Origin of the sequence: Thalassobacterium maritimum (assembly GCF_031127805.1) — a bacterium.
In the GTDB taxonomy this organism is placed as follows: Bacteria; Verrucomicrobiota; Verrucomicrobiia; order Opitutales; family Coraliomargaritaceae; genus Thalassobacterium; species Thalassobacterium maritimum.
Genome location: NZ_JARXHW010000034.1, coordinates 1 through 44,953, shown reverse-complemented (window position 1 = coordinate 44,953; position 44,953 = coordinate 1). Strand labels below are relative to the sequence as shown.

Here is a 44,953-nt window from a genome sequence, read left to right as displayed (position 1 = left end):
AGCGAAAGCGTGGTCGGCAGCACCAGTAGGTAGAGCGCGACAAAGAGCTTACTCTTTTGAAAGAGCTTGGCACGCATTTTACCCTTGGCATGAGCATCGGGCACAGGGATCGGAGGAACGTCGGATTGAATAGGCATGGGGAAATTATTTACGATGACTCGCTTAGTGCAGCTAAGGGCTCGTTCACTGAGAGTTCAAGGCACAACAACAGCTAAAACAGCTAATGATAATCGATAAATAGATATCTGTATTCGCTAAAAAAAAGTCGAGAGCCTAGCAGACACAAGAAAGTTAACCTATTCACACAACTAAGCTGAGACTCCCTCATCCCCCGAATAGCGGTTTGATCAAAACACTTGTAGAGAGAAAACCGAAGCGGGTGCGCCGTGGGTCTCTTTACACTCCAAGCGAAGAGCATGGGTTTTGACACCCGCATCTAACTTGAGTTCTACTCGGCCTAAATGATTGTCACTTTGTTCGGCCACAACATCTCCTTGTGCATTCAGCAAACGAAAGTGCTTAACACAAAATGGCATCGCATCTTCGGGGTGGTGCCACTGCACCGATTCCATGGCGTGATCGTAATCAACATCGAAGTAAATGACAACCTTAGTAATAAGCTTAGCTTCGGCCCACTTGAGATCTAAATAAGGGGCGGGATCTTCTGAGCTCGCGACCCAAGCATTGCTTTGAATAAATGGGCGCTCGTAATCACTCTGCAATTGCTCTACGCCAAAAGCAGATACCGATGGTTCGATGGAGAGAGCGGGTAATTTCCCCAGAGGACGACGCTCTGGAAGCCAGAATTCAAAGCTATGAAAGCCAGTCCCTTCGGGTGGGGTCTGCACCGCACTGGTGGCGACTTTCTTATTCGCCGAATGCACTAAGGGCATAACACCCGTGTGATACGCATCCGACAAGGCAAGCTGCACGTCCGGGCAGGCCATGAGGCAAACGAAGACGAAACCATCGTTGGCGAGAGTCGTAGCGAAAGTCACCTGCGTGGCTTGATGCTCCCCCGCCGACACAGCAACTTGCACGGTCTCTAGAGTCTGGTCGGGCGTGAAGTTCCCGGCTTCGCTAGCAACACGTAATTGCACTTCCAAAGTCTGGGCCGACTGGCTCGTCAATTGAAAAGTCAAGGCAGGCATCAAGCCGGCTTTGACAGGCAACAACAAAGCGCGCGCGCAGCCTAAACTCGCAGAGGCTCCGGATGGGGCAAAGCCACTCAGTTCCGATTCGCTGGAAGCGGACCATTCTGCTGAGCGTGCCAGGTCTTCGCCATCTTCCGGCAGGCTCAGATGTGGAATGAATTGCCCGGAGCGACGCAGGCGTCGTTGCAATTGCTGCATCCTGGCAGGCTCGACCAAGTCGCTAGGATTGAGTTGTTGCTCACGACAGAGCGCGCTGGCCATGCCGACGGCTTGTGCATTGTGCGCACAGGTCATCATCACTCGCGTGGAGCCAAAAGCGACATGGCTGGCGGAGATCAAACGTCCCGTCACAAAGAGGTTCTCCACATTCCGACTATACATGGTGCGATATGGAATTTGGTACACGCCCTTACTGTGAAATTGGTGGCAGCCTGCTTCGGCACTATAAACTCCATCTGCGGGATGCAAATCAATTGCCCAACCGCCGAAGGAAACGGCATCGTCGAAACGTTTCTGCTCCACGATATCCGACTGGTTCATCATATAATCGCCTTCAAAACGACGACTTTCCCGTTTGCCGGGGATCGTGCCGATCCATTCGAGGGTTTGCGTTTCAGCTTCGGGAAATTTGCCCGAGTTCTTCACGTAGTCCCAAACGCCATAAGCGACTTTCCAAAGCTCCCATTTGATGTCTTCGGTCTCGTGGATGGTATCCATGCGACCGCCATATTCTAACCACCAGAAGTTGCAGCCGTATTTATTAACCTGAATCTGATCATGACGCGGGATCGCTTCGATATCCTTCAGCGCAAAGTCCGGCGCGATGTATTTGACCGGCTCGCCGGTGTCTTTACCATAGAAATAGATCGTGTGCCCCAGCAGTTCACCATAGCTTTCTTCGGGCGCGAAGGGCTCGTCAAACTCCCCGGCTGCTTCGGCTCCAATACGATAAGCTGCTCCGGCGAGGTAGCCGACAATTCCATCACCAGAGGCATCACAAAAGAGCGGCGAACTGACGTCGTAGAGCGTACTGTTTTGACTACAAAAAGCGTGCACGGTTTTGATACGATGCGGGCCGTCTTTGTCCAAGCCCACCATTGCAGTGTTCAGTAACAAGGTAATGTTCGCTTCCGCCCGCACTTTTTCAAGTAGCAAGGCATCGAAAAGCAAGGGATTGCCCTCGCGGTTGCGCCAGGTATTTTCCACAGCGATCTCGTCGATCACCCCACCCTCACGGGACCAACGATTGTTATTTCCTTGGTGCGAAGTCGCCCCCAAAGCCCAAAGGCGCACTTCGGAGGAAGCGTTGCCCCCCAAGACCGGACGATCCTGAATCAGCACCACTTGAACACCTTCCCGCGCCGCAGTGATGGCCGCACAAGTGCCGGCCAAGCCACCGCCCACAATCGTAAGATCTGCTTCAATTTCAATTTTCTTGAGCGCACGCTCCGAGCTAGGTTCCGAATTAATCATTTATGAAATTCGTTTTTTCTGAAGGTTAATAAAGAGGAAGATGGCGCCCGAAATCAGTAAGAGCACGCCACCGAACACAGCGAGAATCCGATGTCCGGAATCGTTAAAGGGAATCAGGCCAAACATCAGTAAGGCGCAGAGAAAGAGACAGCCGCCCACGATCAAGGCAGGCAGCGCGCTCGCTTCCGTCACTTGTCCCGCAGCCATGACATCGCTCACCTGCTGTTGCACTCGTGTCCAACCAGGAGCGATCTCTCCACGCCATTTATGCATCACGGTGAGCACACAGACGGGAATCACGACACCGATGATGAGATCAACAGTAGTGCCATTCGCTTGCAACCAAATCGCGAAATCGGAGGTCGATTCTGAAACTAAGAAGCCGTTGGCACCGAGACCGATCTTCAGAATCAAGCCCAAGACAAAACTGATCGCAACCGTCGTCCAAATCGCACGGATGCCCACGCGGGGGCTGAAGAGCCCCCAGATAGTCGGCGCAAGCAAGGGCCCAACCATTAAACTGGTGATCGCCACCACCACTTTCTCCGCACCTCCCAAATATGGAATCAACAGAGACACAGCAATCAGCACTGCGCCTAAAATAACCGTAAACAATCGACCCACCTTGACAAGGTGCCCATCACTGGCATCGGACCGAAGTAAACGACGGTAGATTTCATCGGTCAATACTCCAGCGAAGACATTGAGTTGTGAACTGACCATACTCGCAGTTGCTGAAAACATCGCCGCAACCATCAGCCCCACCATACCAGCTGGCAGCACCGCGCGACAGGCCAGAATATAGGCTTCTTGCGGATCCGCATTGGGATCGATGGTGCGATAAATCATGGGCGGCAAGAGCCACAACATAGGACTCAAGAGGTACAAGCCCCCAAACAAATAGCAGCTTTTCTTGGCATCTTTCTCACTAGAGACACAGATAAAGCGCTGTGCAAAGGCCCACTCCGCCCCAATCATAAAGAAGTGAATCAGCACCCAACCGACTAAGAAAAAGATCGTGTATTTATCACTGGTTAAGGCAAAAAATCCCTGCGGCGCTCTTTCTAAAAAGCCACTCACCCCGCCTACTTGACCAAAGGCAAGCGGCACGATAAAAATCACCGCCAGGTTGAGCACAATAAATTGCAGCACATCCGTCATCAGCACCGCCCAAAGGCCACCAGCCATCGTGTAAATCACCACAATACCACCGAAGATAATGATTGCCCACATCAGCGAGAGATTACCCGTCGCTGGATCTTGAAAGGGATTGCCATCTGCCAGAGGCATCATCGCAACTAATACGATCGACAATGAATAGAGCGACACCGCGACACCGACAATACGGAAGACCATCATCGCCCACGTATAAAATTGAACCGCCGCAGATCCGAAGCGTAGCTCAATAAACTCGGCCGGCGTCTTCACCCCCATGCGCTTCCAGTGCCCCGCCACGAAATACCCGACCAGAATCGCGGCGACACCATAACAAAGATTAATAACCACCGCCACCAGACCGTGCTGATACGCGATGCCGCCCCAAACAACGAAAGTGCCCGCCGAGAACATAGTCATAAATGAACTTAAACCAGAAGTCCACCAAGGCGACTCGCCCCCTGCCGCAAACATGTCTGCAGAACTTTTGTTCTTGGTTGAGAGAAAGACCCCGACGAGGAAAATCCCCAACAGGTAAATAGATAACACGAAGTAATCGACTGGGAGCATAAGTAGAAAGGCAAATGGTGTAGGCTGTGAATTTGTTCAGCCAATAGTTAACTGTAAACCAAACTCGACTATTTTCGTTAGAATCGCTCAATCAATGGCAGCAATGAATCACTGACAATGCCCTCGCGATTGTTACTGTCACACCGCGAAGATGAATTGCAATTTAAACCATAAACCTGCACATCTCTGCAAATCATGACACTAGATAAATCCAGCCTTTCAAAATCCCACTCAGAACTCTGGGGTGACCGGGGAAACCTTTGGTCACCGCACAGTCGACTTCCTGACTTTTCCTGCGCGGGTTATCGCATGGGCGAGCGCCCCTTGCCAGAACTCGCAGCCCATTGTTGTGTGACAGATTTCGGTGCCGTCGGCGATGGGCAAACCGATTGCACCGAAGCCTTTAAATCTGCAATCGCCGCCAGCGAGGGCGTAATTCAGATTCCCGCAGGGCGCTACTTAATCAGCGACATTCTCTGGATTAAAAAATCAGGCGTGGTGCTGCGTGGAGCAGGCATCGATCAAACCATCATCCAGCCAACCACCAAGCTGGAGCTGGTCCGCCCTTTTAGCAGCGCAACCACCGAAGGCTTAGTCACCTCGGAATATTCATGGTCGGGCGGCTTTCTATGGATTCTGGGGGAACGAAAGGATCGCACATTAAGCGAGATCTGCTCGAGCGCCCTGCGCGGCGATCAAAGTTTTGAAGTGAAAGATGCCAGCCAACTAACAGTTGGCCAAATCATCACGGTGTCACAAAAGGACACAAATGACGGCTCGCTCCTGAACCATCTATATGCAGACGACCCCGGCGAAGGGAAGAGCGACTTAAAAACAATCAACGAAGCCACTTTGGTGACCCGAATCAAAGCCATCGACGGCAATACGGTCAAAATTGAACGACCGCTGACTTTTGACTTGAGAGAATCGTGGCAGTCTACGGTTAACAGTTTCGAGCCCACAGTCACCGAATCTGGAATCGAACACCTCAGTATAGAATTTCCGGTCGAAGCTTATCCCGGGCATTTCAAGGAATTGGGCTTGAATGCGATTTCTATCGAAGCGGCCTCCCACTGTTGGATACGCAATGTTGATATTCGCAATAGCGACAGCGGCATCTTCCTCAAAAGTAACTTCTGCACGGTCGAGCATGTCAGCCTCCACTCGCAACGCCCTGATGTCGAAGGCGATTCGGGGCATCATGGCATCAGTTTCACCACCAATGCGCAGGACAACCTGCTACAGCATTTTGAATTCAACAGTCAGTTTATCCACGACATTACAGTGGAAAACATGGCCTGCGGCAATGTGATCAAATATGGACGCGGCCCCGACCTATCTTTAGACCACCATCGCTTTTGCCCTTACAACAACTTGTTCAGCCAGATTGATTGCGGACGAGGCAAATTCATCTGGCGCTTCGGTGGTGGTTTGTTGCGCGGGAAGCATACGGCCCGCGGTGCAAGCTTCTGGGGCATTCGTAGTCTCAAGCCAATCGAACACCCCGGTCCCGAATTTGGACCGTCCGAAGTCAACTTCGTCGCGCTCGACAGTAAAGAACCTGAAAGCCTGCAAGCAGATGGCCTGTGGTGGGAACCCATACCTACAGAATTCTTACAACCACAAGACCTGCATGCCGCGCAACTGCAGCGACGTCTGCAGGGCAATTAGGCAGTCAGAAGTCTGAGTATAAAGTCCTACTCATCCACTTCGAAACAGAATTCCAGCGACTTCAAGGGACCAAAAGATCAAATGCTCAGTTAGCAAAAAGACTTGGGGCCTCGCTCCAGAATGACAAGGTGCGCCCTCCTCAACTTTGCAATATACGCAAAGTTGAGGATTTACATTGCGAATATCGCAATGTATAAAACCACCCATGCTAGCTCATGCACTCGACATTTTACGGCTACTCTCGGAGTCGCCGGATCCATTATCAGCGACAGAGATTTCCCAGAAAGTAGGACTGCATACTTCGAATGTCTCGCGCACATTGCGCGTGCTGATCGATGCAGGTTACGTGCGAAAGCCGAGCTACCATAGTTTCGCCCCGGATCTAGGTCTACTCGCGCTCGCTGGGTCTGCGGCGAGACACCATCCTCTCTGCATCCATAGTGCAGCCGCCATCAAATCACTGTCGACGCAATTAGAATTACAGACCTCGCTAGCGGGACTGTTTCGCGAACAGATCATTTATTTGCAACGTTGCGCTCCTGGCGGCGAGCCTGTGCAAGCCGGGACGATGAAATTCCCACTCCACCTCTCAGTCGTCGCCTTGCGCTTATTGTTGGAATTACCTCAAGCGAAAGCAATCGATGCCCTCGAAGCATCAAAGCGGCGCTATGGATGGGAGCGCCCGACCTCGAAGGTACCGGCGAGTCCGAAGGAGTGTTTGCAAGCGGCTTCTGACGCCTTGCAAGACGACGTGCTACGTCTGGATGCATGGAATGCGCCCAATAGTCGCCAAATGGCGCGCCTGCTTACGGTACCCCAACAACCACTACTGGCGCTGGCCTGCGACGGAAACAAATTCCGCATTCCAGCGGCGATGAAGCACCTAAACGAGACTGCGAATCAGCTAATCACAACACTAACAAGTTTATCATGAAACGTATCGAAGAATCCTACGACCTAGTTGTTGCCGGCGGTGGGCTCGCTGGTGTCTGCGCCGCGATTGCCGCTGCCCGTGGCGGACTCAAAACTTGCTTGGTACATGAGCGCCCGGTGCTGGGGGGCGTCGCGTCATCAGAAATGCGTGTCACTGTTCACGGTGCAGCTCAACACCACTCTTACGCTCGTGAAAGCGGAATCATCAGCGAAATACTGAGCGAAGAGCGCGCGCGTAACCACGAACCGATCAATGAAAACGGTTGGACAAATTCCGCCTTCGACATGGTGCTCTATGATTTCTGCACCCGTGAGAAAAACCTAAGCCTACATTTAAATACGCCAGTGACACAGGTACTGATGCATGACGGTGAGCAGGTAGAACAAGAACCCCACACCCGACATGGATACTACCATCGTCCGGCCTGCAACAAGTCCCGACGCATCGCGGGGCTCATCGCCCACACCCTCTCCGCAGAGCTTGAGCTTTGCCTAAGAGCGAACTACTTTCTAGACGCCACGGGCGATGCATACGTCGCGGATCGAGCTGGCTGCGAGTGGCGAATGGGCTGCGAATCAAAGGCAGAATTCAATGAGACACATGCCCCGCTCGAGCCCTCGACGGATACCATGGGTAATTCAATTCATATTCGCGCAAAGAACATCGGTGCCCCCGCGCCCTACTCCGCGCCGGAATGGGCAGTCAAGCATGAGGATGCTTCCTTCTTTTACGAACAAGGTCGACGCCCAAGCGATCCGAATGGTGGCTATTGGTGGATCGAAATTGGTGTGCCCTGGCATACGATCCACGACAATGAGGAAATTCGCCATCAACTCACTCGCCATGCTTTAGGCGTCTGGGACTGGATGAAAAACCGCGATCCTGTGATGAAAAGGATTTGCGCCAACTATGCCTTGGATTTTGTCGGTCAGGTGCCAGGCAAACGAGAGAGTCGCCGTGTGCTGGGCCGCCATTGGATCACCGAAAACGAGCTAGCAGAACGACGCGCATTTCCCGACGAAGTCGGCCACGGTGGCTGGTTCCTCGACCTACATACGACCGGTGGTTTACTCGCAGACAGCTCCGAACCCGCAGCGGCCGAAGGCTATCGGGTGGATAGCGAATACGCCGCACTTAGTTATATCGGCCCTTATGGATTCCCACTGCGTAGCCTCATGGCAAAGGACGTGGACAACCTGTTTCTCGCGGGGCGTTGCATCAGCACCTCACGAGCCGCCCTAGGCACGGTACGCGTAATGGGCACCACTTCTATAATGGGTCAAGCCGTTGGAACGGCAGCTGCTATTATGAAAAAGCGTGGCTTGGACTTCGCCAGCTTAGAGAAAGACGCCGCTCAAGGGGGCGCACACATTCAGTCGATCCAGCAAACGCTACTTCGCAATGGTGTTTTCTTGCCTAACTTCAAGAATAACGACGCCGAAGACCTCGCCACCCAAGCAACCGTCTCGGCCAGTTCCTCTGCAAAATTCCACGGACAATCCGCAGACGATCCTCAAGCAACGGCTGGCCCGCTATACCACCCCCATGCAGATCCATGCGGCCCAAGTCTGGAAAAAATGCATGCTCAGCATTGCTACCTCAGCGGAGCTTTAGATTCTATTCGCCTACAGCTCACTGCCGCAAAAGACAGTAAACTGTCCATCCGTCTGGTGCGCACGGCAGGCATTTGGGATTATCGCCAAGGTGGTAGCGAAGTCATTGCCAGCACAACACTGTTGATACCTGCTGGCGCAAAGCAGTGGTGCGAGTGGCACTGCAAGTTAACGCACCTAATAGCCGGCAGTTATCGAATTGAGACACTAGCCGGCGCAGAGACGCTACGTTGGCATAAAGTCGCCTCGATTCAGCCTGGGCATTATGGACAAGAGACGATTTCGCCGACACGCCTGCGGGACTTGCGCTACGGCTTTGCACTCCAGCTTAGCCCCGCTCAATGCTGCTATCAACCGGAGCAAATCTTGAGCGGCGTCTGTCGCCCGCAAAGCGCGACGAATTGCTGGCGCAGCGATTCTGTAGCAGGACTCCCCGCATGGATTCAACTTGATTGGGACAACGCACAGACAATCAAGACCGTGGAAATCAGCTTCGCCGGGCACCTGCTAGCCGAAGTACATACTGAGCCTCCTTTTTGGCGCGACCCACAAACGGTAAAAGACTATACCATTCAATTTGAATCTAAAGACGGCTGGCACACCGCACTCCAAGTCAACGACAACTATCAGCGTCAGCGTAAGCACTTGCTACCGCAAGCCATCACGACCCGTCGCCTGCGCATACTTGTCACCGCCACCAATGGCGACCCAGTCGCCTGCGTTTACGAGATTCGTTGCTATTCATAACTCATCGCTCAGTTCTGTGTGAATAGCAGCCTCAGCAAGATCAAAGGAAGTCGCTTAAATCACTGCGCAACTCGTGACATGGGAGGCAGTAAAGTAGGCACCGACCAAGTGTAATGGTGATCATACATCATAATCGGGCGACTCGCCTCGACCCACTCGCCGTAGACTTCTTTACCATAGATTGCAGACATCGCGTCAAATAAATTTCCCGGATAGCCTTGTGGGGTAGGTATGCGCAGATCGGCCTCGCGATAATGCGGCCACGCTTTGGGCTCACGACAGTAATGGATAAAGTAATCCAATGCCTCTTCGATCCCGGCACCGTCTTTTCCTTTATAAACAAAGAGGTCAACCCCACTGACATTACGAGCGATCTCACACGCAGTCGTGAGTGGCGACAAAGCAAAATATGTATACCACAAACTGTTTTTGCCACGCTTCACTTCCAATGGCATGTGCCCATCTGCAGCGATCGCATGATCAATTTTCCCACGCAGCCGTTCCACATCGACTTCGAGTGCGGAGCGTTCCTCCAGCAAATAGTGCGAAGCCATCGAGCCGACCAGCCCCCAATCTCCCCAATTATTTTTACGTTCGACAATATTTAGACAGGATTGTAAATACACTGCACGTACCCACTGCTTGACTGCGCTCAGATCCTCAGGCTGCCAGCCTTCGTAGTCCAACAAGAGCTCTGCCGCCAAAACAAAGCCGATGCCGACGTAAGCCATCGCCAGGTCGCCGTCATCACCACAAGTGCCTCGATTTTGACGCGCCCAAGCCGTCAAAATCGCAGCGCTTTGATCGGCATACTCTTTGCGCGCCGCGCCCTCCGACAACTGATACGCAATGGCACAGGCATAGGCAGCCCACACATCATCAGAGAGTTGCTTCTTAGCCGCATTGTGCCCCGCAGCATCACGATAAAAGCCGGGCACGGTAAAGCTTTCCTGCGGATTGGCGATCCACTGCAACGCTTGCCGGGCCTGCTCAAGCAGTGCCTCAAAAGCGGCCACTCGTAGTGGTTCACCAGCGGCGATTTGACTGCGCGCGGCAGATAGTTGACTGACGGTATGAAATCCGCCCGGGTGCGGATAGACTGAATCTTCGTTGGGCATCATAAGGGTATGTGGGAGAATCTAGAGCTCACAAATAGACTTTCACTCAAGCCTAGCTGGGGAAAAGATTTAGTAATCCGACTTAATTTGCAAGCGCTGGAAAATAATCAAATATAAACTCAAGCCACCGGTTTGGCTTATCATACAACTATAAGATTCCTGTGAGCACGAGATCCGAAGCAATGGCGTCATCATCGATACAAAGTGACTCATCCCCAGAAAATTGACTTCACTAAATGACGGGATTCGACAAGGTACACCCGTATGAAACTCCCCGAAGCGGCCTCGACCCACAACATCGCAGAACTCGTCACTCATCCTGAAAAGGGTGAAACCGTCATCAGTCGCATACCGGAATCGCTCCGCATTTGCCTGAATGACAACGCCAAACAGCGCGCACTCAACAGCACAGGCTGTGAACTACGCTTTCGTTTGAACGGCCCCACAGCTACGATTCGCATCCGCGCCTGCGAGGTGTTGGCGACACATCACGGTGGCGGCTTGGCACAGGTTCTATTCGGTGATTTTAGCCGCACTTACCTGCCGATCACAGTGGGCACTCCAATCGAATATGAGATCGAAGCGCCGGACTACGAAATGCTAGAACGCGCAACCGGACCCAATACGCACTTCAACCCGCGCCTAGTGCGCATTTTACTGCCCACTCACGCCAGTATCTCAGCCGTCGAAATTGATGGCGACATTTCACCGGCCCTAGCGAGCGACCTGCCAAGGAAGCGCATTCTAAACTACGGCTCTTCGATTACCCATGGCTCTGGCGCGATCAACTCACGCGAAACTTGGGCTGGACGCTGCGCCCATATTTTGGGTGCCGACTTTATTAATCTTGGCTTCGGTGGCGGTTGTCACTGTGAGCCCGAAATGACGGACTACCTCTGCCAACGTAAAGACTTCGACCTAGCGATCCTGGAGACGGGAATCAACATGCTCGGTTTGGAAACGGAACTAACCAATCAACGCATTGAAACACTGATCCAAAAATTCAGCGCAGCCCACGCTGACAAACCGACCTTTTGCATTGGCGTCTTCCCTTGCCGTGATGATGTCACCCATAGCTACCAAGGGCGCGCTCAAGAAATCCGCGAACACGTCAAAAGCATCGTCGCCGGTCTCGACGCACCGAATCTACACTTCATAGACGCTCGCAACTTACTCACACATGCAACAGGCATGACCAGCGACCTCACCCACCCCTCGCCAGCCGGCATGATCGAAATCGGTGGCAATGTCGCCGCCGAAATCCAGCGCATTCTTGCAAAATAATCGCAAGCACTTATCCCATTTACTTCGGATGCGACACAAGCGTAGCATCGGCGCCCCCCCCGATGAGAGAGACTAATTAAACCAAATCGCCCTTCCCAGCTTGCTTAAAGGCTCGACCAGTCAGCTAAAGCTCCCAGTGAAGACTTCGGCTCGCTTGCTTTGCCCGGAATCAAGCTCACGGTAAAATCAACTTTCGCATGGGGTGCAAGCTTCACGGTAAACGCAATCATCTTGGCGCCGGGATTGCTGGCTTCAAAATCATTGGGCGGCCGCTCAATGTCGCAGACCTCCAATTCGGCCTCCACAGAGCTATCGAGCTGTAGGGTCAGGACTTTGCCGTCTTGCCGCAAGCTCGCCTGGCCTCCGCTCTCAATACAAACATCCGCAAAAGTGACCATGCCCCAGCGCACAGAAGTCACCTTGTCCAGCGCCTGCAATTCATCGCGAATCAACACATAGCCGTCGGCATGTATGCCAGCGCCGCGCCGCGCTTGGGCTAATTGACCTGCATAGATCTCGCTTAGATCAACGATAGTATGCGGCAGCTTCCCCTCGGATCGATGCTGAGTAATCGGCGCAAAGCCTTCCAACTCTTGCAATTGCCCATCCACAGTCAGCACATTGTGACTAAAGTTATTAATGCGAAAGATTTTCCAGCGCTGCACCTTGTTGAAAATTTGAATTCCTTGATGCTCCAATTCGTGATAATCCTGCCTCTCCAAGTCGCAGGCCCAGCGCACGCCATCGGCTTCCATAACAAAGCCACCGATATCCATATGGGCATGGTTCGCACTTGGCGAGCCTCCCTTAAACCCGAGAAAGAGCGCATCGGGATCATTCCAGTGACTACGATGCATTGCGACCGGAGTATGACCGTCCCCCCGCCAGGAGCATTGAACAGGTGCATGAATCTCGCCCAAGGGTGGACTCCAAACAAACAGCATCGGCAATAATCGACTTTGGGCGAATGGATTCTCCGCGGCTCTCAAAGCCTCACGCATGCGAGAGGCCTCACGCCAGAGTAAACCAGTATCCTTGGCGCGTGCCGCAAACCAGAAAACTTCTGGGGCAAGGTTTGGCACACACCGAGCGTCGGAATAGTTATAATACAAACCACTGGGCCCGGCTACATGTAGGAAATACTCGGCCGACTCCATAAAGCCAGGCGCCTGCGGCAAGTGGAAGTCGCTGCCCAGTACAGTCTGCAAGGAATCGATTAACATTAAATTGTAGCTGGTGCCGTAGCTCCAATAGCTCGCACCTTCGGGGTAATTCCCATCGGGCGCATAAGCTTCCATACTATGGTGAATATTATCTAGGGCACGTTGAATGGTGCGTGTCGCCAGTTCTGGCTCATCTTCGAATATTGCCAACGCCCCTACAACTAGGCCACCATGGCAAACCTGATTCCAGTTATTATTCGCTTGGACCCACCACGGCTCACCCTCAAATGATGGTTTGAGCCCCTTTTCAACGATGGCCTCTCGAATGAGACAACGCGATTCCGGATTTAGGCAGGGGTAAAGCCAATCATATCCAATCCCCACTGCAGTCGTCATCTCAGCTACATCAAGAAAGTGCCCTGGATTCCAATCGCTAAAAGCACACATCACCAGCAACTCCGCTTCTGCTCGATCCGCATAGCGCGCCTCCCCTGACAAGCGATAAGCAAGACACCAATTTAACATACGCAAGAGGGCCATGCGCGAAACATCCAGCAAGCGTCGCCCTTCTTTTTGATACTTCAGCAGCGGCTCATTCAGCATCAATTCGGCATTCTTCAGCATCAATGCATAGACTGGACGTAATAAAGAATCTTGTTCGATTTTTTCACGCAACTGCACCTCCTCATTTGCAGAAAAAAAGATGCGAGGATGCGTTTGTGGCGCGCGATTTAGGAGCTCTTGCAAGCTTTGCTGGGGAAGGGTTTTATCAGGATGTAACACAATATTGAAAGCGATCGTTACGAAACAATGAATGAAAGCATTCACTCTATCCACTTCGAAACACCGCGAGAAATCAATGGCTTTCGTACATCCGCCTCATTTAAGCAATTCAACCAAGCAGATATACGACTCGACCAATAATACCAATTCTAAGAATATATGATCTATAAGCATGGCCTTTGCGTAGCCTCGAAACTCTGTTTCCATGCGTCGCCTTCGGCTATGCAGGACACAGTCGGGGGGCGATCGGCATCGCCCCGGTTCCGAGAACCGAGGTTACAAAAGACATATCTATTAGGACCAAACTTTTTTCGAATAGGTATAAGCCGCGAACCTAGCTAGGGGCTGCGACTAAAAAAGGACAACGAATGAAAGCCGCAACGACTGGCGATTTCACTCAAGCTCAGGGCAGGATCCAAGATCAAAGTTCGGGCACGGTTCACCCGCGCCTCCCGCACAGTTTCTAATGTGCCTTCCGGTAGTCCCTGGGCGACTGGCCACACTGCTTGCGAAACCAAGTCGAAAAATGCGAGAGAGATTTAAACCCGTGCTCGAACGCGATTTCTTTGACCGTATTTTCCTGCCCCTCCAAAGCGCTTTTAGCCGAAAGTAACTTACGGTCATTGAAGTAACGGATCGGGGTTTTTCCAAAGTCATTCAGATAAAGCCGGGAGAGTTGACGCGTACTGAGATTCATCTGCCCAGCCAATTCATCTTCATTCAAGGCTTCCCTCAAAGGCCAGTTCTCCAAGTAACGCGCCACGGTCAACATCCGTGGATCGGTAGGACTCAGGCGCGTAGGCACCCGCCCTTCGGCCAATAGCGTTTCCGCATAGACATGGAGCCATGACATCAAACTGCGCTGCAGTTTAAAGTACAGTCCCGGAGCAGCCGATGCGGCACGAAGATTCCGCCCTTGATTAGGGAAATGCTTCGCAAAGGCACGGCGCAACGGGGTCGCCTTGTTCTCCAACTGCGGGTAATCCTCCCCCTTGAGCCGGATGCCATCCCGGTGATGAAAAATCGGAGTACCGGTCACCCAGGCGGCTTTGAAGCGAATAGACAAAATTTCGAAATCCTGCGTGAAGTCCTGCCAATAGTCCGTCTCCGGCAGAAAAAACCATTCACCCGGCCGAACTCTCCACTCTTGCTTAGCCGTCCTCACAGTCGCCTCGCCTTGACGCACAAACCAAGCCACACTCTCTTGGCCCGACGCAATATTGCGCCGATAAGCAGCACTCGGCACTCTGGAGTCATAGATCCAAATCAGGGCGCATGTGAGGCTCGCCCAATCGGTGAGCGGAATCTTCAGTTGGCTATTTTTATCGCCCATGCTTCATGTCTATTCCAATAATCTTCCAAGACAAGTTAAACAGCAATCAACAAGAGACCAATCAGAAGATCTGAATCCCAAAGCAGACCGAGTGAAGGAGAAAAGACGTAAAAAGCCGCGATCATGGTGATCGCGGCTGAAAGTGACTGGTATCTCGTCGAGATGCGCACATTGCCGCATCCAAAACCAGCAAGTGCCAATGTCTTATTGACGGCGACGTATCATAATCGCAAACAAGGCGAGTGAGCCTGCAATCAATGCGAATGCGCCCGGCTCGGGTACGGCGGTATATTCTAGAGTGACGTTGTCCATATAGAAATCCGTCGAACGCGAGCGAAGGGCAAACGTATCAAAGGCGATTAATGCACCAGTCGAATCGACTCCGCTGAAGCTGACATTATTTCCCGAATCGACGGGATCGACGATCGACATGGCGATCGTCACTTCATCAATCGCAGTGCGAGTCAGGGTCAGTCCGAAGCGCACTTCCTGCCCTCCGTAACTGTAGTTGCTCGCAAATACAGTTACGAGGTCTGATGTTGAGTCGGATCCCGCAAGGTAACCCGATGCCGAATCGTCCTCTTGGAAGATGCGTAGCGACGTATTATCCAACCGACCATAGTAACCTTCGTCAATTGAAGAATCATACAGACCAAAAGCTGGAATGTACTCTGTATTCCCCGCAGAAGCTTGGTATGCATAATCAAACGAAATGCTCAAGGAATCCCCTACGGAACTGAGCGTTTGCGTCGAGAAGATGGTTGAGGTTAAGTTCAAAGAACCCGAGACGTTCCCATCCAGAGAGTTCCCCGAACCGAGCTGGTTTCCAGTATCCACACTAATGCTCACATCATTCGCGGTTGTCCATGCGGTATCATTGGGATCCCCCGCATCGTCACCGACCGTAGGACTCGTGCCAACGTCAAATGTGTCGTTAAAGATGGTCGTTTGGCCATTCAGTGACAGGCTGCTCGCAGTGATGGCGAGCAAACCAAAGAGCTTTTGATATGTAAGGATGTGATTCATAGCAGTGTGTCTAATCTTTATAGGGGTGAAGTGAGTATCCGCACAGCTACATGAGTGATACACTCGAGTAGCTGTGCGATGTTTTACGTGTGATAGAGTTACATGGGATCCATCAAGCGACAAGCGCCTACAGTTTTCGAATTTGCGCTTTTTGTTTACTATTTCGGACATTCGGTCGACAAACACAGCTCTGAGATAAAATTAGACATCAGCACGAATATTCTCATCAGAAAACATTTGAAGAGATACGCTGAGTGCTGCAAATCACCTTACGAACGCTAATTCCCCCCAAGACAAACGGACACACACAATGCAAAAAAATCAGAAAGCCCACTACTTCCAGCCGGACTGGATCGAGACCACAGACCGCACACTCCATGCCGACGTCGTCATCTACGGCGGCACCGCCGCCGGCGTGATCGCCGCCAAGGCGCTGGCCGAGCGGGGGCGTTCGGTGCTCATTCTCAATCCGGCGATTGTGCTGGGCGGCATGACGACCAGCGGCCTCGGCTGGACGGACTTTGGCAAGAAGGGCGTGATCGGCGGCATGTCCCGGCAGTTTTACGATGACTTGGGTGCCTATTACGGTTTTGAGGGAACGGCCTGGACTTTCGAGCCGAAGGCGGCGCAAGCAGTCATCGACGGATACGCAGAGCACGAAAACATCACGGTCCTGCACAAGCAATTCCTGGCCAAGGTCAAACTAGAAGGCCAGCGCATCCAAGGCATCGAGATGCTGGGCGGCCTGAGTGCGAGCGGGCGCTACTTTATGGACTGCACTTATGAAGGCGACCTGCTGGCCAAGGCGGGCGTGAGCTACGCCGTCGGGCGCGAGGCCAATAGTGTCCATGGGGAAACCATCAACGGCGTGCAAGTGCGGCCGAAACACCAATTCAGCCATCCGGTGGATCCCTATGTGGTCGAGGGCGATCCGAGCAGCGGGGTTTTACCGTGGGTCAACGAAGCCGAACCCGATCCGGAAGGCTCGGGCGACCACCGCATCCAAGCCTACAATTTCCGCGTTTGCATGACCGACGACCCCGATTTGAAAGTCGACTGGGTCAAGCCGGAGGGCTTTCGCGAGCTCGACCACGAACTCGCCCGCCGCTGGTTCAATACCGACACAGACGATTACAACGCACACCTCCCCAATAAAAAGAACAACGACCTTCCCGATCCGGACTCCATCCTCCGCAAGTTCGATGTGATGGATGCGCGCACACCGAACGGCTTCCTCAAGACCGACACCAATAACCACGGCCCGGTGTCCACCGACTTCATTGGTGCTAATTACGCCTGGCCGGAAGCCAGCTACGCGCAGCGGGAGTGCATGTTCCAGGAACACGTCGACTACATCATGGGGCACTTCTGGTTCATGGCCAATGACTCGTCGATTCCGGAGGTTTACCGCAAGGGCTACGCACGCTTCGGCCTGCCCAAAGATGAGTTTCCCGAGACAGGACATTGGCCGCATCAACTCTACGTGCGCGAAGCACGGCGCATGGTCAGCGACTACGTACTGACCGAAAAAGACACCCAACACATCCGCCAACCCGAAGATCCAATCGCGATGGGCTCCTACGCGATGGACAGTCACAACTGCCAGCGCTTCGTCAAAGACGGGCGCGTCTACAACGAGGGCGATGTCCAACTCAAACCGAAAGCTCCCTACGGAATCAGTTACCGTTCGATCACCCCGGCACAGGGTGAATGCGACAACCTCTTCGTGCCCGTCTGTCTGTCCGCGTCACACATCGCCTTTGGCTCCATCCGCATGGAACCGGTCTTCATGGCTCTGGGTGAAAGCGCCGCCATTGCCGCCGACATGCTGCTCGACCAACAAGCCGCCGTGCAAGCAATCGACTACACCGCGCTGGCACAGCAACTGGAAAACGTCGGACAAATCCTCCACTACTCCGAGCCGACATAAATGCAGGTATAAGGACTCATGCAATGTGCAATCAGAAAGACCTCTCATAGTCAACCGAAGCACTCAAAAAAAGGGCTCCCTTATAGGAGCCCTTTTAGGGGGTTTGAAAAAATGCGCAGAACGCACGGGTGTAAATTAGCTGCGGCGCCGCATCATCACACAAGCTAAACCAGTTAAGCCAGCAAGCAGTGCAAAGGTGCCGGGTTCGGGAACTATGGTCAAATAAGCGCCTCCATTAAGCTGACTGCCCAGTGTATTCTCACGGTAAAACACGATATCATCAGCTGAACCAGATTGAGTCGCATTGGCAGTTAACAAAATCCCTACACTATCAAAGGCAGTCAACCCTTGGACAATCGTCGTCACATCATAAGTCGCAACACCTGGTGCAGAAAAATTGCCCGCCAGAATCGTCCCCGCACTGCTGCCCCCGACACCACTATTGTGAAAACTAATGGGACCAATCGAGTTAGTGCCGCTAAGTGCGGTGGCATCCGTTCCAAAAACATAGGCCGTCACATCCTGCCCTGCCCCGAGGACATCACTATATGCAATATTGAACGAAATCGACGAGGCCGCCGCAATTTCAGCATCAAACGATGAGATATTAATCAATACCGCGGTCTCAAACGTCCTTCCAGCCGTACTAGAATCACCAACATTGAATGCAGAATCACTCCCTCCATCATACGCCCAATCACCAGAGCCTTGTTTGTTCATACGCTCAGCATCGCTATAGGCAACATTCGTCTGACCGAATGAAGAAGCAAGCAAGGCAGGGGTCATTGTCGCGAGCACAGCACAAAATAATTTAGAGTATTGGGGTATTTTCATTTTTTTAGTTTGGTTTCGTTTTGGGTATTAGCTCAAAGCACAACGCAATGAACTCGGAGGAGAATATATTAGATAAAAAGCGCTGGAGCCAAGCATCTGACTGCGTTACTCGTAACGCATTTCCCAGTACTAACGCAGGCGCCCGCAAACAGACACAGCGCCTATCCGATATCGTGGCGTCGCCGCTCAGACGGCCCCGCAGCTGACAGCATTCATACCAGCTACAGATTGCTTCACCCACCCGGTGTCAACACCGCGGCCATATGTCGGCGGTAGCCCGTGGGCGACATGCCGGTCACTTTGCGAAAGGTGCGACTAAAAAAGGACAAGGAATGAAAGCCGCAACGACTGGCGATTTCACTCAAGCTTAAGGCAGGATCCAAGATCAAGGTTCGGGCACGATTCACCCGCGCCTCTCGCACATAGTCAAAAACGGTTTGCCCGGTTTCACGTTTAAAGACGCGAGCGAGGTGTTCTTCCCCCTTCCCCACGTGCCAGGCGATTTCGCCCAAGGTCATGTCGTCCGCGAGGTGCTTTAAAATATATTCCTTCACCCCCGTGACCAGCCCCGAGGTCATCGCATTCGGATCAGCCATCTCCTCGTTTTTGGTATCCGTCAACTTACGAGCCACCGCCACAATCAAATCCGTGCAAATAGAACGCACACGGTGCCGATATCCCAGTGATTGTTGATCTGTCTCACGTCGCAAATCGACTAATAGATCCGTGATCTCGGTATCAATGCCACCAGTCAATTGCACCACCGATTCAAAGTGATGCACAATGAAGTCCGTAAAATTCACTTCGGGCTTACGCACCCGCCGACGGGCATGTTTCTCGAGGTGCTCCGCATCGAGGAACAAGCGCACCAGATGTAAATGCTGCGCATGGTTGGGAGTCGGATTCAGATACACATGCTCCTCCACCACGGGCGCGACCAGTATATCACCACTCGATAAATACTTCCGCCCTTCAAGGCCTTCGATCTCGTGCTCGATCGAGCCTTCTAAAATAAATAAAAATTTAAAGTGATTCTTTTTGAGCCGCACCTCGCCGCCCTTGGGGATGACAAAGGTAGCTTCATCCACCATTAAGAATGGGTGGCCGAGGTTTTCAACAGGGTGCCAAGAGTAACTCATAGATAAAACTGCAGCCCCATGAGGGCATCGCCATCGCCATCTAAAACAAGCATCGCACTGCCAGCAAGTCAAAATAGTGCAAACAAAGTCAAATAGGCCTATAGCCAGCTGAGTCTAAAAATGATTTAATAGTCATCATGATAACTCACCCCACGATAGATACCTTTGCTTTGGCCCAATCGGCCTACCTGCGTGCCAAGGCACTCAAACCTTTTGCCCACTACACCGGCATCCTGACGCTCAACGGCTTGGCTCGTCTAGCGCTGTCTGCGGAGTCGCCGGAAGTGCGCGCGCAGCTGCTGGAGGAAGCGCAGTTACAATTCCGCCCCTTCTTGCGCGGTGAAGCAGAATTTAATTTTTGCAACTTTGAGTGCTACAAATGCGGCGGCAGTGGTGCGGCCTATCTCTGGTGGAAGGATGCGCTGCCGGAAGCCGATGCCTCGACTTTTGAGCCCTTCATCGAAGAATTATTAAACGATGCGCCGCGTGATAAAAACGGCGCCCTCTGTCACCCCAAGGATACACCCAGCGAGAAGATCTGGATCGACGTCGTTTTCGCCGTCACTCCCTTCCTACTCTATTGCGGCCTCAAGCTGGAACGTGATGACTTGATCCATCAGGCATGGACGGAAACCCGCCTCTTAATCGAAGCGCTCTATGTGCCGGAAACCGGCTTGGTCAACCAAGCTGTCAATTTCCGCGGTCCGGGGCATCGCACCGACGACCATTGGTCGCGCGGTAATGGCTGGGCCATGCACGGGCTCGCGGCACTGATTGAAGCGATGCCTAAGCAGCATCCCGATCGCCCGGCGGTGGAAAAGATGTATGTCGAATTTGTCGACGCCTGCCTCAAGTATCAAAATCCGGAAAACGGCCTCTGGCACCAGGAAATGACCGCGCCGGAATCCTATATCGAGACCTCTGGTTCGGGCCTACTCTTGCACGGCATCGGCGTTGGTTTGGCCGACGGCATACTGGATGCCTCGTATCAGGAAGCTTTTGACCGTGGATTGAAGGGCTACCTCAGCTACATCGCGGTCGATGGCGCGGTGCACAATACTTGCATTGGCTGCCTCAGTCCCAATCAAGGCACAAAAGAGGACTATATGCAACACCGCCATAAAATCGACGACGGACATGCTTATGGCCCGGTGATCTTCACCTATGCGCAAGCTTACGCCAACGGCATACAAACTATCAAACTGTAAGACATTATGAACTTGGACGAATTAGAAGCCGATCGCGAGATCGATCCCAATGCCCCCTTATCGCTGCCGGAAAAGGAGATATGCGATCGCTACGAGAAGGTCTTCACCGCAGCCGTCAACGACGCGCTGCGCGAGAAGCGCTTAACCAATCAAACCTTGCCCAACGGCCTGGTGCCGCTACGTGAACGCATGCGTTCAGCTGGATTTGCCTTTACCATTAAGGGCGCCAAGAATCTGACCTTGAAAAACGAGATGGCCGAACGAGCCCGCATGCTCGACGACATTCCGGAGGATTCTTTCATCGTCTGGGACACCTCCCTGGATCGCGATTCCGCACACTGGGGCGAATGCATGACCATGGCGGCACAACGTAAGAACTGCCGTGGTGCGGTCGTCGATGGTGGCGTGCGCGACACCGATCAGGTCATCGACTTGGGCTTCCCGCTCTGGGTTCGCTACCGCAGCTCCAATGGCATGCTGGGCCGTTTCCGCATCAGCGCTTGGCAAACTCCAATCCAAATGGGTGATGTCATCGTTCGCCCCGGCGACCTCATTTTTGCCGACATCGACGGCGCGCTCTGTGTGCCGCGTCAAATGGCAGTCGACATTCTCATCCGCGCGGAAGAGCTCGCCAACGGGGAGTCCGAGCTCAAGCAATGGATCAAAGAAGGCATGTCCGCAGTCGAAATCGTGGAGCGCGGCGGCTACTTCTAAACTAGGCCTCCTCAATACAAAACACAGCAAAACGTAATACTTTTATGAATACACTTAAAGACAAGACTATCGTCCTAATCGGCGCAACAGGTGGCATCGGCCAAGCCGTCGTATCTAAACTTGCCAAGCATGGCGCCAACCTAGCCCTAGGCGGCCGTAATCAATCCGCACTCGACAGCTTAGCCGATAGCGCACGTGCAGCGGGTGCCGGCACAGTGAGTGCGCAAGCGCTCGACGTCATCGACGAGGCGTCGGTCGCGAGCTTCTACAAATCGGTCAGCGACAGCTTTGGTCATGCCGACATTCTGCTCTATCTGCCGGGCATGTCGATTGCCGCCCCCGTCACTGACATGGATTTGAGCGACTACGACCAAATCGTGGACGTCAATCTGAAGGGCCTCTTCCTCTCCGCGAAATACTACTTGCCCATCACCCAGCCTGAGCGCGATCCAATGTTGACTTTTGTCAGCTCACAAGCGGCTTCACGCGCCAATCCCAATGCGCCGGTTTACTGTGCCGCCAAAGCAGCGGCCGCGATGTTGGGTCAAGGTCTGGGCCTACAAGCGATGTCTAAAAATGTGCGCGTCACCAATTTCAAACCGGGCCCCGTCGATACCGATGGCTTCTGGGGCGACCGTCCTGTGCCGCGTGAAAAGTTTATGCAGGCCTCCGATGTCGCCGAAGTGATCGAATTTGTCTTCTCACTCCCTACACATGTAGTGATGCATGAAGTCAGCTTCGAGTCCTTTACTTTTCTGAAGAAATAAACCCGCTGCCACCCCGCACAATGCCTCTATTTTTAAGCGACAGCGAACGCGCTGCATTCCACCAGCTCCGTCACGAGGACCCGCTCTCCTCTATTTACTGGGCACTGATCAGTCGTGTCGAAAAACGAGCCAGCACTCCTGGCCTGATCGATGCCCAAACGACAGTGCACTGGTGGCATTGTGCGTCCGAATACTTAACCGACGCGGCCATGGTGCACGCGCTCAAGCCATCGGAGGCACTGGGATGCTGGTTACGCAGTTGCACCTTGGAAATTGTGCGTCGCCCGGTCTCTGATTGGGTTGGCCCGCCCTTTCGCGATCAGAAAGCTCAGCCTCCGATCGGGCACTTGGAAACCGCACACCTGACTTGGAGCGTGGCCGTGGTGCTGGACTTAGCGGCCGACCTGTTTGAGCCCAGCGAACTAGACGAAATTCGCAGCGCACTCCGCGAAAAAGGCATCGCTCTTTGCCAACGCTGGATCGACAAAGCCACGCATTTAAACAACTGGCGCTGCGTGCTCAATGCGGGGGTCGCAACAGCCGCGGCGGTGCTCGACGATCGCGAAGCACTCGAAGAAGCCACCGCAGGCTTTCAACGTGACATCGAAGTCTTTCAAAAAGACGGCAGTTACTCGGAGTCACTACAGTATGGCAACTACACCGGCTATACTTTGATGTTGGCTCGCGAGGCCATCGTGCGCCACAGCCCGAACCTGGATGCCGAGCTACCGCTCGATCCTTATGTTAAAAAGCCGCGCTGGGACGTGGCTTCGCTCTTTTACAAAAAACCGCTACAAGGCTGGGGCATCCACCCGCGCCCACGCAGCGCGAATTTCAATGACAGCGCAGCCATGTATCGCGCCTCCGGTGACTTTCTCTTGCACGTAGCCGCCCGCGCCAAAGAGAGCCACCCCACAGAAGCTGGGCTGGCGCGCTGGTTGTTTGATACGCTCTATCTGCCCACTTTTCAACAAGGCCCGCACGATCAAGCCAGCTTCGGCTTCATCAACGATTTTGGCTTTCTCACGCTGCCACTGTTCGCGCAAGCCTGTGCCCCGATCAGCCCGGAAGCAGCGGAGCTTCCGCTCACGGATGCCTACAGCTGCGGCGATGTACTGGTGCGCGACGACTGGGCCTCGCGTGGCGGCCGCACGGTGCTGGCCATCCACGGTGCGGACCAAGGACTCCACGCGCCGGGTCACTTGCACGGAGATTTGAATAGTTTTATTCTCGTGCATAATAATGAACGCTTGCTAGTCGACCCTGGCCACAGCTGCTACCGCGGACTAGTGCACGGCATCGAAACTGCCACCAATACGCATAACACCTGCACCTTCAGCGAAGCAGGCAATAGTATCGTGCAGTCCAAGTGGTTGCGCCGTCAATATGACCCGAAAACGAAAAAAGCTGGTCCGCTCGTAACTCGCGGTGGCGAGCGCTTATTGGTCGCCCGCGAGGGTGAAGTTTCTGTGGTCGCATCTGAAGTTGGCGCGCTCTATGGCGACCCGATCCAGCAGTTCACGCGCTTCTGGTTTCAATGCGGCAGCCATGCGCTCTTCGTCGTCGATCACATCGAAGCCAGCCGTCCAGTGCGCACTCACTGGAACTGGCTACTCAATAATCGCGACGATGCACTCGAGCTAAAGCCGGTGCACCCCGACCGCTTAGTCGCACGCCGCGCTAATGCAGGCATGAAGCTCTTTCATCTCGGAGGCCATAAAATGCAAAGCCCCGTTGCCTCCTATGTGCACGACGCCTACCACCCGCTCCCGAATCAACTCGGCGAGGGCAAGGCTAACAGCGGGCAACTCATCACATGGAGTGAAGCCGAACCCGCACTCAAACGCACCGTCACACATGCGATCTGCTTAGACAGCTATGGCCCCATTACAGGCTGGCACCTGCGCTGCGACGAAACCGGCACTGCCCTGGAAAGCCCAGGTGCAAAGATCAACTGGAAACTATCCGGCACAGTGGATGCCGAAGGCTTCACACTCTGTGAAACCGTCTCCAACACCCGCTATCACATTTCTCAAGAACAAGGAAACTGGCAACTGACACGAACTTAATCAGACTCCATTGTAGCGCAGTGCTTCAGCCCACGGTCGTCCAATTCCCGCAATGACACTCGGAACTGCGGCTAAAGCACGTAGCTACTTAATCGCCCCAATTTTACGAAACATCATTCAAAGCCCGAAGTTAGCACCATTCGCGACTACCCGAGCAATCAACGCTACAAATTATGAAAGCAGCCCTCTACGAAGGTAATCAAACATTCCGCATTCAATCCGTGGATCCGGTCACGCCGGGCCCGGATGAAATTCGCCTCAACGTCGCCTATGTTGGTATTTGCGGAACGGATACGCACATTTACCACGGCGCGATGGACGCACGAGTCAAGCCACCGCAAGTGATCGGCCACGAGATGTCGGGCACCGTCGCAGAGTTAGGCTCAAATGTGGAAGGCTTTGCGATCGGCGATCCCGTCGTGGTGCGCCCGCTCGACAATCGCGCGGAAACCGCCGCCGACCGTGGCCATAGCCACATCTGTCGTGACTTAAAGTTCATCGGAATCGACTCACCGGGTGCTTTTCAAAACTCCTGGACCGTGCCGGCCTTTGCCGTCCACAAGGCTCCTCAAGGAGTCGACCTACAATTGGCGGCACTGACCGAGCCACTGGCAGTGGCTTGCCACGACGTGCGCCTGGGCGAAGTGCAGTCTGGTGAACTAGCTGTCGTCATCGGAGGCGGCCCCATTGGCATGCTGGTCGCGATGGTGGCTCGTGCAGCGGGGGCCCGTGTCATTCTGTCCGAGGTCAACCAAAACCGACTCTCCTTTGCGCGCGAGCTCGGCTTCGAAGCGGTCAGCCCGATCGAAACCGACCTGGCCGAACTCTGCCGCGAACGCAGCGACGGTGCTGGCGCAGATATCGTCTTTGAGGTTTCCGGTGCCAAAGCCGCCGCCGCTTCAATGACCGATGTGCTCGCGATTCGTGGCCGCATCGTGGTGGTCGCAATTTACCCGCAGCCGGTTGAATTAAACTTGTTCCAGTTTTTCTGGAAAGAGCTCAAACTTTGTGGCGCGCGTGTGTATGAGCCGGAGGACTATGAGCAAGCATTACAATTGATCGCAGAAAAAGCATTACCTTTGGACAAAATGATCACACGCGTGGAACCATTGGATCAAATTCAAGCGGCCTTCGAAAACCTTGACAGCAGTCCTAACGCCATGAAAATTTTAATCGATTGCCAATCATAGTTATGACTCCAGACATCCCCATCGACTCCATCGAATTTCACAACGCACACGCAGAAGCCAGAAGCGATGGCAGCTACCAGATCGCGCGCTATCCGGAAGCCGTGCGGCATCAACTAAACGACCGCGCCCGCATGCTTGGTATGGACTCCTGTGGTGCCGAAATCCGCTTCGTGAGTGCAGCGCCTTCACTGCGCGTGACACTCAGCTGCGAAAACTTCGGCACTGAAATTTCGATTTACCGCGGCTCTTTTGAAATTGGACGTCATCGCTTAAGCGTTGGCATACCCACACCGCTGCTACTGGACACACCCGAAGCTTTTAGCCGCTCGCAGGCCGACGTGCTTCACTCCGGAGGCTTCGCACCCGACGTTTGGCGTATCGTTTTCGGACGAGGGAACTGCTCGCTACACCGCATTGACAGCTTTGGCGCTGACATACGCGTACCGACCGCTGAGGAAACGCCTCGCATTCATTGGTTGGCCTATGGATCGTCCATCACACATTCCTCGCTCGAAGGCTACCCTTTTCACGCCGCGCGTCTGCTCCATTGTAATGTCTATGGCAAAGGGCTGTCGGGTTCCTGCCATGCCGACGCGGCCGCGGCCGATTACTTGGCCGAGTTCGCAGCTGAGAAGAAAGTCGACGTCATCACCGCCGAGCTCGGCGTAAACATGCGCGGCAGTTTCACCAACGAAGTATTCAGTAAGCGCGCCCACAATCTCGTTGCCCGCTTGCGTGAAGCCAACCCACAAACTCCGATCGCGCTGATTACCTGTTTCACGAATAACCAGCATTATACCAACCATCCCGGCAATGAGAGCGCAGAGCGTCAGGCTGCATTCGATAACACCTTACGAACACTCGTCGCCGACGCGCAAGATCCCAAGCTACACTTATTCGAGGGCACCGAAATCTTGAACGACTACACGCTACTCTCTGCCGATTTGCTACATCCCACCCGTAGCGGCCAAGCTTTGATGGCTCACAATCTCGCTCAAAAACTCCAACCTTTGCTCAAAAGCTAAGGCCATATTGATCCTTTAAAATACCTCTCATGAACGTACAAAACTCCTTCGATCTCACTGGAAAAACTGCCCTCGTCACGGGCTGCAAGCGCGGCATTGGCCTCGCCATCGCTGAAGCACTTGCCGAAGCAGGCGCCAATATAATCGGCGTTAGCGCCAGTTTGGAACAGTCCGGTAGCGAAGTCGAAAAGCGCGTCACAGCACTAGGCCGTGCATTCAGCGCCTACACTTGCGACTTTGGCGACCGTGCCGCACTCAAGGCATTCATCGCGCAGGTCAAAGCGGATCACCCGAAAATTGATATTCTAGTCAACAATGCGGGCACCATCCTCCGTCAGCCCGCAGTCGAACACTCCGATGAATATTGGGATCAAGTGATTGAAATCAACCAGAGCGCACAGTTCATTTTAAGTCGAGAAATCGGCAAGGAAATGGTGGCTCGTGGCCAGGGTAAAATCATCTTCACCGCCTCCCTGCTGACTTTTCAAGGCGGCATCACCGTACCGGGGTACGCTGCCAGCAAGGGGGCCATCGGCCAACTAACCAAAGCCTTAGCAAATGAATGGGCCGGCAAGGGCGTCAACGTTAACGCCATCGCTCCGGGATACATCGCCACCGACAACACCGAAGCCCTGCGCAATGACCAAACCCGCAGCCGCCAAATTCTGGAACGCATCCCCGCCGGTCGCTGGGGCACACCCGAAGACTTCAAAGGGCCCGCCGTCTTTCTCGCTTCGGACGCCGCCCAATACGTCCACGGCACCACCCTGCTCGTCGACGGCGGCTGGATGGGCCGATAAACCTGAATATACAATGTTTCCGGTACCCCAACGCTGGTGTGTTCACGCCTACTATAGCCTCTGTCCTTATGCCCCGGACGGTTCAGGTCGCATCCTGATCGCGGGGGCGGACTTGGAACAAAATGTGGCTGAAGTCATTGTTTTGTCAGCCCAAGGGGAGCAGCTGCAACGCATAGGTGCTGTGCCGATCCAGCCGAGTTTCTGGCACACGGGCCTCTGGCAAAGTTGGTCACCGGACTCTAAAATGATCTACTTCCAAAGCGGCAGCCTGGAAGCTCCGCGCACCACTCGCTACCATCTGGAGACGGGCGAGTCGATCGAAGTCGATGGCGACATCGAAGGCATCCCCCCCTGCGGCGAGCCCGCAATCTCCTGCGACCATGGCATGCTGTATGCCGCTGGTTATGGGGGCCATTCATATAATCCGGAATTGTGCCGTGTCCCCTTTCAAGCGAGAACAAAACACGGTATCTCAAAAATCGATTTCCAAGCGCAGCAAACTGAATTGATACTCAGCACCCAGGCGATTTTGGAACAACACCCGCTACGGGATCAAATCCTGCAAGCCGACCAAGCCATCCAGGCGCGGTTAGGCCCGGACGAGGGGCTCACTTTGATGACCTATTGTGTTCGCTGGAATCGCAGCGGCACACGCTGCTTATTCTTCTTTGGTAACCATTGCGTGGATCGATCGCGCCAGGAGCCCAAGATCACGTCCATCTTTACAGCCGACCGTGACTTAAAAAACATCCACATGGCCATCGACCTAAGCTTCGATCGACGCGGCGTGCACTGGGCTTGGCAAGCCGACGACGAACACCTGATTGGCTACGGCCCGGACCCGGATGATTCCAGTAAAATCTGCCTAGCCGAGATTCGTTACGATGGCACTGGCTATCGCAAGATTTGTGCGCATGCCAGCGGCGGACACCCCTCGACCAGTCCCGCCAACCACGACTTAATCGTGACCGACGAAGGCAGCGCAAGCGGCGGCAATGTCGTATTCATTTCGAGGCAAAGCGGCCAAACAATACAAAGTGTCGCACTGCCTAAATTCGTCGGCGCCTCCGAAGCATCCGGCCGCAATCCGCTGCGCGTTTGCCACCATCCCGTCTTTAACCATACTGGCGATCGAGTCCTATGCAATAGCTTGCCGGATGATTTTGCCACTCTCGTCGAACTCCAAGCACCGAGCATTGAATCCTAATGAAAATTTTATTTGCCTGCAACATCGCAGACCCTGAAGCACGACAGCGCATTGAGCCGCTAGGCGAAATCATCGAAGCTCCCGAAGCCGACAGCCCCGAGAAACTATTGGCGGCCGCTGAAGGCGCGGAAATGATCATCGTCCCCTACACGGCTCAAATGCTGGTGACTCAAGCGGTCATCGATGCGCTGCCGCAGTTAAAACTGATCGGTAGTACCTACGGAGGTGTGCGTCAAAACATCGATGAACTCTATGCCTTAGAGAAAGGAATCTGCGTGATCCATACGGGGCCAACTCGCATTCGCCCCATGGCTGAATACACTTTGGGCTTAGCCCTTAGTGCACTCACACAAATCTCCAACTACCACCACTACATGCGCAGCGGCGAAGCTTGGCCGCGGGCAAAATTCGGCCGCACTCGTATCCTACACAATCGCAAAGTCGGTGTGATCGGATTCGGTTGGATCGGCCAAGGCATCGCGGAACTATTCAAAAACTTCACTCCGAACATTCAAATACACTCGCAACACGCAAGCGAGGCGGACTTGCAAGCAGCTGGCTACCAAAAGGCAGTATCACTGGAATCGGTCTTTGCTGAGTGCGAAGTCATCATCTTAGCCGGCGGTTATAATCCCCAGACGCACCACATGATTCGCGCGCAGCATTTCGAAGCGATGGCCGAGGAAGCGCTATTCATCAATATCGCACGTGGCAAAATGGTTCATCAGGCAGAAATGATCGAAGTCGCCGAACGCAAGAACATCTATCTGGCGCTCGACGTCTTCGAAAATGAACCTCTCGAAGACGATAGTCCGCTACGCAAGAACGACCGCTACCTGATCGCACCGCACCGCGCCAACGCACCACGTGAATTTGAGGAGCGTTGGAAATATGTAGCCGATGAACTGGAACGCTTCACAGCCGGCCAATCCCCCGAGACCGCACTCAGCCCGGAACGTGCAAAGGTAATGAGTGAATCATGAGCCTCTGGAATCTATTGGACGGGGGCATGAGTCACCCCACTGCCCCCAGTAACTGGCGCGAACGCTTACTGTATTGGTGCGGACGTCGCTTGGCCCTACGCCACCGCAATGTCACGTTGCCCAAGAGCACCCGCATCCACCCAGGCGCGAAAATCAGTCCGCGTAACGGTGCGATCCACTTCGGAGAAAATTGCGTCGTTGCTGACGGTGCCATCATTCAAGGCAACGTTCGTTTTGGTGACCACTGCTCGGTGCAGCCCTACACAATTATCACTGGCTACGGAAGTATCGAGTCCCCCACCGGCCAAGTTACCATTGGCGACAAAGTACGTATTGCTTCCCACGGCATGATGATCGCCGCCAATCACAACTTCTCCGATCCACATCAAGCTATCCACGACCAAGGCCTCAGCCACGCCCCGATCACGATCGCTGACGACGTCTGGATCGGCGGACGCGTAAATCTAACTGGAGGCATTACCATCGGCCACGGAAGCGTCATTGGCGGCGGCTCTGTCGTGACCAAAGACATTCCTCCGATGTCCATCGCAGTCGGCATTCCCGCGAAGGTCGTGAAAAGTAGAAAATAATCACGTGGCACCGCATGCACAGAATGATATCCAGCCTGACTGCGAAGGAGCTTACCGAAGGCAGGCGAATGAGCCATACAGATACACCGCCTAAAGGCGGACCTCCACCCCAATTCACCTTGCACTGCGTCGCGAGAAAAATACGAGTCACTCAGTGAAAAAGCCCCAAAGTCACACACCCACGCTAGAGGACATCGCGCAAGCCGTCGGGGTGTCCAAGATGACAGTCTCTCGGGTCCTGCGGGGAACGGGCCGCAGCAGCGAAGAAACAGCGAAGAAGGTGAAAGCAGCCGCGGAAAAGCTCGGCTACCGCCCCAATCCCATGATTCAGACCTTAATGGCGGGCGTGCGCAAAAAACGGGTCGAACAAAATGCCAACATTGCGTGGGTCGTCACGTATAAGGTGAATGAAACGCTACCGGATTCATTGCAAGAGATCGAAGCGGGCAGTCGTAAGCGCGCGCAGGAGATGGGCTACGAAATGAGTCGCTACCATCTCGATGCGAGCCACACCGAGCCCGAGGTACTCTCGCGCATTCTGAAATCGCGCGGTGTGCGCGGTGCGATCATCTGCCCCATTCGAAACACCAACCTACAGCCAAGCTTCCCTTGGGACGATTTTGCGATGGCCACGATTGGCCGATCCTTGAGCCGCCCCACGCTGCACTACACCATGTCGCATCACTACCACATCATTCAAAAGGTTTTAGATGAAGTGATCGCACGTGGTTATCGTAAGATCGGCTTACTGATTGGTTCCACTGAGTGGGAAACCCGTGCGGATCACGCCACGATCATGGTCTTTCAACATCATTGCAGTCAAGCCGGCTTGGACCCCAGAGTGGCTTACCAGACATGTGGCACTTGGAATGCGCAAGATTACTCCGCTTGGTATCAAGCATTCCAACCAGATGCCATCATTGGTGACTATGGGCACCGCTATCACACACTGATCGAGGCAGGCCTGCCCATGGATCAAATCGGCTACGCGACTCTCAGTTGGAAAGCGGAAGATCTACAATGTTCGGGAGTGAAACAACCCTTCAACGACTTAGGCGCAAGTGCCGTCGATCTGGTGGTCGCTCAAATTCACCGTAATGAACGCGGCATTCCACAGGCGCCCAAAGCGATTCTAATGGAAGGTGAATGGGTAGAAGGCTCGACCTTAGGCCCCAAACCGTAGGGGCTTCACAGCTGAAGACCACGGCATTCTAACGTCCAACTGGTCTTAATAAATGAAGCCTCTGTAAATTAAATTCTACTTCGCAGCTGCTTGCGTTTCTTGAGCAGGAAAATCAATCTGCAAGTTGACAACTTCTTCGACAAACAAGGCGGCCACGGCGCGTGCCCCTTCCTCCGAGAGATGGCTGTTATCGCGTTTTCCATTGGGATAATATGGATGCTCACCAGCCTCGTAATGTAGAAAGAGCGCTTTCGATCCTGCTTCGCCATATTCATTGAGCAGGTCACCAGTCAACTGATGTAAATCGACCATCGGCACCTCTAGCTCGGCTGCCACCTCGCGCGTCGCTTGGGGATAGCCGCCCAATGAACTCTTCGCCTGTCCGTCACGAAAATAACGACGGTAGATCGATGTCGCTAAAATGGGCTTTCCCCCTTTTGCGCGGGTCTCTTCAACAAACTTTTTTAGGAAGTCACGATAGTCGGTGGCCGGATCGGTATAGAGCTCGGGCTTTTTCTTTTTTTGATCGTTGTGCCCGAACTGAATGATCACCCAATCCCCGGGCTGAACCGATTCAATCACACGCTCCCAGCGACCTTCGGCCACAAAACTACGCGTGCTACGCCCCCCTGAGGCGTGATTGCGCACGACAACTTCAGTGGCGAGATAATCCTGCAAGACCTGCCCCCAGCCATACTCTGGATTTTGCTCCGGATTGCTCTTATTCGCCATGGTCGAATCACCGACCATGTAGACGGTAGTCCTATGACCTAAATCTGCCGGTGTACCCAAAGCAAGCGTGCATAAGCTAAGACAGAGGCTGATACTAAAAAAGAAACGAAATAAGGTCTTCGGGGATTGCATACTTAAAAATAGATTCGTTTAACGTCGATACGACCTTTGATTCCACGGTCATTCGTAATAAAGACAAGCGCAGAACGCCCCGACTTCAGAGTCCAACCAGCCGAGTATACCACCTTGGCGCTATTCGGCTCTTCACTCACCTGTAAGGCCATGGCCACATCAAGCCCGTCCGCAACGGACGGATCCGAGCGAATTGATTCGGAACGCCCGGCATTCACCTTAAATGTCTCATCTCCAAAACGGATATAAACAGGGTAACTTGCTAAGTTAAAAAAACGATACGTTCCTTCAGCAATACTCTCAGGGGAATAATCTAAGGGTAAAAGGCGGTAACGCTCTTCCGTTCGACTTTTGGGGTCGGGTATAAAGAGTAGCAAATGTTGATCGCCTGCCTTAGGCGAGTAGCTCGCCACCACCTTTCGCAGTGGGTTGCCGGCCTCGTCGACCCCCTTATACTTATAAAAATTTAAAGGCGCTGGCCCCATATAATCATAGACTTGCGAGGGAGATCCATTGGGCGCAAAAAACTTAAATTCTTCGCCACTGGCACTTTCATAATAAAGATCATGAATGGTCCGCTTCCAACTCAGTACCGAAAACTGAGAATTTATATTCTTTGCATCTTGCCCGAATAAACTACCTAGCAATAAAGCACTCGCTCCGACACACAAAAAAAACGCTCTAATATTCATACAATTAAATTTCATCTTCGTTCAGCCACTTAATCGACACAATCTGTAAGCGCCTACCAAAGGGACTCGACGGCTGAATGAGTTCATCCATTTCATCAGTCCCCGTCGCACCCGCTTCAACGGGAGTAGGTACGCGCTGCACTTTGGCTTCACAGAGGACACGGCTGGTCACTTCATTCGTCACAGGATTCACCACATCGCCATAGGCACGAATGGTAAAAGTATCAGAACGCACCGTCAGAAACGAACCGATTTGCTGTAAAATATCCGACTGCAAAACATAGCCAGGCAAGCCCATGATCGTTGTATCCGTATCCGCAAGATTCTCAGACAACAGACTCGTAAATTCAGTAAATGGTTCCACATCCTCACTGCCCAATTCAACGTGTTGATCGCTGAAATAATTGACCGCCAAGCTTGCGTCGCTGCCCAGTGTCGGATCGTCCAAGGCCGCTTGCAAGGCACCTTTCTTGCCGAGCTCATCATTGCTCAGGCGGCGATTGACAAATGAAGCCAAACTGAGAAACGGACCGCGCGCCTTGATTTGCTCCACGATGGATTCCGCGAGATCGGTGACTTCCTCGGAACTGAGCTTTCGGTATCCGCTCCAGACCCCCTCTTCGGTTGAGGTATCACCCGATTTGAAACCATGATTAAAGGGACGACTAAACCGAGAGAAGCTCACATCATCTTCCGTTATGATTTCGTGTGAATTCATCGGCTCGTAGATCGGGAAGCGAAGCCCCTGACTACTGGAAAGCACAGCCTTCCACGCTTCGACCGACGTGGAGTTCACGTTGAATGCGCCGTTGACCCACATCTCCGAGGCCGGGCGATAGATGGCCGACTTAAAGTTGTCATCTGCGGAGTCTTCGACCACGATTCGGTTATAGCGCTCCTGAGCACTGAGCGCGGAGTCAATAAATTCCATTCGCGGGTTGAGGGTGTATTCGGAAAGGTCCGCATCCGGCGCTGCGAGCTCCTCCAGCAAATCGTTACGATCATCGGTTTCTTTGGGAATTTCCAGCGTTGAGAAGAAGAAGCCATCCCATACGCGCTCATTCACGAGGTAGGACGAATCAAAAAAGGTTAAATCATCAACACCACCGAAACCAGAAACGCGAAATTCATCCATGGGAATACGTAAACTCGCATAGGAATTTCCAAGCATATAAGTCGGGTCGAAGTGATAACGTCCTAAATTTGCGTGCTGCATTTGGCCTAAGCTCAATAGCGGCCCACGAGGCTTCTCAAAAAGGATGACAGATTTCTGACCATAAGGCTCAGGATTGACGCTACGTCCGAAGTAACCGAGTTTTGATTTTTTGTTATTACGTGTAAGTCTACTATCAGTATAGCTTTGAGGTTCCTGTTGATTGCTTCCAAGAGCAGAACCATCGTATAAACTTAAATAGCGGCTATAGTTCTCTTGGCCGTCCCACATTGAATGACTAAAAATGGAACGGATATTCGTATCGACAAGATTGCGTATTGGTTCTAAATCCGATACAGGACCGTCCATACGTTCTGTGGTGCGCAGAGCAAATTCCAGCGTTTCAAATGAATCCTGCACGGTAGCAAGTGAGATACTGGTAAAACTTGTAGAGAATGTTTCCGGCTGATCTGTCCCGCCGGGACGCCAAAGATCGACGATCCGATTAAAACCATAACCTGCCTCCGGAGAATTCGTATATAAACGTATATAGCCAAAACTATCATAATCGATTCTAACACTTATCGATGCGTCTTGTGCAACAGCTAAGCGAATCCACTCTCTTTCATCTTCCGTTAAGCCCCAGCGCGGATGTTCCGAATTTTGTTTTCCGGCGTTTTGCCCTCTCTTCCACTCACTGGCTTCCTCATACGATACTGGCCCATTCTCATCAGCATCTTCAGGCGAGCGGTCACCAAAATCGCTGAGAGCAAAAAGACGTCCACCGAGTTGAGTCCAAGTGGTTGTGGTATAATTCGTGTCTGCATTATTATCACCAGCCTTAGTCGCAAAGGTGGAGCCACCGAAGCCCTCATGGATCACAGCACCAGGAAACAAACCATTGTCTGGAAAATCACCAAAAGTAACTGTGAAGGTTCCCTGCATGTTCGCATCATGTAACTCTGATTGGTAAAACTCTACAGTTCTCGCTCCCTCCTCAAGCCCCAGCGTTAATGTTATTCGCGGATTAATGGTTGACTTGAATCCAAAATCATTCCCATTCAACCTCACATTGTAAGGGTTATATAGACTGAAAAGCGGGCGGAAAGACAAAGCTAGCACATCTGGCTGATCCGGAGAGCCGGAACTAACCACCTCCAACGCATGCGAAATTCGAATCTGAGAAACGACTGGAGTCAACCAACTCGTCTGTTGATAATTATCCCCTTCTCTATTACTGGTATCTTCTCCATCGTCATCAACATACTGATAGGGTAAAGTATCACTGATACGTGGATCAGAGTAAGGCATACTACTGAGTCGACGCGGCAAATACTTCCAAACTTTAGACCCATCTTCGAGGTATCTGATAACACCAGTAAAACTCAACTTATTCGTCCAATCAGAACCATCATCCCCCTGCCAGTATTGCCGATAATAATCGCGCAGAATGGCCCAATTCGGGCTCCCGTTCTGGATGATGGGGTCTTCAATAAAGTAGTAAGGCTCCGGCGTCATCGGATCGGCAGCCTCTTGATCCGAGGCCAGTTGTGTGCCAAAGGCCGTATCCGTAAAGTGCTCAACAAATGAATTGTGAATTTCAAAGGCTTGGGTTAGGTCGCGCTTCAGCGCACCGTCCTTCACATCCACCAGCAGCCCCTTCGACCAAGTTGCCAGGTCGTGAAAGAGCCCGCGACGCACACTAACACTGTCTTCGGATGGATCTGAAATCCACTTCCCGTATCCATAATTCAGATCATACAAATATTCTAAGGATACATCATTCGGCGTATAATTTTCCAATTTGCTGACCACTTCGATGGCATTGCGATTCGCCAGTTGAAATGAGCGATTGAGATCATCCAGCTCAACATCCGGATCAACTGCATTCGGATCAATCACATTCACAAGCGCCTTGGCACTGTCATCGCTCACCCAGTAGGCGAAATTCCCTTTTTGCGCTCCAGAGCCTACCGACACCTTGGGCACACGAACCGCGTCGACGTCGAAGTCTTCAGCCGCTTCAGCCAGCACTACGGTCGTGCCATCTTCAGGCATCGCCTGCAGCGGTGTCCAATAATCCTCGTCGGTCGGCTCTTTGCCCGCATTGCCACTCACCACCCAGCGGCCTTGCGCAATTCGCTCTTCCGGCGTTAAGGCATTCCAAGCTTTATAGTCCTCGGTAGTTTTTACACTGCCATCCGGGTTATTAGCATTCCAAACACCCATCCAGTAAAGTTGATCGACCTCACTATCCTCTGCTAAAGCTTCGCTACCAGCAAAAATATCGGATCGGGCTGTGATCCTGGAATCAGGTCCCAAAGCCTGTTGCAGTTCGCCTACCGCCGTCAACACTCCTAAATAAGCATTCTGACGCGCCAACGTCTGTGCCTGAGATTGACCGGAGGCCCTAGCCTCCACCTCTAATAAAGTATAAATCGAAAGGACTAACAACAAAACAAAGGCCATCAATCCCATCGAAATAATCAAGGCGAACCCCTGCTGAGAGTCTCGAGATCTAGCACATGAAGTTTTTTTTGAGAGAGAGGGTCTAGTTGGTATCAATAACAAGGGGGTCATGGCTGCGGGTCATCAATATGAAATCCGTTGGCATTGGGGGATGCCTAAGGACGTTGTAAAATATTTACGGAATCGTAAATATTTAGAAAACTACAAATTCGAATTTTGGCTAGGATCGTAATTCTCAGGAAACACGGGCCACGTCGTAGGCTTCGCTTGCGTGCTGCCAGTCTCAATTGCGCCCATGTCGGGTCCAGTTCCTACGTAGTCATCGTTAAAATTAGGAATCCGCACGGCAGCATCATGCCCAGGTGTCCCCGGCGCTAACCAAAGTCTCCCATCAGGCGCACGTTCGTATACAGGTGTGCCAATGATTGCATTTTTCTCAGACCCTTCTTTAGCCCGAACCTTACCTTGATAAAAGTCGTAATCAAAATCGTTCGAATAAGTGTATTTCTGATCTAAGATCGCCCAGTCACCGCTCTTCCGTGTCTGAATGATGTTGTTACGAGTCGTCATGTTTTGCTGGGTCTTCTTACTGGAAGTAAAGACGATCCCTGATTGCGCCCCACTCGATTTGATCTCGCTATTTGCTTCAAACGCAGGTGGCTGCAATGCAGTGTTATGGAAGATAAACATGCGGCCGCGTGTATAATGTGGCTTTTCATTGCCCAACTTGACCAGATAATGACCACGGTAGGAATTACTATCCGTTCCTGAATGCTTGCGTGAGACGCCATATACATTGCGGAAGAAGTAAACGGGCCCCGTGCTTGGCGCCGCAGCCCCAATCGCGCCATAGGTCATATCAATATAATTGTTCCAAACGCGGACATTGATATCGGCACCTTCGATTTCGAGACCGTCATCCCAGCAGTGCGAAACAAAATTATTGTAAATGTCACTGTCCCGATTCGGAAAGCCGCCATAGCCAAAATTACTGGTCTCTCCCATGCCATCATTAAACATGTGGTCCATGTCAGAATAAATTCGGTTATTACGAATCACGAATTCTCCCTTGCCGCCCTTAAACGTAATGCCTTGGGGCCCTTCCGGGTGTGAGCTATTAGTGCCAGGACGTTTCTCCTTCCATGAATTACTGTCGCTGCGTGGATGGTGGAGCTCACAATTTTGAACCACAATACGCTTCAAGCTTTTCGAGCCGCTATAAATCGCTGAGTTTAAATTATACGCCTGCCCGTTTCCACGTGTCGCGCCCCAACCGCTAATATCACAATCCTCAATCACCACGTTCTGAACGTCGCCCAGCACAATGCCATGATTCTTACCTCCACGTAGGGTAAAGCCACGAACGATCACCCAAGGTGCCTCAACCTTAAGGTTGCAATCCGCCGCATTTTGCGCGTCCCAAACCGCATCCGCCCCTCCTTGCGGCACATACAGCACATAGCCCTCTTCTTCACTGCCACCCTCAGTAATGCGATGCATCTCCCCCATGGCGGGCGGCAACTCCACAGTGCGAGCGATCTTAAAATCCTCCGACCAGGTAACAAAATTAAAGACACGTTCCGCACCGCCGTCCAAGCTGAGCTTCACTTGATAGCTAGTGCCCGCATCCAGTCCCACAATACTGCCACGATACTCCGCAGTATGCCGATCATAGGGCGCAGGATGCTCATTTGCATCGAACCACAACGGGAGTGCTTCTTTCCACTCGCTACTTCCCTGCGCACGATAGTGAGTTGTGACCGCCTTTGAGGCTGTGCCTCCGGTCGGTTTCCAGTAAAGCCCGACCGAATTAAAGGTGGGCACCGCGACGGGTGCGACTTCCTCCCCCTGGTAGACTAGCGGAGGCTCTTTTTCCAGTGTCAGATCATCAAAGGCGATGACATTATCTAAATATTCCTGCTGTTGCTTCCAGCGCAGTAAGATAGCCACGGCGTCGGCACCGTCGGTTTGAAAGACTTTTTCAACATCGTTCCAATCGCTGCCCTTGTTACTGCTCAAGTTCGTACGGGACATTTCTTTGCCATTGCTAAAGAACTTAATCTGAAAGAATGCGCTGCTCTTCATGCTCGCTTTAACGCGCCCCGTAAAACGATAGCGTGTATTCTTTTCTACGGGCACCTTTTGTAACACTTCACCATAGCCCCCAGAGGTCTTGACCACCTTAACTCCAAACACTTGATTCGCTGCCGAATCTGTTTCCTGCTCGCGAGCATAGTACTCCTGCTTCGAGCGTATCGTCCAAGCACTCGGCTTACCATCCTGCCAGTCATCAAATTGACTGTTGCTTAGCATATTTTCAGCCGAAAGAACCGATGCGATCAAGGACAGCGAAAACGCTGTAGTTTTAATTTTAAACATAAGGGGCAATGAATTGGAGTATTCCTATCTATATTTCTGAATATCAACTTGCTGCCCAATGGTAAGAATGCCAGCAGAGCACTGGTGAACCTATTCAACAGGAAATTAAATATTCTTGAGCCAATAAAGACAGCAAAGCTCGAAGACTTGTTTCATAGAAAACAAGCCTTCGAGCTTAATAGGCTAGCTAAGGTAGAGAATGGCGCAGCACAGCTAGCGATGGCACTGATGTCTGCTCTGAAATCTGCGACCAGCTCCAGCCAACGAGTGGCCACAGCGAAAGTCTACCTCATGATATAAACTTAAAGAGCCTAACGACGGCGACGCACCAGGCTGAACACTAAGCCCATGCCCCCCATCATCAAAGAGAAAGACGAAAGCTCTGGCACCGTGATCGAATAGTTTTCGTAAACGGAAGGCTCACTGGAACGCACACCGGAATAGCCGCTACTCCATGTAGCATCTGTCTGCACGATTGAACCCACTACAGTATCCGATTCATCTAGAAGTTCAGCCGAGATTTGCGTACCAGCAAACATCATACGAATGGTCCAGGTTTCACCCGACAAATAATCATCACTGGTCGTAACGTCTCCTCCCAATTGAGTGGCTACTCCATCATCGAAGACATACAACTGCATAATATTATCTCCGTTTAAGCGGGCCATATAAAAACTAAAGCCGGAAGACTGGCTACGGCCGACCACGCCAGTAAAATTGGAACCTGCACTCTTACGAAAATCGGCCTCGATGGTATAATCAGTCAAAGCGTCAAAGCCGTTGGCCGGATCGGGACGATACTCCGCCAAGCCGTTACCACTTCCAGTAAACCGGAAATCGCCACCGCTATCAACCGCAAACCCCGAACTGGCGCGGACCACCCAGTCACTGGGCATACTAGACTCCGCTTCAGGAAAATCAGTAAAGTAGCTTTGCGCCGTCACTGGCAACGTGATCGCTGCAGATACGAAGACGAAAAGTGAAGTCGTTTTAAATTTCATAAGCACTTATTTATATATAAAGGTTAGGTCCACTATCGCTTACTATGTGAATACATCAAGCTATCGCAGTCAATTACCAATGAGGACACCCCCTCAATTAGCGTAAAAAAAATGCTACAAATAGCCCAGTCAACGCACCCTTTCCGGTGCAGTAAAGGCCTCATCCATATTATAAGGCAGACGATAAACCCGAGAACCATCACGATTAGAGAAATATAGCCGCGAACAAGAAATCTCAGTAGCATCTCCATCGGCCCAAAATACTGCAAAGTCAGGGTGCGCATCTAGTGGCCGTCTCGCATAGGAATGATTATAGGCACTTTCGGCAGTGAGCGCGCGCTCTCGACACCAAGTCTGCCCGGCATCATAACTCAGCCACATCTCCATTTCCCCACCAGTCCCCCACTGCTGTGGGGCCTTACCTGTCGGGCCAACAATGCGCCAGACATTGCCCTCAATATGAAGGCTTCCCATATCATAATTATGATCGGATTGCGTGATCACTCGCCGCTCCCAATCGGAACCATTCCAATGCATCAGTACCCATTCTCGCGGAGAACCTGCAGGCCCCGGCTCACCAGAACGGCTGACAATAAAGAGCAATACAGGATGCCCGTGTTGGTCAAAATTGAGGTCACAAGTATACATATAGTGCTGCTGATCTAACAACGGCAAAATTAATGCCGAGTTATCGGCCTGACGTAGCGGCAAGTCTAATACTTCTCCACTTGCCGTCGTCCACGTACGCCCAGAATTCGTAGTCTGCGCATAATATACGTTAGTGCGACGGTCGACCTGACTCTCTGGGTGGTAATTAAAAAAAGTGGCAAACTTGGTCTCCCCCCTCGGCCCTTGCCAACGACCACTAGTCTGATAATGCCCCCCAAACTCAGCAAGAGGATGATCCTCACTCCACTGGCGCCCGTCCTGACTATGTTTCCAAAATAGATGTCGAGCTGGACCATATTTGGTACCAGGAAAATATTTGGTAAATAGCATGAACATTTCTTGCCCCGCCTCTCCCTGCCAAATTTGGGGATAGGTGAATTCCTGGACCCCCACTTTTTCAAACTCCAACAACTCATAAGGCTCACAAGAGCGGAAGATTAAGCCAGGACGACGACGTCCGCGCCCACTTTTAAAGACCCAAACATAGCCTCGTGAGTCAACATGAAGACAGGCGTTATCATGCGGATCATCGACAGAGGGATCAAAATAAAGCGCCACTGGGCGCGGCAGCAACCCCGTAGCATGATCGTAGTAAGAAACGAAAATAATCAATTTACGCTGATCTACAGCAGGAGTGCCACCATATACGAAATAAGTTCTATCAACCTCAGCTACATATTGAGCCATGGGCTGGTGGTTAGCCGTGTAAGTGCCAAGCCCACCTGAATATTTATCACCATATTCGAAATGAAAGCCTAGCCGAAACCAAACGCCACGGTAACCATCATGGGTGACAGCCGGTGCAATGTCTCCAACGCGGGCCTGAACCTCATCCCCCGCCCCCTCCGAGCACGCAGTTAAATCTCCGTTCTCAGCCGCGGCCGCGGAATCGAAAACATAGGAAGCTTGCGGTTGTATCATTTTTTTCGCCATATCAATACGAGAATGAGAACTATTGTGGCTTACAAGCCTCATGCATTGCGCCAAATAAACATAACCTTTCCAGATTTTGACAAATGAAGCTCTCGAACATTCGACTCTCACTCCACGACTGGGCTAGTTTACAAAGTGAACTAATATGGGCCTACGATCACAGACCAGCCTCAAGCTCACGCCAAATGCATAGCGATCATACGCGCAGAAATTGGGCTTGGTTCATACGCACTGGAAGCGTTCTTATCAGTGGAAAGTCAGGCGAATACAGAGCGGATGCAGGCGAATGGCTTTTGCTACCAGCAGAGTGCCACAAGCAAAATTTCAGCTCCGATGCCTCGCTCATCTCACTCAAGTTCAGCTGTCAATGGCCGACTGGTGAGAATATCGTAGCGAGCCCTCAAGCCTTAATCATTAAAGATTGCGAACAACCACGCATGAAGGAAATTGCTGGTTCACTCGCGCAAATGTTTAAAGAAAGTTTCCCGAACCAAAAGCATAAGGAATATGCACGACAAAGTGTCGACTACAGGCAATTCACACAACTCCAACGAGTGTTTCAAGATTGGTTGCAAGTCTGGCTCACGGCACGATTATCCAATGGAGACCAGATCGCTCGGCAACCTGGAGACACCCGTATTCTAAGTGCTCTTCGCACACTCAATGACGCCCCATTAAATGCAGGCTTCCCCAAGGCATCTCTATCTACACTAGGGATAGGCATGGCACAACTAAACCGACTCTTTAAGCATGAGATGAAAATGAGCCTGCAACAACACTGGGAGCGTCGCCGAATAGAGTTTGCTCGATCCCGCCTCGCCGACAGTGAACAAACACAAAAATCCATCGCCTATTCTTTAGGCTTCAGCGATGCAGCTCATTTTAACACTTGGTTTAAACGACACACTGGCATACCTCCCGGACGCTACCGAACAGGCTACGCCGCCATTTAACAGAGCGCACGCAGTCAAAGTTGGGACCGACCTTCTATATACACTGCACATACACTTTTCCTAAACTGCGTCGGTGTCATGCCTGCGATACGACTAAAGACCTTGGTAAAATACCCACGATCCGTAAAGCCCGACAAAGCCGAAGCCTCCTCGACGCTCACATTCAGATTGCTGAGAATCTCTTTGGCTAAATTAACCCGACATTCGCTAATATAAGTCACGAGTCGTTGTTCAGAGTATTTAGAAAAGACACGTGAAAGATAATCAGGGTTAATTTGCATATGTTCGGCAAGCAGCGATACGGAGAGATTGGCATCCTGCAGATGCTCATAGATCAATTGCTTACAATTATGAATGATAGGGTGCTCCCCCGCCCCGATGTGCGGTTGCTTCAATATCAGCATTAGTTGCAACAAGATACTCTGTAATAAACTCTGACTTAAAGCTGTAAAACATGCAGAATTCCTAAGGGCATTTTCACATAGTTCATTTAACATCTGTAGCACAAAGGCATTCTTATGGTGATCAATATAACTATTTGCTATGTTGTACTGCTTTCTCGAAGGATTGGCACAACGCGTGTAAGCATGAAACACATAGCGCTGATTAGTGAGATTGGTATAGATGTGAGCGTAGCGACTACGATTATACAAGCGTTTCTCCAAATGTGGTGTCTTCGCCTGAATGATCAAGATCTCACCGACATTGACTATTGTTTCACCACTGGGATGAGTAACTAAGTTCTTCCCCTCTAACTGAAAAAAGATTTTAGGTCGCTGGCTAATCACTAAGCCTGCCGATACCTCTGCAGGCTCTGCAATCACCTTCAGAACCTGTCGTCCTTCGCGGACCATTTCGATGTGATTTTCGATCAAACCCTGTAAATAGGGCAACAAGCCAACCCTTCCAGAGCGAACATCCCACACTTTCCACTGTTTCAGTTTCATATCAGAATTTTACCCTTATTATCAGAAGCTTACCCTTAACAGTAAACAGTTTTATCCATTAGCTTTGCATACCCTAAGCGGCGTTGACCGCAAACATCATAAAAAATGAAAACTCCAACTCCAAAAATTAAGATCGGTTTTATGGGCCTACGCCCCTCTCGCTTTGGCATACGCGGCTTTGCGGTCCCCAATGAAGCAGACGAACTGGTCCCAATCCCTGGCATCGAATTCACCGCACTCGCTGATATCAATGCTGAATCCGGCCAAGCAGCTAAAGAACTTTTCGGATTTAAACGCGCCTACACTGACTACAGAGAAATGCTTAAAAATGAGGATCTGGATGCCGTCGTTATCACGCTGCCAACCTCCTTACACAAACAAGCAACGCTCGACTGCTTAGCAGCCAATGTACATGTGCTCTGTGACAAGCCACCCGCCAATGATTACGAGGAAATGCTCGAAATTGCCGCTGCGGTCGAACGCAGCGACAAACAGTATATGTTCATTCGGCAGTCACGCTTCAGCGCTGTGGCACAAGCCACAAGGCAATGCATTCAAGCGGGCAAGCTGGGTAATGTATATGCTGGAGAAACCAAATGGATACGCACGCGCGGGGCACAAGTAAGAGGTGACACATGGCGAACCAACAAAGAAAAAGGGGGCGGCGTCCTAATCGACTTAGGCATCCACGGTCTTGACCTACTCTGGTATTGTATGGGCAATCCGACTCCAGTTGAAGTAACTGCTTCGGAGACTCCCGCATTTAAGCAGTTTGCTCCAGATCCCGAGCAATACACAGCAGACGATAATTTTTTCTTTTGGATACGCTTCGAAAATGAAGCAATCATTCAAGGCAGCTTTGCATTCGGGATGAATCAAGTCGGGCCCAAAGGTTGGAAGAAACCCGAGCTCGATTACTCAGACGAATGGCAAGTGAACCAGATATGTGGCACTCAGGGCGGCATCGATATTGTAGGCGGCAAGCTAATAACTGGCTCCTCCACAGACTTTGAGCTCTCTCAGCTTCCAGTGGATCCTGCACTTGAAGGCATTAATCCGATGATTACGCAGGCAAAGCATTTCGTGGAATGCATCCAGCAAAACAAAAAGCCACAAAATTCCATAGAGCAAGCGGTTCAACTGATGAAAATGCTGAGCGCGCTTTCTAAGTCAGCTGAAATGAAACGCACCATTCGCTTAGACGAACTTCTCACATCAACCGAAAACTAG

At 52.1% G+C, this 44,953-nt stretch carries 34 protein-coding genes; 18 read left to right on the top strand and 16 right to left on the bottom strand.

Going from position 1 to position 44,953, the window contains the following annotated elements; genetic code table 11:
* Positions 1-347 precede the first annotated feature (347 nt).
* Positions 348-2,627, bottom strand: coding sequence for an FAD-dependent oxidoreductase (locus tag QEH52_RS13795; RefSeq protein ID WP_308951215.1), 2,280 nt, complete (start codon positions 2,625-2,627; stop codon positions 348-350).
* Positions 2,628-4,352 (bottom strand): sodium:solute symporter family protein, encoded by a 1,725-nt coding sequence (locus tag QEH52_RS13790; protein WP_308951214.1) that lies wholly within the window; start codon positions 4,350-4,352, stop codon positions 2,628-2,630.
* A 195-nt stretch (positions 4,353-4,547) separates the two neighbouring features.
* Here QEH52_RS13790 and QEH52_RS13785 point away from each other — a divergent pair, with 195 nt between their 5' ends.
* The 3 genes from QEH52_RS13785 to QEH52_RS13775 all read left to right on the top strand — a co-directional run bounded on the left by QEH52_RS13785 (position 4,548) and on the right by QEH52_RS13775 (position 9,317).
* Entirely contained in the window at positions 4,548-6,023 is a 1,476-nt protein-coding gene (locus QEH52_RS13785; protein ID WP_308951213.1) for a glycosyl hydrolase family 28-related protein, read from the top strand.
* A 205-nt stretch (positions 6,024-6,228) separates the two neighbouring features.
* Positions 6,229-6,957 (top strand): helix-turn-helix domain-containing protein, encoded by a 729-nt coding sequence (locus QEH52_RS13780; RefSeq protein WP_308951212.1) that lies wholly within the window; start codon positions 6,229-6,231, stop codon positions 6,955-6,957.
* Positions 6,954-9,317, top strand: a complete 2,364-nt coding sequence (locus QEH52_RS13775) for an FAD-dependent oxidoreductase (protein WP_308951211.1) — start codon at positions 6,954-6,956, stop codon at positions 9,315-9,317. The genes QEH52_RS13780 and QEH52_RS13775 overlap by 4 nt, the downstream gene beginning before the upstream one ends.
* A 59-nt stretch (positions 9,318-9,376) precedes the next feature.
* On the opposite strand, the gene QEH52_RS13770 is transcribed toward QEH52_RS13775, so the two are convergent.
* Positions 9,377-10,438 carry an alginate lyase family protein gene (locus QEH52_RS13770; protein WP_308951210.1) on the bottom strand — a complete coding sequence of 354 codons (1,062 nt, stop codon included), beginning with the start codon at positions 10,436-10,438 and terminating at the stop codon, positions 9,377-9,379.
* 261 nt (positions 10,439-10,699) lie between these two features.
* Here QEH52_RS13770 and QEH52_RS13765 point away from each other — a divergent pair, with 261 nt between their 5' ends.
* Positions 10,700-11,719 carry a GDSL-type esterase/lipase family protein gene (locus QEH52_RS13765; RefSeq protein WP_308951209.1) on the top strand — a complete coding sequence of 340 codons (1,020 nt, stop codon included), beginning with the start codon at positions 10,700-10,702 and terminating at the stop codon, positions 11,717-11,719.
* A 104-nt stretch (positions 11,720-11,823) separates the two neighbouring features.
* Here QEH52_RS13765 and QEH52_RS13760 read toward each other — a convergent pair whose 3' ends face one another.
* The 4 genes from QEH52_RS13760 to QEH52_RS13750 all read right to left on the bottom strand — a co-directional run bounded on the left by QEH52_RS13760 (position 11,824) and on the right by QEH52_RS13750 (position 16,024).
* Complete coding sequence (locus QEH52_RS13760; RefSeq protein WP_308951208.1) at positions 11,824-13,665, bottom strand: DUF4962 domain-containing protein; 1,842 nt, start codon at positions 13,663-13,665, stop codon at positions 11,824-11,826.
* A 338-nt stretch (positions 13,666-14,003) separates the two neighbouring features.
* The gene (locus QEH52_RS20560; RefSeq protein ID WP_345785475.1) at positions 14,004-14,123 is read right to left on the bottom strand and encodes a helix-turn-helix domain-containing protein; all 120 of its coding nucleotides are present in this window, start codon (positions 14,121-14,123) and stop codon (positions 14,004-14,006) included.
* Between the two features lie 5 nt (positions 14,124-14,128).
* A complete protein-coding gene (locus tag QEH52_RS13755) occupies positions 14,129-14,998 on the bottom strand; it encodes a helix-turn-helix domain-containing protein (RefSeq protein WP_308951207.1) in 870 nt (289 codons plus the stop codon).
* Between the two features lie 204 nt (positions 14,999-15,202).
* Positions 15,203-16,024, bottom strand: coding sequence for a PEP-CTERM sorting domain-containing protein (locus QEH52_RS13750; RefSeq protein ID WP_308951206.1), 822 nt, complete (start codon positions 16,022-16,024; stop codon positions 15,203-15,205).
* A 310-nt stretch (positions 16,025-16,334) separates the two neighbouring features.
* Between QEH52_RS13750 and QEH52_RS13745 the strand changes: the two genes are divergently transcribed.
* Entirely contained in the window at positions 16,335-17,954 is a 1,620-nt protein-coding gene (locus tag QEH52_RS13745; RefSeq protein WP_308951205.1) for an FAD-dependent oxidoreductase, read from the top strand.
* Positions 17,955-18,089: 135 nt separating this feature from the next.
* Here the strand turns inward: QEH52_RS13745 and QEH52_RS13740 are convergent, their stop codons facing one another.
* A complete protein-coding gene (locus QEH52_RS13740; RefSeq protein ID WP_308951204.1) occupies positions 18,090-18,788 on the bottom strand; it encodes a PEP-CTERM sorting domain-containing protein in 699 nt (232 codons plus the stop codon).
* A 233-nt stretch (positions 18,789-19,021) separates the two neighbouring features.
* Complete coding sequence (locus QEH52_RS13735) at positions 19,022-19,927, bottom strand: AraC family transcriptional regulator (protein ID WP_308951203.1); 906 nt, start codon at positions 19,925-19,927, stop codon at positions 19,022-19,024.
* A gap of 137 nt (positions 19,928-20,064) precedes the next feature.
* On the opposite strand from QEH52_RS13735, the gene QEH52_RS13730 reads away from it, so the two are divergent.
* The 11 genes from QEH52_RS13730 (at position 20,065) to QEH52_RS13680 (ending at position 31,663) form a co-directional block, all read left to right on the top strand.
* On the top strand, positions 20,065-21,135 hold the full coding sequence (locus tag QEH52_RS13730) for a glycoside hydrolase family 88 protein (protein ID WP_308951202.1): 1,071 nt from the start codon (positions 20,065-20,067) through the stop codon (positions 21,133-21,135).
* 6 nt (positions 21,136-21,141) lie between these two features.
* The gene (locus QEH52_RS13725; RefSeq protein WP_308951201.1) at positions 21,142-21,849 is read left to right on the top strand and encodes an RraA family protein; all 708 of its coding nucleotides are present in this window, start codon (positions 21,142-21,144) and stop codon (positions 21,847-21,849) included.
* 44 nt (positions 21,850-21,893) lie between these two features.
* Complete coding sequence (locus tag QEH52_RS13720) at positions 21,894-22,616, top strand: SDR family oxidoreductase (RefSeq protein WP_308951200.1); 723 nt, start codon at positions 21,894-21,896, stop codon at positions 22,614-22,616.
* A gap of 20 nt (positions 22,617-22,636) precedes the next feature.
* Positions 22,637-24,685 (top strand): heparinase II/III domain-containing protein, encoded by a 2,049-nt coding sequence (locus QEH52_RS13715; RefSeq protein ID WP_308951199.1) that lies wholly within the window; start codon positions 22,637-22,639, stop codon positions 24,683-24,685.
* Between the two features lie 173 nt (positions 24,686-24,858).
* A complete protein-coding gene (locus QEH52_RS13710) occupies positions 24,859-25,875 on the top strand; it encodes a zinc-dependent alcohol dehydrogenase (RefSeq protein WP_308951198.1) in 1,017 nt (338 codons plus the stop codon).
* 2 nt (positions 25,876-25,877) lie between these two features.
* The gene (locus QEH52_RS13705; RefSeq protein ID WP_308951197.1) at positions 25,878-26,900 is read left to right on the top strand and encodes an SGNH/GDSL hydrolase family protein; all 1,023 of its coding nucleotides are present in this window, start codon (positions 25,878-25,880) and stop codon (positions 26,898-26,900) included.
* Positions 26,901-26,929: 29 nt separating this feature from the next.
* Positions 26,930-27,700: an SDR family oxidoreductase gene (locus QEH52_RS13700; RefSeq protein ID WP_308951196.1), complete on the top strand. Its 771-nt coding sequence runs from the start codon at positions 26,930-26,932 to the stop codon at positions 27,698-27,700.
* A gap of 13 nt (positions 27,701-27,713) precedes the next feature.
* Positions 27,714-28,907, top strand: coding sequence for a TolB-like translocation protein (locus QEH52_RS13695; protein ID WP_308951195.1), 1,194 nt, complete (start codon positions 27,714-27,716; stop codon positions 28,905-28,907).
* Complete coding sequence (locus tag QEH52_RS13690) at positions 28,907-29,890, top strand: NAD(P)-dependent oxidoreductase (protein WP_308951194.1); 984 nt, start codon at positions 28,907-28,909, stop codon at positions 29,888-29,890. Before QEH52_RS13695 ends, QEH52_RS13690 begins: the two co-directional genes overlap by 1 nt.
* Positions 29,887-30,480 carry an acyltransferase gene (locus QEH52_RS13685; RefSeq protein ID WP_308951193.1) on the top strand — a complete coding sequence of 198 codons (594 nt, stop codon included), beginning with the start codon at positions 29,887-29,889 and terminating at the stop codon, positions 30,478-30,480. The genes QEH52_RS13690 and QEH52_RS13685 overlap by 4 nt, the downstream gene beginning before the upstream one ends.
* A gap of 154 nt (positions 30,481-30,634) precedes the next feature.
* Positions 30,635-31,663 carry a LacI family DNA-binding transcriptional regulator gene (locus QEH52_RS13680; RefSeq protein WP_308951192.1) on the top strand — a complete coding sequence of 343 codons (1,029 nt, stop codon included), beginning with the start codon at positions 30,635-30,637 and terminating at the stop codon, positions 31,661-31,663.
* A gap of 75 nt (positions 31,664-31,738) precedes the next feature.
* Here QEH52_RS13680 and QEH52_RS13675 read toward each other — a convergent pair whose 3' ends face one another.
* The 6 genes from QEH52_RS13675 to QEH52_RS13650 all read right to left on the bottom strand — a co-directional run bounded on the left by QEH52_RS13675 (position 31,739) and on the right by QEH52_RS13650 (position 41,811).
* The gene (locus QEH52_RS13675) at positions 31,739-32,527 is read right to left on the bottom strand and encodes a rhamnogalacturonan acetylesterase (protein ID WP_308951191.1); all 789 of its coding nucleotides are present in this window, start codon (positions 32,525-32,527) and stop codon (positions 31,739-31,741) included.
* 2 nt (positions 32,528-32,529) lie between these two features.
* Positions 32,530-33,219 carry a hypothetical protein gene (locus tag QEH52_RS13670; protein WP_308951190.1) on the bottom strand — a complete coding sequence of 230 codons (690 nt, stop codon included), beginning with the start codon at positions 33,217-33,219 and terminating at the stop codon, positions 32,530-32,532.
* A 4-nt stretch (positions 33,220-33,223) separates the two neighbouring features.
* A complete protein-coding gene (locus tag QEH52_RS13665; RefSeq protein WP_308951189.1) occupies positions 33,224-36,862 on the bottom strand; it encodes a hypothetical protein in 3,639 nt (1,212 codons plus the stop codon).
* Positions 36,863-37,042: 180 nt separating this feature from the next.
* A complete protein-coding gene (locus QEH52_RS13660) occupies positions 37,043-39,220 on the bottom strand; it encodes a right-handed parallel beta-helix repeat-containing protein (protein WP_308951188.1) in 2,178 nt (725 codons plus the stop codon).
* Between the two features lie 311 nt (positions 39,221-39,531).
* Positions 39,532-40,221 (bottom strand): hypothetical protein, encoded by a 690-nt coding sequence (locus QEH52_RS13655; protein WP_308951187.1) that lies wholly within the window; start codon positions 40,219-40,221, stop codon positions 39,532-39,534.
* A 129-nt stretch (positions 40,222-40,350) separates the two neighbouring features.
* A complete protein-coding gene (locus QEH52_RS13650) occupies positions 40,351-41,811 on the bottom strand; it encodes a BNR-4 repeat-containing protein (RefSeq protein ID WP_308951186.1) in 1,461 nt (486 codons plus the stop codon).
* 197 nt (positions 41,812-42,008) lie between these two features.
* Between QEH52_RS13650 and QEH52_RS13645 the strand changes: the two genes are divergently transcribed.
* Positions 42,009-42,776: a helix-turn-helix domain-containing protein gene (locus tag QEH52_RS13645; protein ID WP_308951185.1), complete on the top strand. Its 768-nt coding sequence runs from the start codon at positions 42,009-42,011 to the stop codon at positions 42,774-42,776.
* Between the two features lie 14 nt (positions 42,777-42,790).
* Here QEH52_RS13645 and QEH52_RS13640 read toward each other — a convergent pair whose 3' ends face one another.
* On the bottom strand, positions 42,791-43,723 hold the full coding sequence (locus QEH52_RS13640; protein WP_308951184.1) for a helix-turn-helix transcriptional regulator: 933 nt from the start codon (positions 43,721-43,723) through the stop codon (positions 42,791-42,793).
* A gap of 105 nt (positions 43,724-43,828) precedes the next feature.
* Here QEH52_RS13640 and QEH52_RS13635 point away from each other — a divergent pair, with 105 nt between their 5' ends.
* The gene (locus QEH52_RS13635) at positions 43,829-44,953 is read left to right on the top strand and encodes a Gfo/Idh/MocA family protein (protein ID WP_308951183.1); all 1,125 of its coding nucleotides are present in this window, start codon (positions 43,829-43,831) and stop codon (positions 44,951-44,953) included.

Excerpts from the sequence above, each read along its gene's own strand:
- QEH52_RS13795 (WP_308951215.1), bottom strand. The coding sequence starts at position 2,627 with ATGATTAATTCGGAACCTAGCTCGGAGCGTGCGCTCAAGAAAATTGAA.
- QEH52_RS13790 (WP_308951214.1), bottom strand. The coding sequence starts at position 4,352 with ATGCTCCCAGTCGATTACTTCGTGTTATCTATTTACCTGTTGGGGATT.
- QEH52_RS13785 (WP_308951213.1), top strand. The coding sequence starts at position 4,548 with ATGACACTAGATAAATCCAGCCTTTCAAAATCCCACTCAGAACTCTGG.
- QEH52_RS13780 (WP_308951212.1), top strand. The coding sequence starts at position 6,229 with ATGCTAGCTCATGCACTCGACATTTTACGGCTACTCTCGGAGTCGCCG.
- QEH52_RS13775 (WP_308951211.1), top strand. The coding sequence starts at position 6,954 with ATGAAACGTATCGAAGAATCCTACGACCTAGTTGTTGCCGGCGGTGGG.
- QEH52_RS13770 (WP_308951210.1), bottom strand. The coding sequence starts at position 10,438 with ATGATGCCCAACGAAGATTCAGTCTATCCGCACCCGGGCGGATTTCAT.
- QEH52_RS13765 (WP_308951209.1), top strand. The coding sequence starts at position 10,700 with ATGAAACTCCCCGAAGCGGCCTCGACCCACAACATCGCAGAACTCGTC.
- QEH52_RS13755 (WP_308951207.1), bottom strand. The coding sequence starts at position 14,998 with ATGGGCGATAAAAATAGCCAACTGAAGATTCCGCTCACCGATTGGGCG.
- QEH52_RS13750 (WP_308951206.1), bottom strand. The coding sequence starts at position 16,024 with ATGAATCACATCCTTACATATCAAAAGCTCTTTGGTTTGCTCGCCATC.
- QEH52_RS13745 (WP_308951205.1), top strand. The coding sequence starts at position 16,335 with ATGCAAAAAAATCAGAAAGCCCACTACTTCCAGCCGGACTGGATCGAG.
- QEH52_RS13740 (WP_308951204.1), bottom strand. The coding sequence starts at position 18,788 with ATGAAAATACCCCAATACTCTAAATTATTTTGTGCTGTGCTCGCGACA.
- QEH52_RS13735 (WP_308951203.1), bottom strand. The coding sequence starts at position 19,927 with ATGAGTTACTCTTGGCACCCTGTTGAAAACCTCGGCCACCCATTCTTA.
- QEH52_RS13730 (WP_308951202.1), top strand. The coding sequence starts at position 20,065 with ATGATAACTCACCCCACGATAGATACCTTTGCTTTGGCCCAATCGGCC.
- QEH52_RS13725 (WP_308951201.1), top strand. The coding sequence starts at position 21,142 with ATGAACTTGGACGAATTAGAAGCCGATCGCGAGATCGATCCCAATGCC.
- QEH52_RS13720 (WP_308951200.1), top strand. The coding sequence starts at position 21,894 with ATGAATACACTTAAAGACAAGACTATCGTCCTAATCGGCGCAACAGGT.
- QEH52_RS13715 (WP_308951199.1), top strand. The coding sequence starts at position 22,637 with ATGCCTCTATTTTTAAGCGACAGCGAACGCGCTGCATTCCACCAGCTC.
- QEH52_RS13710 (WP_308951198.1), top strand. The coding sequence starts at position 24,859 with ATGAAAGCAGCCCTCTACGAAGGTAATCAAACATTCCGCATTCAATCC.
- QEH52_RS13705 (WP_308951197.1), top strand. The coding sequence starts at position 25,878 with ATGACTCCAGACATCCCCATCGACTCCATCGAATTTCACAACGCACAC.
- QEH52_RS13700 (WP_308951196.1), top strand. The coding sequence starts at position 26,930 with ATGAACGTACAAAACTCCTTCGATCTCACTGGAAAAACTGCCCTCGTC.
- QEH52_RS13695 (WP_308951195.1), top strand. The coding sequence starts at position 27,714 with ATGTTTCCGGTACCCCAACGCTGGTGTGTTCACGCCTACTATAGCCTC.
- QEH52_RS13690 (WP_308951194.1), top strand. The coding sequence starts at position 28,907 with ATGAAAATTTTATTTGCCTGCAACATCGCAGACCCTGAAGCACGACAG.
- QEH52_RS13685 (WP_308951193.1), top strand. The coding sequence starts at position 29,887 with ATGAGCCTCTGGAATCTATTGGACGGGGGCATGAGTCACCCCACTGCC.
- QEH52_RS13675 (WP_308951191.1), bottom strand. The coding sequence starts at position 32,527 with ATGCAATCCCCGAAGACCTTATTTCGTTTCTTTTTTAGTATCAGCCTC.
- QEH52_RS13670 (WP_308951190.1), bottom strand. The coding sequence starts at position 33,219 with ATGAATATTAGAGCGTTTTTTTTGTGTGTCGGAGCGAGTGCTTTATTG.
- QEH52_RS13660 (WP_308951188.1), bottom strand. The coding sequence starts at position 39,220 with ATGTTTAAAATTAAAACTACAGCGTTTTCGCTGTCCTTGATCGCATCG.
- QEH52_RS13655 (WP_308951187.1), bottom strand. The coding sequence starts at position 40,221 with ATGAAATTTAAAACGACTTCACTTTTCGTCTTCGTATCTGCAGCGATC.
- QEH52_RS13650 (WP_308951186.1), bottom strand. The coding sequence starts at position 41,811 with ATGATACAACCGCAAGCTTCCTATGTTTTCGATTCCGCGGCCGCGGCT.
- QEH52_RS13645 (WP_308951185.1), top strand. The coding sequence starts at position 42,009 with ATGCATAGCGATCATACGCGCAGAAATTGGGCTTGGTTCATACGCACT.
- QEH52_RS13640 (WP_308951184.1), bottom strand. The coding sequence starts at position 43,723 with ATGAAACTGAAACAGTGGAAAGTGTGGGATGTTCGCTCTGGAAGGGTT.
- QEH52_RS13635 (WP_308951183.1), top strand. The coding sequence starts at position 43,829 with ATGAAAACTCCAACTCCAAAAATTAAGATCGGTTTTATGGGCCTACGC.